At 37.3% G+C, this 57,671-nt stretch carries 62 protein-coding genes, 1 tRNA gene, 1 other RNA gene and 1 pseudogene (1 of these 65 running past the window's edge); 12 read left to right on the top strand and 53 right to left on the bottom strand.

The annotated features are described in order from the left end of the window. The first annotated feature begins 103 nt into the window (after positions 1–103). Positions 104–645 (top strand): annotated as a pseudogene (locus tag QGM71_RS21885) (ATP-binding cassette domain-containing protein). 287 nt (positions 646–932) lie between these two features. On the opposite strand, the gene gerPC reads toward QGM71_RS21885, so the two are convergent. From gerPC to QGM71_RS17555, 4 genes are all read right to left on the bottom strand, one after another. Next, positions 933–1,430, bottom strand: a complete 498-nt coding sequence (gene gerPC, locus QGM71_RS17540) for a spore germination protein GerPC (protein WP_327608867.1) — start codon at positions 1,428–1,430, stop codon at positions 933–935. After that, positions 1,427–1,690, bottom strand: coding sequence for a hypothetical protein (locus QGM71_RS17545; protein ID WP_327608868.1), 264 nt, complete (start codon positions 1,688–1,690; stop codon positions 1,427–1,429). The genes gerPC and QGM71_RS17545 overlap by 4 nt, the downstream gene beginning before the upstream one ends. Positions 1,691–1,716: 26 nt before the next feature. Further along, entirely contained in the window at positions 1,717–1,941 is a 225-nt protein-coding gene (locus QGM71_RS17550; protein ID WP_327608869.1) for a spore germination protein, read from the bottom strand. Positions 1,942–2,137: 196 nt separating this feature from the next. Further along, a complete protein-coding gene (locus QGM71_RS17555; protein WP_327608870.1) occupies positions 2,138–2,440 on the bottom strand; it encodes a spore germination protein in 303 nt (100 codons plus the stop codon). Between the two features lie 377 nt (positions 2,441–2,817). On the opposite strand from QGM71_RS17555, the gene QGM71_RS17560 reads away from it, so the two are divergent. Next, positions 2,818–2,919: a YjcZ family sporulation protein gene (locus QGM71_RS17560; RefSeq protein ID WP_327608871.1), complete on the top strand. Its 102-nt coding sequence runs from the start codon at positions 2,818–2,820 to the stop codon at positions 2,917–2,919. Positions 2,920–3,164: 245 nt separating this feature from the next. Here the strand turns inward: QGM71_RS17560 and QGM71_RS17565 are convergent, their stop codons facing one another. From QGM71_RS17565 to QGM71_RS17590, 6 genes are all read right to left on the bottom strand, one after another. Then, positions 3,165–3,794 (bottom strand): nitrite reductase, encoded by a 630-nt coding sequence (locus tag QGM71_RS17565; RefSeq protein WP_327608872.1) that lies wholly within the window; start codon positions 3,792–3,794, stop codon positions 3,165–3,167. 309 nt (positions 3,795–4,103) lie between these two features. Then, a complete protein-coding gene (locus QGM71_RS17570) occupies positions 4,104–4,772 on the bottom strand; it encodes a response regulator transcription factor (protein ID WP_327608873.1) in 669 nt (222 codons plus the stop codon). Next, positions 4,765–6,153 (bottom strand): sensor histidine kinase, encoded by a 1,389-nt coding sequence (locus QGM71_RS17575; protein WP_327608874.1) that lies wholly within the window; start codon positions 6,151–6,153, stop codon positions 4,765–4,767. The genes QGM71_RS17570 and QGM71_RS17575 overlap by 8 nt, the downstream gene beginning before the upstream one ends. A 14-nt stretch (positions 6,154–6,167) precedes the next feature. Continuing rightward, positions 6,168–6,896, bottom strand: a complete 729-nt coding sequence (locus tag QGM71_RS17580) for a cytochrome c biogenesis CcdA family protein (RefSeq protein ID WP_327608875.1) — start codon at positions 6,894–6,896, stop codon at positions 6,168–6,170. Between the two features lie 29 nt (positions 6,897–6,925). After that, a complete protein-coding gene (locus QGM71_RS17585) occupies positions 6,926–7,837 on the bottom strand; it encodes a F510_1955 family glycosylhydrolase (protein WP_327608876.1) in 912 nt (303 codons plus the stop codon). Between the two features lie 115 nt (positions 7,838–7,952). Continuing rightward, positions 7,953–8,159, bottom strand: a complete 207-nt coding sequence (locus tag QGM71_RS17590) for an SHOCT domain-containing protein (RefSeq protein ID WP_327608877.1) — start codon at positions 8,157–8,159, stop codon at positions 7,953–7,955. Positions 8,160–8,327: 168 nt separating this feature from the next. Here QGM71_RS17590 and QGM71_RS17595 point away from each other — a divergent pair, with 168 nt between their 5' ends. Further along, positions 8,328–8,927, top strand: coding sequence for a YdhK family protein (locus QGM71_RS17595; RefSeq protein ID WP_327608878.1), 600 nt, complete (start codon positions 8,328–8,330; stop codon positions 8,925–8,927). Between the two features lie 149 nt (positions 8,928–9,076). On the opposite strand, the gene QGM71_RS17600 is transcribed toward QGM71_RS17595, so the two are convergent. The 15 genes from QGM71_RS17600 to secG form a co-directional block, all read right to left on the bottom strand. Further along, positions 9,077–9,559: a DUF2269 domain-containing protein gene (locus QGM71_RS17600; protein WP_327608879.1), complete on the bottom strand. Its 483-nt coding sequence runs from the start codon at positions 9,557–9,559 to the stop codon at positions 9,077–9,079. A gap of 26 nt (positions 9,560–9,585) precedes the next feature. Then, positions 9,586–9,804 carry a hypothetical protein gene (locus QGM71_RS17605; RefSeq protein ID WP_327608880.1) on the bottom strand — a complete coding sequence of 73 codons (219 nt, stop codon included), beginning with the start codon at positions 9,802–9,804 and terminating at the stop codon, positions 9,586–9,588. Between the two features lie 78 nt (positions 9,805–9,882). Then, positions 9,883–10,035, bottom strand: coding sequence for an ATP-binding protein (locus tag QGM71_RS21890; protein WP_407703049.1), 153 nt, complete (start codon positions 10,033–10,035; stop codon positions 9,883–9,885). Positions 10,036–10,226: 191 nt separating this feature from the next. Next, positions 10,227–10,799 (bottom strand): histidine phosphatase family protein, encoded by a 573-nt coding sequence (locus tag QGM71_RS17610; RefSeq protein ID WP_327608881.1) that lies wholly within the window; start codon positions 10,797–10,799, stop codon positions 10,227–10,229. Positions 10,800–10,818: 19 nt separating this feature from the next. Then, the gene (locus QGM71_RS17615; protein WP_327608882.1) at positions 10,819–11,031 is read right to left on the bottom strand and encodes a helix-turn-helix domain-containing protein; all 213 of its coding nucleotides are present in this window, start codon (positions 11,029–11,031) and stop codon (positions 10,819–10,821) included. A 10-nt stretch (positions 11,032–11,041) separates the two neighbouring features. Beyond that, positions 11,042–11,515 (bottom strand): DUF2975 domain-containing protein, encoded by a 474-nt coding sequence (locus tag QGM71_RS17620; protein ID WP_327608946.1) that lies wholly within the window; start codon positions 11,513–11,515, stop codon positions 11,042–11,044. A 199-nt stretch (positions 11,516–11,714) separates the two neighbouring features. Further along, positions 11,715–12,080 (bottom strand): hypothetical protein, encoded by a 366-nt coding sequence (locus QGM71_RS17625; protein WP_327608883.1) that lies wholly within the window; start codon positions 12,078–12,080, stop codon positions 11,715–11,717. Positions 12,081–12,780: 700 nt separating this feature from the next. After that, positions 12,781–13,118, bottom strand: a transfer-messenger RNA (tmRNA) gene (ssrA, locus tag QGM71_RS17630). 129 nt (positions 13,119–13,247) lie between these two features. Then, the gene (gene smpB, locus QGM71_RS17635) at positions 13,248–13,712 is read right to left on the bottom strand and encodes an SsrA-binding protein SmpB (protein ID WP_327608884.1); all 465 of its coding nucleotides are present in this window, start codon (positions 13,710–13,712) and stop codon (positions 13,248–13,250) included. A 164-nt stretch (positions 13,713–13,876) separates the two neighbouring features. Beyond that, positions 13,877–14,812, bottom strand: coding sequence for a metal ABC transporter substrate-binding protein (locus tag QGM71_RS17640; RefSeq protein WP_327608885.1), 936 nt, complete (start codon positions 14,810–14,812; stop codon positions 13,877–13,879). A 39-nt stretch (positions 14,813–14,851) separates the two neighbouring features. Continuing rightward, positions 14,852–15,709 (bottom strand): metal ABC transporter permease, encoded by an 858-nt coding sequence (locus QGM71_RS17645; RefSeq protein WP_327608886.1) that lies wholly within the window; start codon positions 15,707–15,709, stop codon positions 14,852–14,854. Next, positions 15,706–16,449, bottom strand: a complete 744-nt coding sequence (locus tag QGM71_RS17650; RefSeq protein WP_327608887.1) for a metal ABC transporter ATP-binding protein — start codon at positions 16,447–16,449, stop codon at positions 15,706–15,708. The genes QGM71_RS17645 and QGM71_RS17650 overlap by 4 nt, the downstream gene beginning before the upstream one ends. Before the next feature lie 314 nt (positions 16,450–16,763). Then, a complete protein-coding gene (rnr, locus tag QGM71_RS17655) occupies positions 16,764–18,929 on the bottom strand; it encodes a ribonuclease R (protein ID WP_327608888.1) in 2,166 nt (721 codons plus the stop codon). Positions 18,930–18,978: 49 nt separating this feature from the next. After that, on the bottom strand, positions 18,979–19,725 hold the full coding sequence (locus QGM71_RS17660) for an alpha/beta hydrolase (RefSeq protein ID WP_327608889.1): 747 nt from the start codon (positions 19,723–19,725) through the stop codon (positions 18,979–18,981). Positions 19,726–19,919: 194 nt separating this feature from the next. Further along, positions 19,920–20,150: a preprotein translocase subunit SecG gene (gene secG / locus QGM71_RS17665; RefSeq protein ID WP_327608890.1), complete on the bottom strand. Its 231-nt coding sequence runs from the start codon at positions 20,148–20,150 to the stop codon at positions 19,920–19,922. Positions 20,151–20,349: 199 nt separating this feature from the next. Between secG and QGM71_RS17670 the strand changes: the two genes are divergently transcribed. Further along, on the top strand, positions 20,350–21,261 hold the full coding sequence (locus QGM71_RS17670; protein ID WP_327608891.1) for an alpha/beta hydrolase: 912 nt from the start codon (positions 20,350–20,352) through the stop codon (positions 21,259–21,261). Between the two features lie 99 nt (positions 21,262–21,360). Next, entirely contained in the window at positions 21,361–23,073 is a 1,713-nt protein-coding gene (ptsP, locus tag QGM71_RS17675) for a phosphoenolpyruvate--protein phosphotransferase (RefSeq protein WP_327608892.1), read from the top strand. A 106-nt stretch (positions 23,074–23,179) separates the two neighbouring features. On the opposite strand, the gene QGM71_RS17680 is transcribed toward ptsP, so the two are convergent. Together QGM71_RS17680 and QGM71_RS17685 are read right to left on the bottom strand one after the other, a co-directional pair. Beyond that, positions 23,180–23,758, bottom strand: a complete 579-nt coding sequence (locus tag QGM71_RS17680; RefSeq protein ID WP_327608947.1) for a nitroreductase family protein — start codon at positions 23,756–23,758, stop codon at positions 23,180–23,182. 106 nt (positions 23,759–23,864) lie between these two features. Then, positions 23,865–24,833 carry a nucleoside hydrolase gene (locus QGM71_RS17685; RefSeq protein WP_327608893.1) on the bottom strand — a complete coding sequence of 323 codons (969 nt, stop codon included), beginning with the start codon at positions 24,831–24,833 and terminating at the stop codon, positions 23,865–23,867. A gap of 129 nt (positions 24,834–24,962) precedes the next feature. Between QGM71_RS17685 and QGM71_RS17690 the strand changes: the two genes are divergently transcribed. Further along, positions 24,963–25,124: a hypothetical protein gene (locus QGM71_RS17690; RefSeq protein ID WP_327608894.1), complete on the top strand. Its 162-nt coding sequence runs from the start codon at positions 24,963–24,965 to the stop codon at positions 25,122–25,124. A gap of 48 nt (positions 25,125–25,172) precedes the next feature. Here the strand turns inward: QGM71_RS17690 and eno are convergent, their stop codons facing one another. From eno to rpoN, 8 genes are all read right to left on the bottom strand, one after another. After that, positions 25,173–26,459, bottom strand: coding sequence for a phosphopyruvate hydratase (gene eno, locus QGM71_RS17695; protein ID WP_327608895.1), 1,287 nt, complete (start codon positions 26,457–26,459; stop codon positions 25,173–25,175). Positions 26,460–26,523: 64 nt separating this feature from the next. Then, positions 26,524–28,062: a 2,3-bisphosphoglycerate-independent phosphoglycerate mutase gene (gene gpmI / locus QGM71_RS17700; RefSeq protein WP_327608896.1), complete on the bottom strand. Its 1,539-nt coding sequence runs from the start codon at positions 28,060–28,062 to the stop codon at positions 26,524–26,526. Next, a complete protein-coding gene (gene tpiA, locus QGM71_RS17705; protein WP_327608897.1) occupies positions 28,059–28,817 on the bottom strand; it encodes a triose-phosphate isomerase in 759 nt (252 codons plus the stop codon). Before tpiA ends, gpmI begins: the two co-directional genes overlap by 4 nt. Positions 28,818–28,853: 36 nt before the next feature. Beyond that, complete coding sequence (locus QGM71_RS17710; RefSeq protein ID WP_327608898.1) at positions 28,854–30,038, bottom strand: phosphoglycerate kinase; 1,185 nt, start codon at positions 30,036–30,038, stop codon at positions 28,854–28,856. Between the two features lie 194 nt (positions 30,039–30,232). Next, complete coding sequence (gap, locus tag QGM71_RS17715; protein WP_327608899.1) at positions 30,233–31,243, bottom strand: type I glyceraldehyde-3-phosphate dehydrogenase; 1,011 nt, start codon at positions 31,241–31,243, stop codon at positions 30,233–30,235. 45 nt (positions 31,244–31,288) lie between these two features. Then, positions 31,289–32,317 carry a sugar-binding transcriptional regulator gene (locus tag QGM71_RS17720; protein WP_327608900.1) on the bottom strand — a complete coding sequence of 343 codons (1,029 nt, stop codon included), beginning with the start codon at positions 32,315–32,317 and terminating at the stop codon, positions 31,289–31,291. Positions 32,318–32,563: 246 nt separating this feature from the next. Next, positions 32,564–32,806 (bottom strand): glutaredoxin family protein, encoded by a 243-nt coding sequence (locus QGM71_RS17725; RefSeq protein WP_327608901.1) that lies wholly within the window; start codon positions 32,804–32,806, stop codon positions 32,564–32,566. Then, positions 32,806–34,092 carry an RNA polymerase factor sigma-54 gene (rpoN, locus tag QGM71_RS17730; RefSeq protein WP_327608902.1) on the bottom strand — a complete coding sequence of 429 codons (1,287 nt, stop codon included), beginning with the start codon at positions 34,090–34,092 and terminating at the stop codon, positions 32,806–32,808. Before rpoN ends, QGM71_RS17725 begins: the two co-directional genes overlap by 1 nt. A gap of 223 nt (positions 34,093–34,315) precedes the next feature. Here rpoN and QGM71_RS17735 point away from each other — a divergent pair, with 223 nt between their 5' ends. Next, a complete protein-coding gene (locus tag QGM71_RS17735) occupies positions 34,316–34,702 on the top strand; it encodes a ribonuclease HI family protein (RefSeq protein ID WP_327608948.1) in 387 nt (128 codons plus the stop codon). 503 nt (positions 34,703–35,205) lie between these two features. On the opposite strand, the gene QGM71_RS17740 is transcribed toward QGM71_RS17735, so the two are convergent. The 7 genes from QGM71_RS17740 to QGM71_RS17770 all read right to left on the bottom strand — a co-directional run bounded on the left by QGM71_RS17740 (position 35,206) and on the right by QGM71_RS17770 (position 42,940). Further along, positions 35,206–36,537 (bottom strand): DUF4179 domain-containing protein, encoded by a 1,332-nt coding sequence (locus QGM71_RS17740; protein WP_327608903.1) that lies wholly within the window; start codon positions 36,535–36,537, stop codon positions 35,206–35,208. Further along, entirely contained in the window at positions 36,530–37,054 is a 525-nt protein-coding gene (locus QGM71_RS17745) for a sigma-70 family RNA polymerase sigma factor (RefSeq protein ID WP_327608904.1), read from the bottom strand. The genes QGM71_RS17740 and QGM71_RS17745 overlap by 8 nt, the downstream gene beginning before the upstream one ends. A gap of 400 nt (positions 37,055–37,454) precedes the next feature. Further along, positions 37,455–38,738: a GntP family permease gene (locus tag QGM71_RS17750; RefSeq protein WP_327608905.1), complete on the bottom strand. Its 1,284-nt coding sequence runs from the start codon at positions 38,736–38,738 to the stop codon at positions 37,455–37,457. A 479-nt stretch (positions 38,739–39,217) separates the two neighbouring features. Beyond that, positions 39,218–39,994 (bottom strand): 3-hydroxybutyrate dehydrogenase, encoded by a 777-nt coding sequence (locus QGM71_RS17755; protein WP_327608906.1) that lies wholly within the window; start codon positions 39,992–39,994, stop codon positions 39,218–39,220. 19 nt (positions 39,995–40,013) lie between these two features. Then, positions 40,014–40,166 carry a hypothetical protein gene (locus QGM71_RS17760; RefSeq protein WP_327608907.1) on the bottom strand — a complete coding sequence of 51 codons (153 nt, stop codon included), beginning with the start codon at positions 40,164–40,166 and terminating at the stop codon, positions 40,014–40,016. Between the two features lie 350 nt (positions 40,167–40,516). Next, positions 40,517–41,884, bottom strand: a complete 1,368-nt coding sequence (locus tag QGM71_RS17765; protein ID WP_327608908.1) for a sigma-54 interaction domain-containing protein — start codon at positions 41,882–41,884, stop codon at positions 40,517–40,519. A 105-nt stretch (positions 41,885–41,989) separates the two neighbouring features. Continuing rightward, positions 41,990–42,940 (bottom strand): fumarylacetoacetate hydrolase family protein, encoded by a 951-nt coding sequence (locus tag QGM71_RS17770; protein WP_327608909.1) that lies wholly within the window; start codon positions 42,938–42,940, stop codon positions 41,990–41,992. Positions 42,941–43,061: 121 nt separating this feature from the next. On the opposite strand from QGM71_RS17770, the gene QGM71_RS17775 reads away from it, so the two are divergent. Continuing rightward, the gene (locus QGM71_RS17775) at positions 43,062–43,397 is read left to right on the top strand and encodes a general stress protein (protein WP_327608910.1); all 336 of its coding nucleotides are present in this window, start codon (positions 43,062–43,064) and stop codon (positions 43,395–43,397) included. Between the two features lie 255 nt (positions 43,398–43,652). Here QGM71_RS17775 and QGM71_RS17780 read toward each other — a convergent pair whose 3' ends face one another. Continuing rightward, a complete protein-coding gene (locus tag QGM71_RS17780; RefSeq protein ID WP_327608911.1) occupies positions 43,653–45,227 on the bottom strand; it encodes a glutathione ABC transporter substrate-binding protein in 1,575 nt (524 codons plus the stop codon). A 233-nt stretch (positions 45,228–45,460) separates the two neighbouring features. On the opposite strand from QGM71_RS17780, the gene QGM71_RS17785 reads away from it, so the two are divergent. After that, positions 45,461–46,042 carry a DeoR family transcriptional regulator gene (locus tag QGM71_RS17785; RefSeq protein ID WP_327608912.1) on the top strand — a complete coding sequence of 194 codons (582 nt, stop codon included), beginning with the start codon at positions 45,461–45,463 and terminating at the stop codon, positions 46,040–46,042. Positions 46,043–46,073: 31 nt separating this feature from the next. Continuing rightward, entirely contained in the window at positions 46,074–46,826 is a 753-nt protein-coding gene (locus tag QGM71_RS17790; protein ID WP_327608913.1) for a FixH family protein, read from the top strand. 56 nt (positions 46,827–46,882) lie between these two features. Here the strand turns inward: QGM71_RS17790 and QGM71_RS17795 are convergent, their stop codons facing one another. The 6 genes from QGM71_RS17795 to aroD form a co-directional block, all read right to left on the bottom strand. Continuing rightward, positions 46,883–47,815: an ABC transporter permease gene (locus tag QGM71_RS17795; RefSeq protein ID WP_327608914.1), complete on the bottom strand. Its 933-nt coding sequence runs from the start codon at positions 47,813–47,815 to the stop codon at positions 46,883–46,885. Between the two features lie 12 nt (positions 47,816–47,827). Then, entirely contained in the window at positions 47,828–48,829 is a 1,002-nt protein-coding gene (locus QGM71_RS17800) for an ABC transporter permease (protein ID WP_327608915.1), read from the bottom strand. Positions 48,830–48,942: 113 nt separating this feature from the next. Then, entirely contained in the window at positions 48,943–50,637 is a 1,695-nt protein-coding gene (locus tag QGM71_RS17805; protein ID WP_327608916.1) for an ABC transporter substrate-binding protein, read from the bottom strand. Between the two features lie 48 nt (positions 50,638–50,685). Beyond that, positions 50,686–51,660 (bottom strand): ABC transporter ATP-binding protein, encoded by a 975-nt coding sequence (locus QGM71_RS17810; RefSeq protein ID WP_327608917.1) that lies wholly within the window; start codon positions 51,658–51,660, stop codon positions 50,686–50,688. Beyond that, positions 51,641–52,651 (bottom strand): ABC transporter ATP-binding protein, encoded by a 1,011-nt coding sequence (locus QGM71_RS17815; protein WP_327608918.1) that lies wholly within the window; start codon positions 52,649–52,651, stop codon positions 51,641–51,643. Before QGM71_RS17815 ends, QGM71_RS17810 begins: the two co-directional genes overlap by 20 nt. 250 nt (positions 52,652–52,901) lie before the next feature. Next, entirely contained in the window at positions 52,902–53,663 is a 762-nt protein-coding gene (gene aroD / locus QGM71_RS17820) for a type I 3-dehydroquinate dehydratase (protein WP_327608919.1), read from the bottom strand. 115 nt (positions 53,664–53,778) lie between these two features. On the opposite strand from aroD, the gene QGM71_RS17825 reads away from it, so the two are divergent. Next, a complete protein-coding gene (locus QGM71_RS17825; RefSeq protein ID WP_327608920.1) occupies positions 53,779–54,327 on the top strand; it encodes a shikimate kinase in 549 nt (182 codons plus the stop codon). A 66-nt stretch (positions 54,328–54,393) separates the two neighbouring features. Here the strand turns inward: QGM71_RS17825 and QGM71_RS17830 are convergent. After that, positions 54,394–54,469: transfer RNA gene (locus tag QGM71_RS17830), tRNA-Arg, on the bottom strand. Positions 54,470–54,677: 208 nt separating this feature from the next. Between QGM71_RS17830 and clpP the strand changes: the two genes are divergently transcribed. After that, the gene (gene clpP / locus QGM71_RS17835) at positions 54,678–55,268 is read left to right on the top strand and encodes an ATP-dependent Clp endopeptidase proteolytic subunit ClpP (protein ID WP_327608921.1); all 591 of its coding nucleotides are present in this window, start codon (positions 54,678–54,680) and stop codon (positions 55,266–55,268) included. A 39-nt stretch (positions 55,269–55,307) separates the two neighbouring features. Here the strand turns inward: clpP and QGM71_RS17840 are convergent, their stop codons facing one another. From QGM71_RS17840 to QGM71_RS17850, 3 genes are all read right to left on the bottom strand, one after another. Next, positions 55,308–55,562, bottom strand: coding sequence for an HPr family phosphocarrier protein (locus QGM71_RS17840; protein ID WP_327608922.1), 255 nt, complete (start codon positions 55,560–55,562; stop codon positions 55,308–55,310). 185 nt (positions 55,563–55,747) lie between these two features. Then, positions 55,748–56,689, bottom strand: coding sequence for a DNA-binding protein WhiA (gene whiA / locus QGM71_RS17845; protein WP_327608923.1), 942 nt, complete (start codon positions 56,687–56,689; stop codon positions 55,748–55,750). A 44-nt stretch (positions 56,690–56,733) separates the two neighbouring features. After that, positions 56,734–57,671 carry the 3' portion of a gluconeogenesis factor YvcK family protein gene (locus QGM71_RS17850; RefSeq protein ID WP_327608924.1) on the bottom strand. Its footprint extends 22 nt past the window's final position, so 938 of the gene's 960 nt are visible here — the last part of the coding sequence; its start codon lies beyond the right edge, outside the window — the gene reads right to left on this strand; its stop codon occupies positions 56,734–56,736.

Consider the following 57,671-nt stretch of genomic DNA (forward strand, 5'->3'; position numbering starts at 1 on the left):
TCTTGAAATTTCTTTTTAATTTCAAACAAAAGCGATTCATCACACATCTGAAGAAGTGGGCTTTCTCGCTTTAAATTCTGTAAGTTACCGATATAATAACAATATGGAAGCTCTAAAAAACTTATCTCTAGAAGTACCAATTGGCTCGAAAGTTGCTCTTTTAGGACCTAACGTAGCAGGTAAATCTACCTTATTACATCATTTAAATGGATTAAAGATTCCAAATGAAGGTTCAGTAAAAATAATAGGAAGCTCCTTAACAAAAAAACTGCTCCCTCCATTCGTCACCAAGTGGGCTTAGTATTTCAGGATCCTGATGATCAAGTATTCTCTGGCACTGTCTGGGAAGATGTTTCGTTTGGTCCACGAAATTTAAATATGTCAGAAGAAGAGACTGAAGGGGTCTGTCGGGCCGCATTAGGAAATGTTGGTATGCTGGAGCAAAGAAATAGAGCACCATATCATTTAAGCTATGGGCAAAATAACGAGTTGCAATTGCAGGTATACTTGCCATGCGCCCCGACATTGTTTTATTGGATGAGCCTATGGCATTCCTGGATCCCGCAGGTCAGGATGAGGTTGCTGGGTTGTTACAAGGTTTGCATTATATCGGGAAAACTATCTGCTATCTATTCAAGATGTTAATTTTGCAGCCTCCTGGGCAGATATGGTTGTCCTGCTAAAAGACGGGGAACTACTTGCAGTGGGAGATACGCGATTATTAGTAAATGAGGCATATATCCGCAAAGCAAACATGCACCTCCCTATTATTTTCAGAACTTTTAAAATGGTACCCGAACTACTTACGGATTCTTCCAGTAAACGAGCAGGAAGCACATCGATTATTGTTTAAGCACTTTAAAGATAAGCAAAAGTTTGTATATTAGAAATTCAACATTCACAGCAGTTTAACAATTAATGTTGGTGCTGAATTAACTATTATCCTGGTTATTATTAGGCTCGTTTGCTTCTTGGTTATTCATAAAATTATTTTCAAAATCTTCGGTTTCCTGATCATTGAACTTCACAGATCCATTTTCTGAAAGAAGCTCCTTTAAATTCTCAGCGTCACTTAAAGCCGTTAAGCCAACTAACAATGTCCCAGACAAATCTTCCACATTCAGATCTTGAATTTTATAGTTAATATTTTCAATAGTAATAGGTTTTATATTTTCAATTTCCTCTTTAATTTCTTTTGTCTCATTCTCCATTTCAATAAGCTTTTCATACAACTTTTCTATGTGCTCTGTAATGCCTAATGGTGGATAATATGGTTGCTCTACTTGCTTTTTATCACATTGTTCTTCATATTCTGGACGTGCCAATGGTTGATCCATCTGTTTGTAAGGACTGGGATAAGAAGTATATCCTGGCAAATGGTTTTGTGTATAAGGGTAATGCTGATAATAATAACGCCACTGCTGATTCATTTTTTCACTCCTTCACAAGTCTTACTTGCCTTTATTTCTGAACCTGGGTAGTTTGCGGGATAAGGTGGAGGGTAACTGAGGTATGGAGGGATCCTTTCTTCAATTTCTTCGTCTTCTACTTCCCCTTCCTCATAATACGGTTTTGGCAATTGCATAGAGGAAGACCTGTTGTGCGCAAAAACGATTTTTCCGATGTTCATGGAACCTAATGTACTGATGGAATTAATGTTTATATTTTTAATATTTATGTTCATTCCCATAGTGTTTCAGCCTTTCATTTACTCTCTTATAGTTGTTTCTGTGCCTGGTCTTTTATGTCTGGATCATTTGCATAATTTGCATTGTTAAATTGCAATGGACTATTAACCGCATCACCAGAATGATAATACCCAACGTTCATCTTCACGTTAGCCTGATGAGCTTTATGCAAGACATTACCAAAGTTTATCGATCCATTATTCGATATACTATTAATTCGTATTCCAAAGATATTATTAACGTGAGATACCATATATACTGCCTCCTAAGACGATATATCAGATCAGTTTAGCCTAACTGTTCTCAGAAACAGTATATACAGTATTAGGCAAATATGTGAGAAATAAAGTATGGTAAAACTTTGGTTATGACTCGCATCCTAAAATGAAAAAATAGAAATTCATCACTTGATACTAATAATCTCACCAGTGTTTAGTTATATATCAAAATTATACTTGTGCCTGAGGCTGATCAACTACATCTGGGTCATTGGAGAAATTTATATTATTAAATTGCAATGGACTGAAATTTGCATCCCCCGGTTGAGTATACCCTGAATTCATCTTTAAATTTGCCTGGTGCCCCTTATGGGCAGCATTTCCAAAGGTTATTGCAGCATTATTCGAGGCATTGTTTATTCGAATTCCAAAAATATTGTTAATGTGTGTTGATATCATATGCACCACCTTACTACCTTTAATAAAATTATTATATTCTGTCATGTAACGATGCGTGATAGGGTAAAACTTCATTCATTGGGAGCCCACCTTTTCGTTCTGAATGTAAGTTGAACAGCTTTCAATTGATCCCTACTTATCATCCTTGGTTACACCTCACCTGCTTGAATTGTGGTCATTACGAAGTACTAAAGTACAAACGTAAAATACGTGCCCATCCCGCCTTCGCCATAGGATAAGGTAATCTTACATGAAATAGATTGCAAGCAGAATGGTGTTCTTCTCATTCAAGGACGTGTCGATTTCAGTGGGCCTGTTAGGTACATGCGGAATAATTTATTATCCCCGGAAAATTATCCGCTACTGTCTATACGAAACATGTAAAAGTGCATAGGATATATGTGTGAGAGAAGTTTTTTCTCCAAAAGAATACCTCAAGGAGGGAACTAATTATGAGCTATGCTGCAGGTGGAGGCTTTGCGTTAATTGTTGTGTTGTTCATCCTGTTAATTATCGTTGGAGCATCTTTCTATGGAGGATACGGCGCATACTAATATGAATATGCAGGAAACAAATGTCCCTCATTGTGAGTGGACATTTGTTGTTTGGGAAAGAAAGATTAGATAAGGTATTTGGTATGGGACCGACTTTATACAGGTCTCTGATTTCTCCGGTTTTGTCGTGTGAGATTGGAAATATTAAATCATATTCATCGAAACGATCAACGATAAGGTATTGTTCTATCACTCTGAGTTTCTCCTAATTATTTGTGAAAAGGCAAGGGGAATAGATTCTTTGCTTAATCAATATGGAGTTCCTGTTTTATATTTTCGATTCCAAACCGATCTACAAATCTATAAAAATTCTCTCTCTTTTTACCATTTTCTCTATATAGATCTAATATGCGATCCACAAGTTCATATAATTCTTCCGGTTGGAGATTCGACTTAATCAATTTTCCAGTTCTTGCGTCTCTTCCTTTTGATTTACCGCCAATATATAGTTCAAATGTATCTTTATCCTTCATAACACCTATATCATTGATCAATGGTTCGCCGCAACCAATTGGACACCCCGTGTAGGCAGGTTTTAATGTAAAGGGTACTTCCTGACCTGCAATACGACGATTTAATTCCTTAGCAACAGGCATCCCCTCTTCTTCTTCACCTTTACAGAAATTACAGGTTCTTAAATTCTTTACATATTTCCCCACCTTATAATAATGCAATCCGACCTCATCAAACATCGTTTTCGCTTCTTCCAATTCGTCTTCTGGAATCTGAACGATGAGTTGCTGTAACGTAGTCAATTCAATCTCGGTATCTTCATCTAAATACTCACTTAATACAGCTAATTGCCTAGGTTTAAGTTTCGCTCCATAACCTATTCCACCGTTAACAGCTAAAGGTATATACTTTTTTTTCTCCATTATTCTTCTAATTCCCCCTTTTCATTATATAATCCATATGTATGGGATACCCCTGTATAGTATACTATCACCTTTTAACTATAATTTTTAGTTTAATCGAATAAATAATGGAAATTTATATGTGTACAATAAATCAATAGAACAGGAGGATTTGATTATATGTCACATGAACAACATCAAGAATTACTACAAACCTTACATGAATGCATCATGCAATAATGTCGCTTAGGAGAATCCATTATAGAAAAAAAGTTGCTCGAGCAGATTATATACCTCATTTAGCAACTACTTTTCATCAAATATGAAAGTTCATTTAGTCCACTTATATCCGATGCCCCAAACAGTTTTAAAATACTCATCGATTGGAAAACCAGCTTGGCGAATTTTGTCCCTCACATTTCTAACATGTGAGTCAACAGTTCTCCCTTCTGTTTCAGACTCATAGCCCCAAATTAAGTCAATTAAGTGATCTCTCGAGAAAACACGATTTGGATGTTTCATTAAGTGTCCAACCATGGCAAACTCTTTTGGTGTTAATTTAATCGGGTAATTTTTATAGGAAAGTTCAAACTGATCTTCATTCCATAACAATCCATTTACTTCGATCTGACTGGCTGGTTTTATTCTCCGCAACAGTGCATCCATTCTCGCTACTAATTCCTCTTCATTAAAGGGTTTCGTAATATAATCGTCTGCACCCAGTTTCAATCCTTTCACGATATCTTCCTTCTGTTCCCGTGCAGTAACCATAATAATTGGCACTTCCGAAAAAAATCTTATTTCCTTACAAAGCTCCCACCCGTTCATTTCCGGCATCATTATATCAAGAAGAATGATGTCAAATTCCTCTTCTTTTATATATGATAGTGCCTCTTTAGCCCCCAACGCTTTTTGACACAGATAATGATGTGGCTTCAAATACAATGCCAATAAATCCAACATCCGTTTTTCATCATCGATTAATAAAACTTTATTCATTGGAATCACCTTTCTGCAGCGTTATGATAAAACTACTCCCTTCGCCCAGTTTACTTCTAACCTCAATCGTACCACCATGTGACTCCACGATTTCTTTTGCAATAGTTAATCCCAACCCAGTTCCACCACTCAACCTTGATCTGGATTTTTCCACACGGTATAAACGTTCGAATATATAAGGCAGGTCTTCTTCAGGAATCCCTTCTCCTTCATCCGAAATTATAGTTATAATCTCACGTTTGTTTTGAGATACTTCTAATAAAATTTGCTTCCCTTGAAAAGTATGTTTTTTTGCATTATCCAATATATTGAATAGAACTTGTTGAATTCTTTCAGGGTCAATATGTACAATGATATGGCTTGGACAACGAACGGAAAATGTGATGTTCTTTTCTTCAAGTACAGGTCGGATGCGTTCGGTAATCGCATGGATTAGTTTTCCAAACACAACATCCTCTTTATTTATAGTGAACTTATTCTGATCCATTTTTGCCAATTCAAATAAGTTTTTAACCAATACAGCCAATTGTTCGGTTTCTTCCCGAATAATTTCAATATACTCATTTCTCTCGTTATCCGATATGTCACCTCGGCTAATTATATCCGCATATCCTTTCAAATAGGTTAACGGGGTTCGGAGTTCATGCGAGATACTGGCCAAAAATTCATTCCTCTCATTTTTCAATCGCTCCAGGTCATCCGATAACTTCATAATCGAAGCTGCCAATTCGCCCAGTTCATCTCTGCGATCGGTATGTAGCTCCACCTTATGTCTACCTTTACTTAGTTGTTCGGTTGCTTCCTTCATCTTAACCAACGGTCTTGTAATCAGTCTGGAAAGGATAAAAACTGTAATAATCGTCAGAATGATTGTTACAAATCCTATAAATACAAATTGGTCACTTAAGTGATTGACAATTCTCTTGATATTATTGGTATCGGCGAACATAAATACGTGTCCCTGATGTTCCTCATTTATTGTAATGGGACTATCTGTAGCTATATATTTTTTTTCTGGCCACCGTTCTTCCAATACTTTACCCTCGTTAGGCATTTGATTATAATCCGTTTGTTCAATAACATCTATCATTTCCTGTTCAATTGGATCCGAATTGACGATTACGTTCCCTGAGGCATCCGTAATCACGACAGTTAAATCTGATTCGGACTCCATTATAGCAACGTGTTCTAATGTGGATTGATTATAATTTTCCTCCAATATGGCACTATGTGTATTGCCTCGAGCCAATAGGTTAGCCATTACTTCTTCAATTCTTTCATTTGCCAGGTTCGTATACAGAACAAAATACAGGAAAGTCTCGATAATTATAATAAATACAAAAAACAAAAGTCCAATTTTCAAGGACAGTTTATTTAACATAATTGACCCCTTTATTACCAATAGGTTAGTGTATCCAATGTACCAATCAGGAGAAGTAAAGCACCAGCAATTTTTTGGGTTATTGCACCTATTTTTCTGCTTTTCTTTAAGATTGCTCCGCTTGCTCCAAAATACCAAATTAAAAAAATGACTACCAGTAACGGAAGTGAGGTTCCTATCCCAAATATAGAAGGTAAAATAAATCCGTTCGATGTTTCCAATACAATTGGCATCAATGTGAGTATATACAACACAAACATCGTCGGACAAAAGGCTAATGTGAAGCTTACACCCATCAAAAAGCTACCTAAGTAGCCATCTTTTAATTTCTTGAAAGGGATTTCAAAAAACATCCAGGTTTTCTTCAAATGAAATAGTCCCATCATATATAGACCTATAAGGATAAGTACTGGTCCTATTGCTTTTCTTAAGACAGGGAACATTTGTGTTAATGTACTATATACCTCTTGCCCTAGCAGCCAAATAATTATCCCAATCATAGAGAACACAACTATCTTACCTAAAATAAACAAAAAAACATGTAACCATGGAACCTTATCTACTAAAGATTTATTCCCATAAATGGTGATTGCACTTACATTACTGGTTAGTTGGCAGGGTGCAACGGCTCCGATCACTCCCAGGAAGAATGCAAACAGGAAGGGAAGATGTTCAAAGCCATATGCAATTTGATGAAGTTGTCCACTTAGTGTACTACTGATTTGATTGAATAGATCAAACATATTTAGTTCAACTCACTATCTCTTATCACTTATTTCACTTGACCATTCTCAAGGACCTGTACCCATGATTCCGTACCATCCTCTGATAAATAAGCGTGTCCTTTTGTGGTATAAATGGCTAATTGGTTGTTATCCTGAGGATTTTGTGCAATATAGACAATAACATCCTCTCCCAATTTCGGTATATCTATTGTTTCTTCTTCTCTATTTTCAATTTTCCTTTTTACAAGTTTTTGACTGGAACCATAACTTGCATAATAGAAATTATCATCATTAAAAAATACAGCTGTTCCAACATCATTTCCATCCGTTACAATTTGAAAATTGTCCCCTCCATCTTCAGATAAATAGATTCCAGTCGAAGCGGCAGCAGCAACAAAATTAGAGTTGGATGGATGAATAGCTAACGATAGAATTTCACCTTCAAGACCATTTGCATTTACATTTTCCCATGAATCGCCCTCATCTGAACTTCTGTAAAATCCCTGTTCTAATTCGGAGTTTTTTGCAGGATTCATCAGAAAAATATCGTGGCTGTTATATCCTACTGCCATGGCATGAAAGTCGGTTTCACCCTCAAACTTCAGATGTTCCAGTGTCCTGCCTCCATCGAAGCTTTGCTGAATACCGATTGGATTCGGCAAATCGGAATCCTCTCCCGGATGTCCTGATGTGTAAAATCCCTCGTCTACTGCATTAAAGCCCATATAATCATTAAAATTTTTAGTTGTTTCATACCAAACACCATCACGGTGTATTTTCAAGCCGGTGTGAGTAGCAAAATACAATCCATTGTCATTACCAGCATAGCCCATGCCATGAACATGTTCTATACTATCATCAAAAATGACTTCAAAATCTTCTTCCTGATTATTACTACAGCCTGCTATAAGTATAACTACGATAATTGTTACAGTAATTATTGTCTTCCTCAGCATCATTCACGAATCCTCCAAATCTTCAGTTCATACCATTTTCAGAAGGTATGTTTAACTTTAAAATATTCTATAATAAAAGTGTCCAGTTTTTGTGCAGATAGTATTTACCACGATAAATTTAATCCTTTAGATGCGATTTTAAACGTTCAAATTCCTCATTGTCTATCTCCCCCCTTGCAAATCTCTCTCTTAAGATCCTTTTGGAGCGATTTCCTCCATGAATAAAGTTTCTAATTAGAAAATAACCCAGAATCATTAACCCCAGCCATAATATTAACATACAAATCATTGGCCAAATTGAACCATAAGCGAACATAGAATTCATTTTGTCACCTCCTATTCCAATAAGTATATAGAAAAATAATCAAGAAAGTTTGCAGATTTATATTAACTAATCTTTAGGTAAAACTTTTCCCTTCAATAAAATCTGCACATAAACTGCAAAATTCCGGGGTAGAGTATTGATGACTAACATAATGGAGGGATATTGAAAATGAAAGGAAATAAAATTTTATGGGGACTTGTCTCTATCTTAACGATGTTTATATTGGCAGCTTGTGCCGGTGAAACAGAAGAAACGAATCCTGAAGAAAACACGGGTACAGAAACAGAATCTGACTCAAATGAAGATATGGAAGGGATGGACCATTCTGAAATGGATATGTCCAGCTCTGGCGAAATTCCTGAGGATTTGATAGAGGCTGAAAACCCAACATATGAAGTTGGTAGTCAAGCTATTATTCAATCAGATCATATGGAAGGTATGGATGGTGCGGAAGCAACAATAGTCGGTGCATATGATACTACGGTCTATACAGTAACTTACACACCTACAACTGGTGGAGAGCCAGTTGAGAACCATAAGTGGGTCATTCATGAAGAATTAGAAGATGGGGGTGAAGCACCGTTAGAACCTGGTACGGAAGTGACCCTAAATGCAGATCATATGGAAGGTATGGATGGTGCAACCGCTGAAATTGATTCGGCAGAAGAGACAATAGTCTATATGGTTGATTTTGTTCCAACAACTGGCGGAGAAGAAGTGACAAACCACAAATGGGTTACAGAAAGTGAATTATCGCCCGTTGAATAAAAAATTTAAGGATATCTAATATTTAAAGAGCCTATTCAGTGAATAGGCTCTTTAAACTATTAAAATACTGTTAATTGACTAATATTACTTGGGTATAATTCTTACTAACTTGTTTTTTAGTTGTTGATCGTAATATTTGTCATACTATTTTAGACTATATTACGTTGTTGGTACTGCTTACGCAGCCCATACCGAGTCAAGCCCCGTGGTTTATACACTGATAGTATTATAGCTAATAACAACACAACCATGCCGCCTCCGGCATGAATAACCTCTCCCCATAGACCGTAACCTAAATCAGTACTTCCTGTCTCAGCCACCCCTGCTAGGTGGCCCACTGTCTGCATGTTCAACAATAAGACTACGGTGGCAATTAAGGTTAGTAGGAGTTTAAAAATAACCCAATAGTGCCTAAACAAGCCCCATGAAGTCCCCAGTGACATGGCAAGCCCGGTTAGAAGAGAGACGACTGCAAACGGAACGATGGCAAACCAGCCAATCAATTCCATTGAAATCCATGCAGCACGCACCGTTTGATCACCTTGGCTAGATAGAGCTGCTATGACAAGAATTAGGAACCCAACGACAGCACCCAGCCAGCCGACCGAGGTAGTGATATGTATCGTAAGCACGAACTTACGGAGGCTGGATTTCATGGTCATGAATTAAATACTCCTTGTTCTATACCGATGGAAGAAGGCATGTGGCGTCCAGGTCCGTGATTACCACCACTGATAACCATAATGAAGATAGCTATCATTATTACAATAATTATAATGATTCCAGATAATTTCACCCAACGTGGAGTGCTGGTGGTCGATTCATGGTCAGGCAGTCGATTGTTCTTTTCAGTTGTACTTCGTGATAATTTTCCCATTTAAATTCTCCTTTTTTTCTTATGGCCTCTCAACAAATTAGTATAGCAATGTTTTATGAACAGAAAATGAACAAAGACTTAATCATTTTCATAACTTTTAGATTTGTACTGAGCTATAGGGAGTGTAAAAGTAAAAGCAGAACCTTTCCCTATTTCACTTTTGACTTGAATATCCGTTTTATGTAGGGATAGAATGTGCTTAACAATCGACAGTCCTAGTCCTGTACCCACCTTTTGCGTTCGAGCTATACACCTTTTTATTTTAAAACCTTCTTCAGGAAGCGCTGGTACTTTGGCTCAGGTAACAACTATCCTGTTAAGCAATCGCACCAGATAGTTGAAGTGTATTTTTTCACAAATAGCATAATCTAACAGGTTGTCGCATCAGCTATTTTGCCAACCCTTTTACTATCTATATGCCGCTACGTAAACTTCCACATTCTATTAACTTCCACCAATTCTTCTCCATTAAATTCCATTCTATATACATCTGGCTTTAACATGTGGAATAAAAATTCTAAATTATATTTATTATCATAATAACCCATCATTAAAGTCATTACAGCTCCATGAGTACCTAAAACTACTTTCTGTTCACGGTAAATATTTAATATTTCTTTTAAGGTTTTTACAGCTCTCGTCTGGCAGTCCTCATTAGACTCCCCTCCAGGTAAAGCATAAGTTGATTCAGAGAATGAACTGTTTAATAAAGGGATTAATTCCTTATCGGATATTCGTTTATCCTCAAAGGTAAATATTCTCTCTTTAAGGTCCTCAAATATCAAAACCTTCTGCCCTAATTTATCTGCTAGTTCCTGAACAGTTAGGATTGAACGCTTGTATGGACTGGAGATAACAGCGTTAATACCTTCTTCTTTTAATAAATTTGTTATTCGTTGAGCATCTATTTTTCCTTTAATAGTTAACCCTCTTGTTCTTTCACTTCCGACTTTTGGTGAGTCACCATGTCTCACCATATATATAAAAGTTTTCATATATAATTGCCCCCAGTATTTATCTTTCTACATCATCTCTATATTCTAAAATATCCCCTGGTTGGCATTCCAATGCCTTACATATTGCTTCTAATGTACTAAATCTGATAGCTTTTGCTTTACCATTTTTTAATATGGATATATTAGCCATTGTAATCCCTACTTTTTCACTTAATTCAGTGACACTCATTTTTCTCTTTGCTAACATGACATCTAAATTGACTATTATCATCGTCTATCACCTACACTGTCAAATCATAATCATCTTTGTAAATAATGGCTTTGTTCACTATAGCTCGAATTAGCATAATTACTGCTGCTACTATCCATATGATAAAGGTTACACCTATCATTATTAATGATAGTAATGGACCAGGCCCTCCAAAGGTTCTCATATACTGGAATAAAATTATTATTCCAATAGATGCTATAATACACATTCCAACTAATATTTCTACTCCTCTAATAAACCTTGAACTAAACGTTAATCCCCGATCAAACACTATAAGTAAATACATAATGAATCCTATTCCAATTAGTAATAGAGCTAACAATAACTCACAAGTTATTAGTATGGGTAGTTTAGCATATTCAAGTTCAGGATATAAAGCTCTCATCTCTTCTGCCATAGTAGGCAGAACATACACCCCAATGAATATCACTCCAATCGCAAACATCACTAACAAGATTTTTAAAATATTTGATGCTATATTCACTTTCAATCTAATACACCTCCAAGATATTCTCAAAATTCTAATCTAATTACAGCATAAAATTCTCCGCACTGTATGTCAATATAAATTTATTGGTAAACAATAAATCGCATTGTTTTTTTTTTGTATTGAAAGGAATTAAAAAAAGACAATCGTTAATGATCGTCTTTTTTCACTCTTGCACCATTTACTTGAAGAAGGATTAAGAATTTTTTTTACTCGAAACATTTATCATCAAAATGGTTGAAATAAGATAACAGACAAGAGGGTAGTAAACTAATGGTAGAGTATCAGGGATAATAAGCGGTTCAACGCCAATATATCTTACAACGGGTAAATTTATTAAGAATGCTAATAGCATTAAGTGAGTTTTACGAAAAACTACTGCAACTAACGCTAAGCAACTTGGTATATAAAGAAAAATAACGTATTTCATTCTTAATATCCATATCCAATCTTCAATAGTGTCACCACTAAATTCTGGAAGATAATCTTTCCATATATATAACCCCATCAGAGAACCAATAACTCCTATAATAGTTGCAAACAAAAATCTATTCTTTCTCATTGAGACAACCCCCTCCTTAGTAAAATTGTATTCATTACTAAGAAGGTATAAAACACTTATTAAAAATTCCCTTATTAAAGTAACCTGCCCCTATAGTTTAAGTGCAGGCCTTCACAAAGTTAAGTATTAATAGCATCTTATCAAATCTTTTTATTTAATATCGCACTTTATTATAAATTATCAAACTTTATTTCAAAGCAATAAACAAAACTACCTGCGGATGAAGCTATTTACTTCTATGTTTTGTTCACGCTTTAGTAATTCCTTTAGTATTCAAGCATAAGTTTTCAGTAAGTAAAATCAAGCATAAGCTTTCAAAATTGAAAACTTATGCTTGAAGTCTCAATCACACACAAAAAAACCACCAACATATGTATTGGTGGAGACGGTGGGACATGCTCTTCCATGCTTTCGACATGGCACTGACTATATCTTGAACCTAATTACTACTATTAGGTCCTCCGGCGTCTTATGTGAAATATAAATTTACCTATTTCAGTAGAATTCCACATCTTAGTACTACCACAGAAATGGCAGCCTATAAGTCGATACATGGCTGTTGGATTACTCCACACACCACTCGGTATTGCCGTATTGCTTAAGATGTTGGTAAAAAATTCACCAAATAATAAAGCAACTTAGGTTTCACCGATAAAGCCGAATTTTCACTTCTGTGTTACCACAAAAGGCGACTAATTACTAATCGAACCCACGTCCAGAGATATCGCCACTCAGGCTTCTACACGCATAGTTGATATATTGTCATTCACAGATCTTTTGGCCTACCAACAGGCTTTAAGACAGCTAGTCTGATTAGTTTCAACTCTCATCCTCAGACGGTGGACGACAGTATAGCCCGCTTCATTTGAGACCCTTCAATCTGCCACACGGGCGATAGCAGGAAGGATCGCTTAGCAGTGCTTACGCAGCTGCTAAAGCAGTGTTGTTTTCTTTGCCAGTTATTTTAGGCGAGTAACGTTTTACGAGCCGTAACCTCGACGCGCAACCTGAGCTCAATCTACCCCTGTCGAATCCGTAACGTCCCCATAAAAGAGAAACGCTCGGGGAAAAAACGAGCAATTATTAAATTGTAATATCATCTAACGACAAGTCTTAGTATACCATAAATCTCATTATAATCAAGGGGTAGAAGGTTTTACATACTCTTTAACTAGTATGGTCTTTAATGGCACGGTCAACATCACGTTTCATTTGTTTACGTTTTAGATCCTCACGTTTGTCATATTTCTTCTTCCCTTTTCCAAGACCTATTAAAACTTTCGCAAAACCATTTTTAATGTAAATTTTCAATGGGACAAGCGCGTAACCTTGTTGCTGGGTCAGCCCAATTAGTTTATCAATCTCTTTTCGATGCAAAAGTAATTTACGTGTACGGGTTGGATCATGGTTATAACGATTTCCCTGCTCATACGTAGCTATATGCAAGTTAACTAATTTCATCTCACCACGGTCGATTCTTGCATGGGAATCCTTTAAGTTAACCCTCCCAGCACGAATCGATTTAATTTCAGTACCTTGCAGAACAATACCTGCCTCATATGTTTCCTCTATAAAATAATCATGGGATGCTTTTTTATTTTGTGCAATTGTGCTTCCTTTTCCTTTTGGCATAAAACTTCCTCCTACCATAACATGAACCTTATTCTACCAAACATCAGCGGTTATTGAAAGTAAGAACAAAGGTTACGTTTAGTACAAAAAATCATAGTTCTGATAACACAATCTAAAAAAGGCAGTGCTGCTAAAATAAGCAAGGCAACTGCCTCTAGATTTTTTTAATCCGATAATCCATCAATTATAGTATCTACATTCCACTTTATCATTTTTATATAAGTATCCCCTTCTTCACCCGGCTCACCCAATGAATCAGTAAAGATCTTACCAGCAATGTCTACATCAGTTTCATTTGAAACTGTCTCCATACTTCGGGGATCAACACTTGATTCTAAAAAAAGAGCAGTAACAGCTTTTTCATTTATTAAATCAACGACCGATTGAATCTGCTGTGGTGTTCCTTCATTTTCATCATTAATCTCCCAGATATATGCTGCCTGGAAACCATAGGCGGATGAGAAGTATTTAAACGCCCCCTCACTCGTAACCAAAAAGCGTTTTTCTTCTGGTATTTCTGAGACTTTCTGTTTAATTTCTTCATCTAAATCTTTTAGTTCCTGAATGTATTTTTCAGCATTTTCTTTGTACGCCAATTCATTTTCGGGATCTGATTCCATTAAAGCATCTCTTGCTTTTTCAGTATATTTAATTCCGTTCTGTACATCCAACCATGCATGTGGATCTTCTTCACCCTGCTGACCACCGGATTGGAGCAACTCTGGTGTAACCCCTTCACTCAGTTGCACAACATTCGATTCACCTTCACTTTTTCCGGCAGTTTCTATCATCTTATCAAACCAGCCATTTCCGCTTTCCAAGTTGAAGCCATTATAGAATACCATGTCAGCGTCTGTTACTAATTGGACGTCTGCCGGTAAGGGCTCATAGGCGTGCGGATCTGATCCAATGGGCGCCAAACTATGAACTTCTATCAAATCGCCACCAACGTTTTTGACAATATCATAGATTACAGAGTAAGTAGCTACTACAGTAAGCTGATCTTCCTCAATAGATGTGTCGCTGTCAGAAATTTCATCTGTACACCCTGCAATCAGTATAGCTACAATAAAAAATAATACACTAAATCTCATTTTCATATAACAATCCTCCATTTTAGAATGTTTTAATTTACTGATCTATAAATACGAAGCACGCTTTAATCGTGAGCGGATTATCTTCCATAACACTCCGTGCTTTGGTGAGAATATAAACGCTATCAGGAATAATGCTGTGGCAGCTAAAACAATTGTAGCTCCTGATGCCAGGTTAGCTTTAAAACTTACATAGAGTCCCAGTACTGCTGAAAGACTTCCGAAACCTGCTGAGAGAAATATCATGGTATATAGACGATTTGTAAGTAAATAAGCGGTAGATGCTGGCGTAATTAACATTGCTACTACTAGAATAATTCCTACAGTTTGTAAAGAAGCTACAGTTACCATAGTTAATAAGGTCATCAGGAAATAATGAATTAGCTTATTGGGTAAACCATAGGCCTGTGCCATCGTAGGGTCGAAGGATGTTACTAACAACTCCTTATAAAAGAAGTAAACGCAAGCGAGCACGATAACTCCAATAATTAGAGTCATTATCATATCAGATGACCGCACCGCCAATACATTTCCAAATAAAATATGGTATAAATCCGTACTGCTTTTCAACAGGGTGATTAAGATAATTCCAAGTGCAAATGCTGCTGTGAACATAATACCTATAGAAGAGTCGTTCTTTATTCGGCTATTTTGTGAGATATATCCAATACCAATAGCTGTTAGGACACCTGTAAAAACAGCACCAAAGAAAAAGTTTATCCCTAGAAAATACGAGACTGCAACACCTGGTAAAACTGCATGGGATATAGCATCACCCATTAGAGCCATTCCTCTTAAGACAATAAAACATCCAATTACCCCACAAATAATACCAACCATGATTGATGTGGTAAGTGCTTTTTGTAAAAATTCGTAATGCATGAGCGCTTCTATAAAATTCATGATTGCACCAGCAATTCTTTCAGGAAGGAAAGTTCTCCTTGATATGCACGAGCAATCGTTTCAGGGTGCATCACCACATCTACATTTCCGAACTCAATTAGAACCTGATTTATCAATATTAATTGCTGAAAATAATCTTTTGCTTTACTTAGATCATGATGAACAACTAAAATGGTTTTTCCTTGATCACGCAGTTCCTTTAAAATAGTAATAATTGTTTCTTCACTGCTTATATCAATACCTACAAATGGCTCATCAAGAAAAAACACTTCTGCATCTTGTGCTAATGCCCGTGCCAGAAACACACGTTGCTGCTGACCTCCTGATAATTCTCCTATTTGCTTATCTTTAAATTCAAGCATATCAACCTTCTCAAGACAATCTAAAGCAATTTCTTTATCTTCTTTTTTTGGTTTTCGAAACACACCTAACCTTGGATATCTTCCAATTAATACTGTGTCCAGCACGGAAATAGGAAAATCCCAATCAATATTATTCCTTTGGGGAACGTAAGCAATATCCTTTTTCACGTGTTGCATGCTTTTATTTAAGATTTCAATGTGCCCTTTATCCTTTGGTATCAACCCTAGTACTGCTTTAAGCAATGTTGATTTCCCCGCACCGTTAGGTCCTATTATTCCTACTAGACTACCAGGCTGAATGGAGAAGGTGACATCCTTCACAGCATCTTTTCCATAGTAGGACACATTTAAATTCTCTACAGCTATCGAATTACTCATAGTCATCCCTTCTTCCTGTTTTTTTATAAACTTACTATTAGTTACCTTATTTTATTTTTCTCCGTCCAATTAATTGTCTGTTAGCTAATGTTTAGTATAAGCAACAAATAATTCACTGTCAACAATAAAGTTGACTGAGGGCAAAACTAATATAGTCAGATTATATGCAATGAACGACTAAATGATGACTCTTTTACTAAAAAACTGTTATAGAATAAGCCGGCACTCAAAACAGGTACTTACATAATTGAACCCACAAAAAAACTGACCAGTTCTGAACTGATCAGCGAAACCTTTACTGTTTATCAAGTAGTTTATTTATTCGATCCTTTTTTTCTTTTCTTCTTTTTCTTTGGTTTCTCCGTACGAACCATTTCAAAATCCACAGCTCGTTCATCTGTGTTCACACTTACTACTTTAACTTGTACCTCATCACCAATCCGGTAAACATTAGCAGTTCGCTCACCTATCATGGCGTGACTTCGTTGATCGTAATGATAATAATCATCTGTTAAATAGCTGACGTGTACGAGACCTTCTATTGTGTTTTCTAATTCTACAAAAAGACCAAAGTTTGTTACCGAGCTTATCACACCAGTATACGATTCACCAATTTTATCCTGCATAAATTCTGCTTTTTTCAGATCATCCGTTTCACGTTCCGCATCTACAGCAGTACGTTCCTTATCGGAAGTATGACGGGCAATTTCCGGCATTCTATCTTTCCACTGATCAGTCGTTTTTTTATCCAGCTTCTTATCTATCAAGTAAGTTCGGATTAAACGATGGACTATTAGATCAGGGTAACGACGTATAGGTGATGTAAAATGTGTATAAAATTCAGTTGCAAGGCCAAAATGTCCCACACTTTGAGGGTCATATTTTGCCTGCTTCATTGAACGAAGCATTAACTTAGAGACAATCATTTCTTCCGGCTTGCCTTGTACTTCCTCTATAACTTTTTGTAATGTTTGAGGATGAATTTCATTGGCAGTACCTTTAACTGCATAACCCAGTCCTGCCAGGAATTCGAAAAAGCTCTCCAGCTTCCCATGGTCTGGGTCTTCATGGATACGATGGATAAACGGAACATCCATCCAATGGAAATGCTCTGCAATAGTTTCATTAGCTGCAAGCATAAACTCTTCAATTAACCTTTCAGCTATGGAACGTTCACGCAAGACGACATCTGTTGGCTTACCACTGTCATCAACCAGAACTTGTGCTTCTTTAAAATCAAAGTCTATTGCACCTCGCCCCATGCGCTTCGTACGTAAAATAGAAGCCAACTTTTCCATTTGTTCAAACATAGGCACCAAGGAGCTATACTTGTCTCTTAGTGTCTCATCTTTATCAGCCAGAATCTTATTTACGTCATGATAAGTCATTCGTTCGGTAGTTTTGATAACACTTTGAAAGATTTCATGATTTACAACCTGTCCTGAGGATGTGATTTCCATCTCACAACCTAATGTTAATCTGTCAACATTAGGGTTTAAGGAACATATGCCATTTGATAGGCGGTGTGGAATCATTGGAATTACCCGATCAACCAAATATACGCTTGTCCCACGTTCAAAAGCCTCTTTATCTATCGGCGAGCCTTCTTCCGCATAATAACTCACATCAGCAATATAAACCCCAAGCTTATAGTTTCCATTGTCCAGCTTCTTTACTGTTACTGCATCATCCAGATCTTTTGCATCTGCTCCGTCAATTGTGACAATGATTTCATCACGTAAATCCCGGCGTTCCTCTAATTCTTCTTTCGAAATGGTCTCTGGGGTATTAGCAGCCTGGTCCAGGACCTCATCTGGAAAGTCTATTTGTATTCCATGCTTGTGAATAATTGAAATTATATCAATTCCTGGGTCATTTTTATGTCCTAGTATATGAATAATTTCTCCTTCAGCACTCTTACCAGGTTCCGGATATTTTGTTATGTGAGCAATAACTTTATGCCCACTTACTGCACCATTTGTCATGCTTTTAGGAATGAATATGTCATTTGGAATTCGTTTATCATCTGCGATCACAAAACCAAATGAACGATTATTTTCAAATGTGCCCACTACTTGCATTGTTGCTCTTTCTAAGATACGGATAACGGTTCCTTCTGGCCTATTTCCGTCAGCATCCTTCTTCTCTAAACGGACGAGGACTCTATCCTTGTTCATTGCTGAAGCAAGATCAGAATGATGTATATACACATCCTTTTGATCTTCATCATCTGGGATTAAAAATGCAAATCCTTTTGCATGCATTTGTATTCTTCCGCGAACAAGGTTCATTTTTTCAGGTAAACCAAATCTATTCTTCCGTGTACGGACTAATTCTCCCTCATCCTCTAACTCATTCAGAGCTTTTACTAGCTCTTTGAATTCTAATGCATCGTCTATATCCAAGACTTCCTCAAGTTCTTCAACTGATAATGGCTTTTTTCCATTTTCTTTAAAATAATTGCGTATTCTGTCTTTCATTCGCTCACCTTCTTTCCTAGTTATTGTTAACATTTTTCCCTAAATATAATCATTCTTTCCATTCTAATGTTTCTAAGAATTGATAAATATCTTCAAACAACTGCTCTTTTTCCTTATCCACCGTAATAACATGCCCTGATTTCTCATACCATTTAATTGTTTTCTTTTCCGCTTCTACATTCGTATAAATGTAATCAGCACTTTCTGTATTAATCATCTCATCCTTGCGCGCCTGCACAACCATAGTTGGAGTGTAAATTGTATCGATTTCTTTCTTTACACTCGTAATAAATGAACCTAGCTGCTTAAAGACATCGGTAGACTCTTTCATGAGTTTGTCTAATTCATCTTTAATGGTTGCTTCATCTTTTCCTTCTAATTGCTTATATTCTTTTGAAAAAAATTTAAACCCCTTTGTCAACTGGGTTTCATTATCAAAAAACATCGGTGCACACATTGTAATAATTGCTTTTACTTTCTCAGTATAGGCAAGTTTCAACCCTAATACACCACCAAGTGATAGACCAGCCACTGCGACTTCTTCATAGCCGAGATCTATTAAATGCTGATACCCTTTTTGAACATCCTCCCACCATTGATTTGGATTTGACTGAAGCAATTCTTCCGGTGGCACACCATGCCCGCGGTATATTGGCGCATGACTCGTATATCCTTTTTTCTCCAAAGATCTTCCAAGCATTCGAACATCTGCAGAATGACCTGTAAACCCATGTAATAATAATACCGCACGTGGTCCTGCTTCAAACGTAAAAGGTTGAGGTTGTTTTACTTTCATATAAGCTGCATCTCCTTTATCTTTCCTTATTATTACTTTACCCTTTATGTATAATTGTACAACATTCATGTTACCGTTAATACGAAATAGGTGTAAACCATGCCTTAAATTGCTAAACCTCTATTTAAGGTATACTCTTACCCACTTCGCAAAAATTAAAAACCCTTAACACTAATTGTGATAAGGGTTCTTTTCTATTGGAAAACATATGCACTTAGAAAAGCTAACACAAAAAACAAAGCTCCTGTAACAATTGTTCCACGGTGAAGGATTAAATCTAAGCCTCTTGCTTTTTGTTTACCGAATAGTTGTTCTGCTCCACCGGAAATCGCTCCAGACAGACCTTCACTTTTACCTGATTGCAGAAGCACGAGAACAATCATAATAATTGCATTGATTACTAATAATACGTTTACTATAGCCATGTCACCATGACACCTCCTGAACTTGAAAAGCGTAAGCACCTAATTCAGACGCTTAGCCAAACAACACAAATACCTATTCATTACTTTAGCATAAAATCGTTTTACATAGCAAGATATTTCGTAATTAATTGGACGTTTCATCCAATTAATTTTATTATATAGATAGGAAGACAATATTTTTAAGAAATGAGATGATATATTGGAAAGTACCTTTTGGTTAAAAGTGGAAGACGATGTCGAAGTTTATATAAAAAAATGGTATTCCTCAATAGATAAACCAAAAGCAGTCGTTCAATTATCCCATGGAATGGCAGAGCATATTCAACGTTATGGAGAGTTTGCCAATTACCTCGTTAAACAAGACATTTTTGTATATGGAAATGACCATCGCGGTCATGGTAAAACCGGAGAACAACAAGGATTATTAGGCTATTTTTCTCAAGATAACGGTTTCGCCAAAACGACAAATGATTTACATGTTATTACAAAGCGCATCAAACAGGACCACCCTTCCACCCCGATATTTCTTATAGGTCACAGTATGGGCTCATTTTTAGCAAGAAGTTATATACAACAATATAGTGAGTTGATAAATGGCGCAATCCTCTCTGGAACTGGATACTTCCCACTATTAAAAACCAAAGCTGGCAAGTATTTAGCAGGGATGCTGCCACCAAAAGAAGAATCTAAACTAATGAATTCTTTAGCTTTTGGTAACTATAATAAAAAAATAAAGCATAAAAACACGGGATTTGACTGGTTATCCCGCGAGGAAAAAGCCGTACAAAAATATAATGATGATCCTCAGACCGGATTCATTCCTACTGCCCGTTTTTTCTATGATTTAATGAGTGGACTAGGAATCATCCAAGATGACAAATTAAATAAAGATATTCGAAAAAATCTCCCTCTCCTGTTACTAAGCGGAGATGCCGACCCTGTTGGTGATTATGCAAAAGGCATCTGGAAAACTGCCCATTTATATGAGAAAGCAGGCCTTGAGAAAGTGACTACTATGCTATTTACAGAAGGCAGACATGAGTTATTGCATGAATTAAATAAAGAGGAAGTTTATCGGGCTATTCATGATTGGATGGAGCGTCAAATATAATAATATGTTTTATAGGACGTGATTGCTTGAATCCACTAATAGAACAGTTTAAAATAGAGTAGTAAAGTGTAGATTTAAAGAAGGGTTGGAAAATCAAACATGAAAAACATTCAAGGAATTGCAGCATCGCCGGGTATCGCAATTGCGAAGGTATACCAACTAGAAACTCCTGACTTAAGCTTTGAAAAAAATGTAATTGATAATCCACAAGAGGAAATAGATCGGCTGGATAAAGCATTAGAGGTTACTAAAATGGAGCTTGAACAAATCAGAGCTCATACGAAGAAGGAAATCGATGATGAGCACGCAGAAATCTTCTCTGCTCACTTACTAGTTCTAAGTGACCCAGAACTAATTAATCCAATTAAAGATAAAATTTCTTCTCATAATGCAGCAGCAGAGGTTGCTTTAGATGAAACAGCTACTATGTTTATCGATATGTTTAAAACGATGGATAATGAATATATGCGTGAGCGGGCTGCTGATATTCAAGATGTAACAAAGCGATTAATGGCTCATTTGCTTGGAGTCACTTTTCCGGATCCGGCATTAATTAACGAAGAGGTTATCGTAATTGCTGATGACTTAACCCCTTCTGATACAGCACAACTGAACCGCCAATTTGTAAAAGGTTTCGCAACGGATATTGGTGGACGTACTTCTCACTCAGCTATAATGGCACGATCTCTAGAAATCCCCGCTGTCGTTGGAACGAAAAATATTACGGAGGCAGTTTCCCATAACGATATCTTAATTGTTGATGGAAATGAGGGAACAATTATTATTAATCCTTCCGAAGAAGAGCTGACAGCTTATATAGGAAAACAGAAATTGTTTGCTGAACAACAAGAAGAATGGGCGAAATTAAAGAATGAGCCTACTTTTTCAAAAGATGGCGAGCAGGTTGAGTTAGCAGCAAATATCGGAACTCCTGAGGATGTCAGTGGTGTGTTAAATAACGGTGGAGAAGGTATAGGTCTCTATCGAACTGAATTCTTATATATGGGAAAAAAACAATTACCGACAGAAGATGAACAGTATAATGCCTATAAATCGGTTCTCGAGCAAATGGGCGATAAACCGGTTGTAGTCCGTACATTGGACATTGGTGGGGACAAGGAATTGGAATATCTAGATTTACCAAAGGAACTGAACCCATTCTTGGGATTCCGTGCAATACGCTTCTGCCTGGAGAACGAAGATGTCTTTAGACCCCAACTGCGAGCTCTTCTTCGTGCGAGCGTTCATGGCAATTTGAAAATTATGTACCCAATGATTGCAACGCTGGAAGAGTTTCGTCAAGCTAAAGCTATTTTAGTAGACGAAAAGGAAAGCTTACTGAGCGAAGGTGTAAAAGTTTCTTCTACTATCGAAGTCGGGATCATGGTAGAAATTCCTTCGACTGCAGTCATAGCTAAGCAGTTTGCAAAAGAGGTCGACTTCTTCAGTATTGGAACGAATGACTTAATTCAATATACCATGGCTGCAGATCGTATGAATGAACGTGTTTCTTATTTGTACCAGCCTTATCATCCAGCAATACTCAATTTGGTAAACACTGTCATCGAAGCTGCACACAATGAAGGTAAGTGGGTTGGCATGTGTGGCGAAATGGCTGGAGATCCAATAGCGATCCCCTTACTGCTCGGCCTTGGACTTGATGAGTTCAGCATGAGTGCAACTTCTATCTTACCTGCACGTACACAGATACGGGACCTTTCCAAGAAAGATATTGCTTCTTATAAAGATAAGATACTATCTATGGGAACTGCAGATGAAGTTGTTGAGTTTATCAAAAAGAAAACAGATTAATGAAGAATAGCGGCAGGACCCAAATAGGGCCCTGCCGCTTTTTTATGGATTATATCGTCTCCTGAGTTGTGGCTTCTCCTGTCACTTTCAGGTCAGGGGAGTATTCTCAATCAGTTATAATCTCGAGCTTGTCCTGAATGGGGGACCGCCCTTTATCTTTTGGGACACGATCTGGATAACCTAGTTGCATAACCGCAGCAATTTTCACTTTTTCATTGTTCAATCCAATGTCTTTCAGAAACTGCGGATCATGCATGTATGGGGTTATCGTCCACAACATTCCTACTCCATGCTCCCAGCCAGCTAACTGTACATTTTGAATGAAAGCACATACGGAAGCATATTCCTCTTCGTACCGAATAAGATCTTCTTTCTTTTCAAAATATATTACTGCATGATGTGGAATCTCCAATAGAAATTTTTTCATAGAATCATTCATTTTTACCGACTTAGGACTTCCATCCATTTTGAGCATTCCAATTCGCTGGTAACTTGCTAAAATTGCATCTACAAAAGCTGTTTTCCCCCCTTCCTGATAGATTTTAATTTTCCATGGCTCTGTCATGTAATGTGTTGGAGCGTATGAGCCATATGTAAAGATTTCTTCTAACAGTTCAGTATTCACTTCTTGATCTTTAAATGTATGTATAGACCTGCGTTCTCTTATAGTGTTTAAGATATTGATAAAGCTCCCCCCTCATCATTTACTACACTTAACAGATTAGCATATTTCCCTGATTTGCTAAAAGAGTGATAATACTAAAATTAATCACTCCTGAATCTAAATAAATTCATTCAAACTTCTGCCCTGTCATAATTGACATAAAATCATTATAAAATATTTTATAATCAAGGCCAAAAGCGATTCGATGCTCTCTTACTTGTTCTTCAGCTAGCTGCTCAACACTTATAAACGGCCTGATATCAGCTATACTCTGCCCTCTTTCTGCTCCTTCATCTGCCTGAACAATTTCAACGGGTATGTTTTGATATGTTAACATATCATCCTTTATCGTAGCCATCAAAGTTAGCACATCATGAAGTGGACTTCCTTGTATATTGGGATTCCTTCTTTTATAAAAATCATAATAATAATCCAATAATGGTTTCACAATCTCTATATCCCCGACATTATCAATGTAGTCCACCATTTCAGGAGTAGCAATCGCATATTCCGTTACATTTAGCGGAATAATTGTAACATTTTCTGCATAGGTTAATACCACTTGTGCAGCCACAGGATCTCCATGAAAATTAGCCTCTGAGACAGCTGTGACATTCCCCGTTACCCAAAAAGCACCGCCCATAATATAATATCCTTTTACTTGCCTCATTAGTTCCCGGTATGTAATGAACAGGGTAGCAAGAGACGTTAATCTGCCAATGTTCACAATAATTAATTCATCCTGATATGTTTCGATAATATTAATAATTTCATGGAAATTTTCCACAATTTCATTTTGAAAGACTGTAGGTGGAATAATTGGACCAAGACCAAATTCCCCGTGAATCTCAGGTACATAAACAGGCAGTTCACCTGTCATAGGTACTTCGGCTCCACTAATTATTTTAACCTGTTCTATCTCTTCTCCAAAAAGATCTCTAACATAATGTATATTTGCAAGTGCATTCTCCCGAGCTACATTTCCGTAATCAGCCACAACCCCTACTACATCAACTTCATCATTTAAGTATGCATAAATTAATGCAATCGTATCATCAATTCCAATATCACCAAATAATAACACTTTTTCTACCATTTTGTATTCTCCTTTGTATAATATTTACAATATTATATAGCTTACTATACTGCGGAGTTGTCTTATTCTTTTTATGATGCTAAGTTGATACTTTACGGATGAATGTTGGACTAGTAGCGATGGAGGAGGATGATTCAGCGGTCAGTCCGCTTAACTTCAGCGATGGTGGGTGATGATTCAGCGTTGGGGCATAATTCACGATTAGAAAACTTGGCATTCGCCAAGCCTTTGGGCGATGCCTTAGTTGCACTTATGCAGAAAGAAATATGGTTATACTTTCTTTACTGCTAAAAAAAGAGACAGATCTCTCTGCCTCTTTTCAACTTATTCAGCTTATATTTATTTTTTCAAATTATAAAATGCATTCATACCTGCATATTCGCCCATACCAGCCAATTCGTCTTCGATGCGAAGTAATTGGTTGTATTTTGCTACACGGTCTGTACGGGATGGTGCACCTGTTTTAATTTGACCAGCATTTGCAGCAACAGCAATATCTGCAATTGTTGCATCTTCTGTTTCACCTGAGCGATGGGAAATTACTGCAGTATAGCCTGCGCGTTTTGCCATTTCAATCGCTTTAAATGTTTCAGTAAGTGTTCCAATTTGATTCACTTTAATTAGGATGGAATTGCCAATACCTTGTTCAATTCCTTGCTTCAGTTTTACTGTATTGGTAACAAACAGATCGTCGCCAACCAATTGAACACGATCACCAAGTCGCTCTGTCAGAAGCTTGAAGCCTTCCCAATCGTTTTCATCCAATCCATCTTCAATAGAAATAATTGGATATTTATTCACCATCTCTTCATACCAATCAACCATCTCTGAGGAAGTGCGAACAACACCTTCACCTTTTAAGTTGTATTTTCCATCTTCATATATTTCTGAAGCAGCTACATCCATTGCCAGCATGATCTCTTCGCCTGGCTTATAACCAGCCGCTTCAATTGCTTCAACAATTGTTTGAAGTGCTTCTTCGTTAGAACCAAGATTTGGCGCAAATCCACCTTCATCTCCAACTGCAGTATTATATCCTTTTGATTTTAGGACATTTTTTAATGAATGGAAAATCTCTGCACCTGTTCGTAAAGCTTCTTGGAATGTTGGTGCTCCAACAGGCATAATCATAAACTCCTGAATATCTACATTATTATCCGCATGCTCCCCACCATTTACAATGTTCATCATCGGGGTTGGAAGTATATTTGCATTAAAACCACCTAAATAGTTATATAGAGGTACTTCCAGATAACTTGATGCAGCATGAGCCGCTGCCATAGATACACCTAAAATAGCATTGGCACCAAGATTACTTTTATTTTCAGTACCATCCAGTTCAACCATAATTGTATCAATGATATTTTGACGGGTGACATCTATTCCCAGAATTTCAGGAGCAATCGTTTCATTAACATTTTGTACCGCTTTTAACACACCTTTACCTAAGTAGCGTTGTTTATCTCCATCCCTTAATTCAACCGCTTCGTGCTCCCCAGTTGAAGCACCACTCGGTACTAGGGCTGCACCAAAGGCACCTGATTCTGTAAAGATTTCTACCTCTACTGTTGGGTTACCACGTGAATCTAAAACTTCGCGAGCATAAACATCTGTAATATATGGCATTAAAATCTCTCCTTTTTCACTTTTTTGTTTTATCGTTAAATGGAATTATGTGTAACGGCAATTGTTACTTAGTAATCAGTGATTCACCAGTCATTTCTGCAGGCTTTTTTAAGTTTAATAAATCCAGCAATGTTGGTGATAAATCTGCTAAAATTCCTCCAGTACGCAATTCGATGCCTTCTTTGGTAACAATAACAGGAACAGGATTTGTTGTATGTGCAGTCATAGGATCGCCCTCGAGTGTAACTACTTCATCTGAATTCCCATGATCTGCCGTAATAATAGCATTTCCACCCAGTTCTATTATTTTATCGACTATTCTTCCTAAACATTCATCAACAACCTCTATAGCTTTAATCGTTGGTTCTAGTTTACCGGAATGTCCAACCATGTCAGGGTTGGCAAAATTTAAAATTATCGCATTCTGTTCACCGGTATCCAGTTCATTTAATAAAGCATCGGTAACTTCATACGCACTCATTTCAGGCTTTAAATCATAGGTTGCGACATCTGGTGAGTTTATTAATATCCTTTTTTCACCGGGCAACTCATCTTCACGTCCCCCACTCATAAAAAAAGTGACGTGGGGGAATTTTTCTGTTTCTGCTATCCGTAATTGCTTGAGTCCATTTTGCGCAAGCACCTCACCAACTGTATTATCAAGGGTAACAGGTTCATATGCAACAAAACCTTTTACAGATTCACTAAAATTCGTCAACATGACAAAGTCCAAGTCTTTTGGAATATTAAGCCCTCGATCAAAGTCCCGAAAATCTGCATCGGTAAAGGTTCGGGATATTTGGATTGCTCTGTCGGGACGGAAGTTATAGAAAATAATGGAATCATTATCCTCTACCTTGGCAACAGGGTCACCATTTTCGTCAACGATTACAGATGGAACTACGAATTCATCATAAATACCGTGAGCGTAAGAATCCTCAACGACTTCAAGAGGATGATTATAGGTTGTTCCCTTCCCGTGAACAATTGCGTCATACGCTTTTTTCACTCGTTCCCAACGTTTGTCACGGTCCATGGAGTAATATCGGCCAGAAATAGTTGCGAACTTACCAACCCCTAGTTCTCTCATCTTCTCTTCCGTTTGACGAATATAAATTTCAGCCGTCTGAGGTCCCACATCGCGCCCATCCAGAAAAGCATGTACAAAGACATTTTCCAGGCCGCTGTCTTTAGCTAATTTTAATAAAGCGAATAAATGTTCTATATGGCTATGGACCCCTCCATCTGATAATAAGCCAAAAATGTGCAAGTCTTTATCTTGTGTTTTTGCGTGATGAATTGTTTTTAAAAAGGCATCAATTTCAAAAAAATCGCCTTCTTTTATGGATAAGTTCACACGAGTTAAGCTTTGGTACACGACACGCCCTGCACCAATGTTAAGGTGCCCTACTTCAGAGTTTCCCATTTGGCCTTCCGGCAGCCCTACAGCTTGACCACTTGCCTCCAATTGGGTGTGTGCGTATTTCTCTTTAAATCGATCAAGATTTGGAGTCTTTGCTAGTTTAACTGCATTTCCAAGTTCTTCTTCACGGATAGCAAACCCGTCTAAAATAATAAGTGCTGCTAATTTTTCCTGATTCATTTCGTACCAGCCTCCACAAGCTGTAAAAAGGATTCTGCTTCCAGGCTTGCACCACCTACTAGCGCCCCATCAATATCAGATTGTGCTAATAGTTCCTCAATATTTGCTGGTTTCACACTTCCACCATATTGAATTACAATCTTTTCAGCTGTTACTTCTGATGTAATTGTTTTAACAACATGACGTATATGTGCACAGACTTCATTTGCATCCTCACTAGATGCCGTTTTTCCTGTTCCAATCGCCCAGATTGGTTCATATGCAATAATCGTTTTAGCTACTTGTTCTTCGGTTAAACCTGCCAGGGCATTTTTAACTTGAATTTCAATGTGATTCATCGTTTCATTTGCGTCTCGCTGCGCTAAGGTTTCGCCTACGCAAACAATTGGCGTAAGCTTATGGTTTAAAGCTGCGTGTGCCTTTTTATTTATTAATTCATCTGTTTCAGCAAAAAGCTCCCGTCGTTCTGAATGCCCAAGGACAACGTGTGTAACACCTAGGTCTTTCAGCATTACCGGACTTACTTCGCCTGTAAATGCACCGTTATCTTCATAATGCATATTTTGTGCAGCAATTTTAACATGTGATCCTTTTGCTTTTTCAACAAGCGAGGTTAAAAAAGGAAATGGTGCACAAACAACAGCGTCGACTTTATCACTTTCAGGTACCTTTTCGGCAGCTTCTTCGACGAATTGGTTTGCCTCAGCTAATACTTTATTCATTTTCCAGTTACCAGCAATTACTTTCTTGCGCATCGTCTCACCTCTTCTTAGTCTTTTTCAATAATTTTATTACTCTTTATCGTTTAATGCTTGTACACCTGGAAGGATTTTTCCCTCCATAAATTCTAGAGATGCTCCTCCACCAGTCGATATATGGTTCATCTCAACCGCAAATCCAAACTTTTCAACTGCCGCAGCAGAATCACCACCGCCAATTATGGTATAGCCATCTGTATCAGCTAAGCTTTCAGCTACCGACTTTGTTCCACCCGCGAAGGGATTCAATTCAAATACTCCCATAGGTCCGTTCCATATAATTAACTTTGATTCTGCTACAATACTGCTATAGGATTCACGTGTTTTAGGTCCAATATCCAATGCCTCCCAATCAGCAGGGATTTGATCCACCGTAACGATCTTTGTGTTTGCGGTTTCCGAAAAGTCGTCTGCAACCACAACATCCTCAGGAAGCACGAAGTTCACACCTTTTTCTTCAGCTTTTTTCATAAACTCTCTAGCTAAATCAAGTTTATCCTCTTCGAGTAATGATTTTCCAATCTCATAACCTTGTGCTTTTATAAAAGTATAAGCAAGACCGCCACCAATAATTAGGTTATCCACTTTATCAAGCAGGTTATCAATAACATTTATTTTATCCTTTACCTTCGCACCACCGATTATTGCTGTAAATGGGCGCTCTGGATTTTCCAATGCTTTCCCAAGTACATCAATTTCTTTTTCCATTAAATACCCAGCAACAGCAGGCAGCTTTTCGGCTACTCCTACAGTAGATGCGTGTGCGCGATGGGCTGCTCCAAAAGCATCATTTACATAAAAATCTGCCATGTCAGCAAACGCTTGCGCTAATTCAGGCTTGTTTTTTTCTTCTCCCTCTTCAAAGCGAACATTTTCCAGAAGAAGAATATCTCCATCACTTAATTGGGAAATTGCTTCATTTACTTCCGCTCCGTATACTTCATCTGTTTTCAAGATGTCTTTACCAATAACATCACTTAATCTCTTTGCAATAGGGTCTAATCTCAAATCCTCTACTACTTGTCCTTTTGGTCGACCAAAATGACTTGCTAAAATTACAATTGCCCCATGCTCTGTCAAGTACTTAATTGTTGGTAGTGCTGCTTTAATACGTGTATCATCTGTTATTTCGCCATTTTCCATGGGAACATTAAAATCTACACGACAAAAGACTTTTTTACCTTTTACATCAAGGTCCTGAAGTGTTTTCTTATTCATTAGTCAACCTCCCAATTTTCAACTTATGTAATTCATGTACCATATTAGGTTTTCCCTTATTATAACTCTATTAATCATTATATCGCATGAAAAGCTAAAGCGCCTGTTTAGCGATGCATGATGCCTATTCACAGGATGATGACGCAGCAAAAATTAAACGGAGGAGGATTGCTCTCCTCCTCCGAATCTTTTTCTTATAGTCCTTTTTCTTTAAGAAATGCTGCTAAGTCTACACAACGCGCTGAATATCCCATTTCATTATCATACCAAGAGATTACTTTCACCATGTTGTCTTCAAGTACCATAGTAGACAAGCCATCTATGATGGAAGAATGTGGGTTTCCAATGATATCAGTTGATACTAATGGTTCTTCACTGTACTCTAAGATACCTTTCAAATCACCCTCTGCTGCTTCTTTTAATGCTTGGTTTACATCCTCAGCTGTTACATTCTGATCCAATTCAGCAACCAGGTCTACAAGTGAGCCGTCAGGTGTAGGTACACGTACAGCCATACCATTTAATTTACCATCTAATTCAGGCAATACTTTTGAAACAGCTTTTGCGGCTCCAGTTGTTGTCGGGATAATATTCTCTGCTGCAGCACGAGCGCGACGATAGTCTTTGTGAGGCAGGTCAAGAATTTGCTGATCATTTGTATACGAGTGAATAGTTGTCATTAGGCCACGTTTTAGACCGAATTTATCATGAAGCACTTTTGCATATGGCGCAAGACAGTTTGTTGTACATGATGCATTGGAAATAATATGGTGTTTACTTGAATCGTACTGATCATCATTAACACCCATAACCATAGTTAAATCATCATTTGTACCAGGCGCTGAAATGATTACTTTTTTAGCTCCAGCATCAATATGCTTCTGTGCATCCTCACCATTCGTAAAACGACCAGTAGATTCAATAACAACCTCCACTCCAAGGTCTCCCCAGCCCAGGTTTGCTGGATCGCGTTCAGATAAAACTTTAATTTCTTTTCCTCCGACAACAATAGAAGAACCATTTACAGATATTTCTTCTTCTAATTTGCCATGAACAGAATCATACTTTAGCAAGTGTGCTAACATATTAGCATCTGTTAAGTCGTTAACTGCCACTATTTCCACATCATTATTATTTAGAGCCTGACGAAACACATTACGTCCTATTCTTCCGAAACCATTTATACCTACTTTTACTACTGCCATGTATATTCCTCCTAAGATTTAAATTGAATTTTTACTAATATATATTTAAAGAGGAGTTCCCCTTAAAATCTGTTTTGCAGCCGCTTCATCCGTAATTAGAAGATCACTTTTACCTTGTTGGAAATAGGATGCAATTGCTTGTCCCTTAGATTTTCCTCCGGCAATTGTAATAACATAATCAATATTACTTAGATCTTCCAACTGAATCCCGACTGTTCTCACTTTGTGTACTACATTTCCCGAAGCATCAAAGTAATATCCAAATGCTTCACTTATAGCTTTATTTGTCTTAAGCTTAACTGCAATTGAATCTGGGGTTTTTCTTCGTTCAGCCATAGTCAATGCGTCCCCGATACCATGAAGGACGATACTCGAACCTTTAATTTGCTGCAACGTCTCATTTATAGATGGCTCTGTAACAATAGATTCGTAAGCAGATTCACTGAGCGGGTCAGGCACATACAATAAACGATATTCGCCTTTTGCCTTTCTTGCCATTTCCGCAACGATCGTATTCGCCTGATTCTCTACTTTCTCTCCTATTCCACCCCGAGCAGGAACAAAGATGTAGTCGTTTTTCTGATTCAGAGTTGTCATCACATCGGCTACTGCCGCCATTGTCGAGCCACCTGTTACAGCGATTGTACTTCTTTCTCCTAAAACAGTCCGAAGATAAGCGATACACGCCTTTCCCATTTCCTGTTTTATCCATTCATACTCATCACTATTACCAGGGATAATAATAACATTCTCTACATTTAATTTTTCCTTAATTTGCTTTTCTAAAACACTTAACCCCATTATTTCACTCATAAATACAGCAAGCTGATCTAATACTAATTTACCCTCTTTTGTAATATACATTCCTTTTGTTGTTACTTGGGTAAGCCCCTGCTTCTGCAGGAAATCGACCTCGCTTCGTATACTTCGCTCTGTCAGGTTTGTATTCTCTGCAAGTCCCCTTCTTCCAATTGGTTGAAAGAGTTCGACACTGTGTAACACAGAATACCTTTGCTGTATTACATCTAGCAGATCGGGTATTAGCTTCTTTTGTAGATCAATTAGATCTCTCATGAAAAGACACCTTCAATTCTGGGCACTTAAGGTCCCGGGTAGTTATATTGTGTCCCAGTTGTAACAAAAAAATTTATCCCTACGTATGATTTAATTATAACATGCGGGATAAATTATTCAAATGATTTGCTGTGATTATTCATTTAATGATCGTACAAGCGAAAAATTTACTCCATTGAGAAGGTGTATGGTTACCGGTTAAGTTAGTCTAAAACTAGGTGTAAAGATGGCTGGTATGGGTATTTCTTATATATTTTTCTTTATTGCGTCCTCCAACGTATCTATATTAAGCTCTTCACAATCTATCGTTGTTTCATTGATTTTCACATAGGGGATCAACAGCTGAAACTCCTCGAGCCATGCATCATTTGTATAAATATCTCTTTCTTCAATCTCAAAAGGATAATGTTGCTGAAGCATCGTGAGCAGAGCCTCCGCGTCTTCACATAATGAGCATACTTCTTTCGTATAAAATATTACCTTTAACATTATAAATCCCTCCGCTTCATTGAGGATCGAATCCCCAGCTGTTCACGATATTTCATTACAGTTCGTCGAGCAATAGTAATACCAAACTCTTCAGCTAATTTATTTTTAATTGCTTCATCTGACAATGGCTTATGTTTACTTTCATGTTGAATTAGTTCAGTAATTAACTGTTTAACCGCAAAAGCAGCTGTTTGCTTTCCATTTTCTTGCCTGATACCGGATTGCAAAAAGAATTTAATAGGTAAAACACCGTGTTTTGTTTGTACGTATTTATTACTAATCGCTCTGCTTATGGTAGAATTATGAATATCCAATTCATTGGATATTTCCCGAAGAGTCAGGGGTTGAAGCATAAACGCACCATGCTCAAAAAACATGTACTGCTTCTCAACAATTGTTTGGATAACACGTTCTAATGTGCTCGTACGGTAAGATATTGCCTGTTTTAACCAATCAACCTGCTTATATTTTTCTTTTAAATAATCGGCTGCTTCTTTTTCTAAATCCTTAAGATCTTCATATGTTTTATTTATTTTAATCGTGGGTGCATTCCATTTGTAAAATGAGATTTTCCACATACCCATTTCTTTATAGATCGATGCTTCTGGAATAATATAATCAGGTCTTTTGGTTATCAAAAGTCTTCCCGGTTTAGGATGGCAGGATTTTATTTGTTCGATAATTTTCTTTACCTGTGTATCATTTGTATCATAGTGTTTCGTTATCGCGGAGATATTTTCTTCTGCAATCCATTCCAGATGTTCTGTCATTAAGTTCTTTATAAACGGTCTGTATACAGGTAGTGACTGTAATTGTAAGACGATGCACTCACTTAAGTTCCGTGCCCCTATTCCAACAGGTTCCAGTGATTGTATCATACTCAGGGCCTGCTCAACCTGCTTAATAGTAGAATTACATTTATCTGCCCATAGGTCGAGATCAATTTCCAAATAACCATCTTCATTTAATGAATCAATTCCGAATTCTACTAGCGGCTTAATTTCCTTGGTAATATCCAATGTATACAATTGCTTTTTCAACTGATCATACATCGTCAATTCTGCCTGATTTATTTCACCTATTACAGCTGAACTTGAGTTGGATGATCGATACTGCGCTATGTCGTAATCATAGTTCACTTCTTCAATCAACGGATTCTCCTTAGAAATCTCTTGAATATAATCAATTAACTCCACACTCGAAAACTGCAGAATGTGAATCGCCTGTAACAACGATTGATTCATCTTCCATTGCAACGTTTGCTCCTGAACCAGCCTAGCTTTCATATTAAGCACCCCAAAAGATATTCTCCCCCCTATTTTGCCACACTTTGGGGGTGCCTGTCACTTTGGGGGTGCCTGTCACTTCCCGGTTTATGTCGAATGATATTAGCTATCTATCGATATCAACCTGGCTTTCAATAATTTGAATTATTATATTTTTGTATAAAGCACTGTAACAGTATAATGAAGGTAAGCAGGCTAGATGAATGAAGGAGTGTTATCAGACTTGATAGAAGTATACACAGATGGTGCGTCAAGTGGCGATCCCGGGTTAAGTGGAGCAGGAATATACATAAAAGCACACGGAAAGAAATATGAATATTCATTTCCTATAGGTGTTTTATCTAATCATGAAGCAGAATTCGCAGCGGTCATTAGAGCACTTGAGATTTGTAGAGATTCTTTTCCGAATGAGATATTATCCTTCCGGTCGGATTCCAAACTAGTTGTAGATGTGATCGAAAAGGACTTTACGAAAAACGAAAAATTTCTTCCGCTTATTGAAAAAATAAGGGAAGAAAAAAGTCACTTTCCATATTTTTTTATAAAATGGATACCAGAGAAAAAAAATAGCAATGCTGATAAATTAGCTAGGAAGGCAATATATATGTGAAAGATAGGAACGCAAAATTAATTCAATAGTTCGCATCTTTCTTTGCTATACCTCCCTAAAGTATCGGGATTTTGATATAATATAAATATCAATAGGTTAGTTTCACATGAGGGTTAGGCACACTTTCACCTTTTAGGATATCTCCTAAAAAGGGGGGTGTTGCTTATGGATATGGAAAATGTATTAACGCTGATGATTTCTTTCGGTATGTTAATTGCTTTTATCATGTCCAACCAGAACCATAAAAAATAATCCCTCATGTGATTTTAACAGGACCATGTGAGGGATTATTTCCTTACTGTGCCTTCCCCTCTTGATGGGGTTAGTCTATTGTAACCGTTCCATGTTGTAGCATGGGGCGGTTTTATTATTGTATGTCTCTCTACTTACAGTATACCTTATTTTGACTATTTGTTAAACATGTTAACATGAAGGAAAGGAAAAAACTTTCCGCACCTTATAAAATAGATACCAGAGAAGAAAAACAGCAATTTCTAATTTAGCTATTTTATCCTTATTCTCTCATTACCTGAAATCCATTTAGGAAAATGAGCTAATTCTATCGATATCGGTGACTCATAACTATTCAGGTTCTTCAGTTGAATACCGTGTTTAGTTATACCATCACTTTCCGAACCGCCTGAAGAAAAGGATATCGACTCAGGGTGCATTTTATTCCCACTAGCATCCATTATTTCTCCAAACAGACCGAATGGAAAGTCTCCCTCAGTTGTATATAACTTAAAATTAATCTCATTTTTTGTAATTTCTATTTCACGGAGCATATTCCCTTCAGGTTGGTTTAAAATTTCTACCTTTTCCAGGTCCACTACTACCATGTCATCTGCTTTATCAATTGCTTGTATTCTATTAATAATAAGGTACAGCTCTTCAGGTTCTTTAAAATAGTTACTCTCAAGATAAATTATTTCTTCCTCGTCTAAAAGTTGACTTACAGTAATTCCATTCGAAATTTTACTCCATTCCTCGCCATGTTCATCAACAAGTCGTAAGTCTTCAAAATATAACAGATTCTTTGTATTATTAGGGTCCTTTTTAACCCGTACTGCCACCCTAAGTGGATAAACAGTGACTTCTTCAATAAAAATCCTTTGCCCTCCTATTGTAACTGTCTTATTTATTTCGTACGATTTTTTGGTTTCAAAATTCTTTTCCAATGTGAAAGGAATGATAAACTTCTCATTAACCGTGTCCCCAACCACGTGTAGGTCTATCTCAAAACTTCTTGACTCGTAAGGACTTTGAAAGAAATATTCCATTACTCCACTGTATGTTTTTTGCCCTTGTTCTGAAAAATGAGGGAAGCCATAAGTCATGGAACTGAAATCCAATTTTTCACCAACAGTACTTTCCAATTTAACTTCTTCAATTGTAATTTCTTTTTGCTTTTTCTCCGTGTTTAAAGTATAAAATAAGACGATCCCATTCTCATCTGCAATTGCACCGTCTATAATAACCTCTAATCCATTTTTCTCGACGGATACATCGATATCCTGATAATAGTCATTATTTATCGCTGTTACCATTCCTTTATCATGCCTTATAAGCTTAACAATCTTTTCCATTCCAGGAATCGCCGAAACATATTCTGCAAAAACAGGAGATACACGAATGGTTGTAACAAAGGCTATCAGTATTACTGCAACCATTGCTGCTTGCAATATCCACCTTTTTTTACGGTGGAATACTTTTTCTTTTGATTTCGCTTTAGCAAAGCCCGTTAGAATTGCATCATTCAATGCTACAACAGGGATTTCAGTTTTCTCCATTTTCTTTTTATAGTTGGACAGCCTTAATTCTTCCTTTTCATACATGAAACTCCCCTCCCTTCTCTTCAAGTTTGTTCCGTAGTTTCTTTAACGCTTTATTAAGCCGGGTCTTTACCGTTCCTTCAGGGCATTCCAAAGCTATGGCAATATCCTTGATTTTTAAATCGTTAAAATATTTAAGTGTAAGTATTTCACTTGATCGATCGTCTAGTTGCGACATTGCATCTTTTAATTCCATATCAGTGTGACTATCTGAAACTCCTTGCAGATCAATTATTTCACCATGAAATATCAGCCGTTTATCTTTTTTTAGTTGGTCATTACAATAATTAATCATAATCCGAATTAACCAAGTTTTTATGAAAGCAGCTTCTCTAACTGTGTGGATTTCCTTGTAAGAACGATATGTGACTTCTTGTACAGCCTCAAGTGCTTCTTCCTGATTTTTTAAATAGGAAAGTGCTGTTCTATACAAATCCACCTTATGTAATTGTATTAATCGCAAAAATGCATCATCATCCCCGTCAATAGCTTTTTGGATCTCTTGAAGATTTTCTTTCACAATTTCGCCCCCTACTTTTATCTATCTATGTATTAGACTGCAGACCCGATATAAAGTTTTCATTTTTAAAATTAATTTGATGAAGAAAAAGCTCACAAAAAAATGTGAGCTTTTTCCGCCATGTTTAAATCATGCAGTAGATTTTAACGATCAATAACTTTGTTACTAATCCGACCAATTCCTTCTATCTCCAATGTTACTACGTCGAAACCCTACTTGCCACTTTATCTCGAATGAAATCTGATACTTTTTCTACTTTAAATAATTCAGATACTAGTTTTTCAACCATACCATTCCATTACCCAGTATCCCTAAACCACTTAACTGCTATTGTCTTTATCAGTTATTCTCTTCATCTATTAAAGCGAACAGTGACTGGCACTGTTCGCTTTTGATGTACTTAATAAATACCAATAGAAGCAAATAATATAGCTACCGCTACTGAAATAATAGGAATTACACAACCAACAATAAAAATATCCTTATAACTGTCTTTATGAGACATACCTGTTATTGTAAGTAGTGTTAAAACTGCTCCATTATGTGGAAGTGTATCAAGTCCTCCAGATGCCAAAGATGCTACTCGGTGAAATGCTTCAGGAGGAATTCCTGTATTCATTGCTATATCATAATATTTTGAACCTAATGCTTCTAAGGCTATTCCCATACCACCAGATGCTGATCCTGTAGCACCTGCCAAAACATTTACTGCAACTGCTTCGGAAATTAGTGGATTACCTTTTATACCCATAAGTATTTCAGTGAGTTTTTCAAAACCAGGTACAACTTTTACAACTGTACCAAAGCCAACAGCTGCACTTGTGTTTATAATTGCCGTAACTGAACCAATTGCACCACCGTTAATAGCCTTGACAAAGCTTTTTAATTTGGACAAGTTAAGCACCATGATTAATACTATTCCCGAGATTAGAGCTAATACAATATCCCATCCTAATAAATTTAACGTTACCAATACTGCTAAAAGTGGTAATAGGGATAAAATAAAATTTGGTGTATCCCCTTCATCACTGGTCATCTTTTCATCTTCTGGATCTGTATATGTTTCACCGTTCGCTGTTAATTTTTTCTCTCTCCATCGTAAATACAGATATCCGCCAACTCCCATTATCAATGCAGCAATTATCCCCATAATTGGTGCAGCCGTTGCATCCGTCTGAAAATAATCCATCGGAATAAGATTTTGAATTTGCGGTGTACCTGGTATTGCCGTCATTGTAAACGTAAATGCCCCAAGAGCAACTGTACCAGGTATTAACCGTCTACTAATATTTGCCTCCTTAAACAGTGTTAATGCAAGTGGATAAACCGCAAACACTACAACAAATAAACTAACTCCACCGTATGTTAAAACTGCTGAAGAAACTAACACACCCAAAATTGCGCGTTTTGTACCTATAACCTTTGTTAAGGAAACAGCAACTGATTTGGCCATTCCTGTATCCTCCATCAGTTTTCCGAATATTGCCCCTAACATAAACACTGGAAACCAAGCTTTAGCAAAAGATACGAATCCGCCCATATATGTATCTTTATAAGCATCAAGCAAATCCAACCCACCTGTTAGTGCTACAACCCCTGCAGCAATTGGAGCCACCCAGATAATCGACCACCCTAGGTAGGCTAGTGCCATTAAAACGATGAGACCAAGGATAATTCCAAACATAAAACCCCTCCTGATTTTTTAAAATACCTTTAATTCTATACAAAACTTTTCAACCATCGTAATCCCCAGACCTTCACCGATACATATTGTTGCTATTCTATATTTCTGATTCCTTCTTTTTAGATCTTTTATAACGGGATACATACCCTTGCTTCGCTAATTCCTAGGGGCTCCAACTTGGGAAATATATCTCGAAAGAGCACCCGAATCAGTTATAAACGAAACCGATTTATCACGCGAAGTGGCCAATTGCTCCACGGTTACCCGCCCCTGACTTTTAAGCCTATTCCTTTTCTACGGCTACCTATTAAGCAACAAAGGGGCGTAATAATTAGTTTCTGATTATTCCCTATCCTCCATACTTGCTGTAATTCCTAGCTCAGTAGATTTACATCTTCACAGACTACTATCAAAAGCGCCGGATGAAATTCTAGCTCCTTCCAATATACAACCTCATCTTTTCACCTATCTAAAAATACCTATTGGGCTGTATAGCCACCGTCGATTACCACTGCTTGCCCCGTGATTCCTTTTGCCTTATCACTAGCAAGGAAAATGGCATAGTCAGCAATTTCTTGTACAGAAAGCAATCGCCTCTGCGGGACTAATGGATAAATAACTTCCTCAAGTACTTTCTCTAAGGAAACGTTTCGATTCTTGGCTAAATCTTCAAGTTGATTGCGTACAAGTGGCGTATCCACATACCCCGGGCATATAGCATTAACTGTAATCCCGTGTTCTGCACCCTCTAAAGCTGTTACTTTTGTCAAACCGATTACACCATGCTTCGAACTGTTATAAGCAGCTTTTCCGGCAAACCCGATAAGCCCGTTAATCGATGCCATATTAATAACTCGCCCGGCCTTTTGCTTTTTCATTATTGGAAATACATGCTTTGTTGCCATAAATGGTGCTACCAGCATAACTTTTGTTATAAATTCAAATTTCTCTGTAGGAAAATCTTCGATGGACGCTACATACTGTAATCCTGCATTATTAATTAGCACATCAAGTCTGCCGTATTGTTCAACCGTCTGATCAATTGCTTGATGCAGCTCCGTTTCATTCGTTACATCACATTTAACCCCAAAGCAGTCATATCCCTGTTGTTTGAGGGTATCCGTAACTTCCTTTACTTTTGTTTCATTAATGTCTGAAAAAGCTACCTTTGCTCCATTCTTAACAAATTCAACACCAATTTCGTACCCAATACCACCTGCAGCACCTGTAATAAAAACCACTTTGTTTTCTAACATATTTTATACCTCCTAATTTTTAAAAAAGAATCAACTTGACTATTTTTCGTGTATTAGTAACTCCGCCTCTGCTGATTGGAAACTCTTCTACAGTCCAACCTTCTGAAACTTCCAATGTTACTAAGTTTATATAATTCGCTACCAAATTCAGTATGCCTATTTCTAAACTCAATAGAAACCGCTTACATTTTTAAAATTCTTCGTTTTCTTCAACGTAGGATTATGTCATTTTATCAATCTGATCCACCTTTATGTCCTTAACTGCATCATCAAAAGATGTTTACATATTTTTCATAACTAATACACTCCCTTCACTAATCCTATATGCAAAAACTATGCCAACTTAAAATTCAGTTGAAAACAGTGTAGATACGGTGTTTATAGTAAATTTAAAAATCCCTTTTTCCAATAATGCGGAAAAAGGGATTTAAGTATGGCTCACCATAAATGTATGTCCTTTCTTAAATAAGGACTTTATCGTTATTCCAGGAAAACGGAATAGTTTTCCGAAATATCGGAAAACTATTCTAAGCCGAACTTTTTTATTTTATCATAAAGGCTGGACTTCCCAATACCAAGCATTTCAGTCACTTTTACTTTATCTCCTTTTGCTTCTTTTAATGCGTTTTTCACCGCATTACGCTCTGCGTTTTCTAAAATTTCTTTTAACGTTCCTTTCTGTTCCATCAGATCAGAATCTGGTTGAAAACGTTCAGGTAAATCTTCTAGTTTAATTGTTTCTGTATTGGTTAAATGTACGGCTGATTCGATAACATTTTCTAATTCTCTTGTATTTCCAGGCCATTTATGCTGAAAAAAAAGAGCTAATACATTTGGTTCAAAGTCAATTATTCTTTTGCCAGTTCTTTTTGTTACCTTATGAAGGATAAATTTAGCTAACACACGGATATCTTCAGGCCTTTCTCTTAGAGCTGGAATCTGCAATTGGATGACATTGATACGATAAAATAAATCTTCTCTAAATTGCTGTTTCTCTATTAGTTCCTCTAATGGTTGATTTGTAGCAGCTACTATTCTCACATCTATCTTTTGTGCTTCAACTGCTCCAATTGCCTCAACTTCTCCTTCTTGTAAAACCCTGAGTATCTTTACTTGTGCATTCATAGGCATATCTCCTATTTCGTCCAGGAATAGCGTCCCACCATCTGCAAGTTGAAATTTTCCTGGTTTCCCTTCCTTTTTTGCTCCCGTAAAGGCACCCTCTTTATATCCAAACAGTTCGGATTCAAGTAAATGTTCTGGAATAGCTGCACAGTTTACTTTGATAAAAGGCTTTGTATTCCTTTCACTTAGGTGATGAATACTATGTGCAAACAATTCCTTCCCTGTTCCACTTTCTCCTCTTAGTAATATGGAGACGTCTCCTGGAGATACCTTTTTCACCTTCTCTTTGAGACTGTTCATCTGCGGTGAACTTCCAGCAATATCATGAAGGGAGTAGGTTGTTCCATGCTGAACTTTCAATTGGCTTCGGTACTGTTCCAATTCCAATAAAAGATCTTTTATATGACTATTCATTTTCATCCATTCTTTGGTATCACGAAAGAGCACAGTTCCGACTGCACCAACTACTTTTCCTTCTGATAGGACTGGTATTCTATTTGCGATCATATGGTTCCCACGAATATATTGAAGGTCCGCAATTTCCTTTTTGCCTGTTTGAGCAACAATGTGCATTCTGGAGTTTTCAATGACGTCTGTAACATGTTTTCCCAATACATCACTTTTAACCACTTCGAGAAAACTACAATAACTATTATTCATATACGTTATAAATCCATTTTGATCTACTACAACAAAACAGTGAAAGTTATTTTCGAAAACGGTTTCAAATATTTCATCCTTATAACTAGTGTTTAGCTTTGTCATTAATACACCTCCATCCTTCTTTCGAATAATAGCTGGATAGTTCATTTCTCACCATTCTTGGATTCTGACCAATAATATCCGATATTTCATTTTTCTTCTGATCTATCATTTAGAAAACGGTAAGTTTATAACTTTATTACTCATCTGGCCAATTCCCTCTATTTCCAATGTTACTACGTCGCCACTTTTCAAAAATTGTGGAGGATCCATAGCAAAACCTACCCCATCAGGCGTGCCAGTCAGGATAATATCTCCTGGCTTTAATGTAATTAAATTTGAAATGAATTCAATAAGAAAAGGTATTGTGAATATCAAATGACTAGTATTGGAAGACTGGCGCTCTTCACCATTCACAAACGAACGAATAGATAAGTTAGATGGGTCGGCAATTTCGTCTGCTGTAACTACCCATGGTCCAATTGGTGTGCTGCGATCCAACGTCTTTCCCTGAAGCCATTGAGGTGTTCGCTTTTGCAAGTCCCGGGCTGTGGTATCATTTCCAATCGTATACCCAGCAATATAGTCTAACGCTTCATCCTTTGTCACCTGAGACGCCTCTTTTCCAATTACAACAGCCAATTCCACCTCATAATCAAGCATGTTTGTGTGAGGTGATTTTACAATAGCATCTTCTGGACCGATCAGTGCATTATTGAATTTAGCAAAAAGAACCGGATGTGTTGGTAAGTCTCCCCCACCCATTTCAGTTACATGATCAGCATAGTTCTTTCCTACACATATAATTTTTGATGGGTCTGGTACTGGAGTAGAGATAGTAACATCCGCTTTATTGTGGCTAACTTCATCTATCCCATTCTCTATAATGTATTGATAAGCTTCCTTCGCCCGGTCAATAGCCTCTTGTCCCATCGAAAAGAATAAACCTGGATCAGCAGGCAGTAGTGACCGCTCAACAGCCTCAGCCATTACCATTTCCTGCTTAAAAATCAGCATTTTTTTGTATGCATCATGCAAATCAATAACGCTTTCATCATACAAGTATCCTATTCTTAATTCTTCAGTTTTTTCTACTACTCTATAACTTACAAGTTTCATCAACATCACCCCTCATATCTATTACTACTAGTATAGTTTATTTTCTATTTCGTTTGTAGTTTAAGAGGAAAATGAACAGGGTACAAATTAAATAGGAATCCTACAACTGGAGGTATAATAAATGACCAAACATATTATAGGATCATACAACTCTGTGGAAGAAGCAGTCAACAAAGTACTGGACTTGAAAATTGAAGGACACCGAGCCGAAGACATTACAGTAATTACCAACAGAAATAATAAAGATGACATTGAAAACCATACAGATGTCCAGGTGAAAAGTGGTATTCCAGAGAAAAATAGCGGGTCATTTACCGAAAAGATAAAACAAATTTTCACAGATGATATCACAAATCCGTATGAACAATTAATCCGTCTAGGAATACCAGAAGGACAGGCAAAAGTTAATCAAGGTAATTTGAAGTCAGAAAAAATTATCATAGTAATAGATAAATAAGCTAAACCGTATTATTCGAACACCTCGCAAGGATGTTCACTTAATTAATTTAATAGTTATGCTGCTCCTCCAGATTTATTCCTCTGACCTGAGAATCTGAATCGAATCGATTCGATTTGATTCTAACTAGGTTACGTAAACTCATGATGACTGGATGCTCGACTTAGAGAGAGAGTTAATTATACGCTCTAAAAGCTATCAAACAATAAAGGAAACGAGTTCGAAGCGCGCTGCTCTGAACTCGTTTCCTTTACATTAGTTATCTATTGTTACATCACGAAGAAATGGAAAACTGCTGGGAAATTGGTAAAAACCATCTACGTTTTCTCTTAATCCTGCTAATAAAACAGAGTGATATAACGGTACGATAGGAGCTTCATCAATGATTAACTGCTGAACCTCTTTATATAATTCAAGACGTTCTTCTTCATCAGTAGTTTTTCTGGCTTGTTCCAGCAAGCTATCTATAGCATCATTTGCTAGAAATGATCGATTGCCCGGGGCTCCAGCATTCGTTGAATGAAACATTGGATAAAGTCCATAATCAGCATCCAACGTCACAGTCCCCCAGCTGCCAACAAACATATCCATTTCTCCGTTAGCAGTAACTTCCAGATATGCTCCAACCTCCATGGATTCAATGCTAAGATCTATGCCGATTTCTTCTAATTGTGCTTGAATGAGTTCAGCACTATCCGAAGTGGTGCGGTCATACGTTAAAATTGTTGTTGAAAAACCATCAGGATAACCCGCATCTGCCAATAGCTCTTTTGCTTCTTCTGGGTTATATGGTAACGGGTCTATTTCGTCACTATAACCAAATACAGTTGGTGCTAATGGACCAATTGCTGGTAAAGCCACTCCATCCGTTACTCCATCTATCAGATTTTCCTTATCAATTGCCATATTGATCGCTTGCCTTACCCGTACATCATTAAATGGTTCAACTTCTGTATTAAACCCTACATACGATAAGCTCGCACTGTCTGACTGCTTAACATAAGTTTGATCATTATCTTCTAATCTACTTATATCATTTGCATTTACCGGATAAACAATATCCGCCTCTTCCGTCTCGAGCTCAGCAATTCGTGTCATATCTTCAGGTACAAACTTAAATGTCACAGAATCTACATTTGCTTGCTCACCCCAGTATTCTTCGTTCTTTACAAGCTTAATAGATTCACCTGGTTCACGATCATCAAATTTAAAATATCCAGTTCCGACTGGCGCTTCATTGACAGAAGCAAATGGAGGTTCACCATTTTCAACAGCTTCATAATCGGCTTCAATGGATTTCAAGCTGATAATATGACCTCCGGGATGTGCTAAGTGGGAAGGTAATGCTGCGAAAGGATATTCCGTAGTTATATGTACAGTATATGTATCAATAACTTCAACGGCTTCAATCATATCAAATAAAAATCCTAAAGGAGAAGCAACCTCAGGGTCTCGTACGCGATCCAAGTTAGCTTTTACGACATCTGCATTTAATTCAGAACCATCATGGAAAGTTACCCCTTCCCTAATTTTCGCTTCCCAAACGGTATCCTCAACTTGTTCAAAGCTTTCTGCCAGACCCGGTTGTATAGTCAAATCCGTATCTAACTGTACGAGTGTATCGTACAGTGCATTCATCACATACAATGAATTTCCATCATTTGCTGCATGTGGGTCCAGAGAAACTGGTTCTGAAGCTAAGTCCACAGTTAAAACTTTTGCACTTAATTCAGTAGTTCCTTCGTTCGTGTTTGAATCGGGTTCTTCCGAACATGCTGTTATAAATATACTCAACATGATAATAAATAAAATTACTACTTTCGACTTCATACCTTACCTCCTATATATAATCCACATTAATTCACTATGTTTAGTACACTTTATAATTTTACACAGGTGGTTCAAGCAAGTCAATTTACACACTCTACTATGCATATAGCCAATCACAATTTACTCATGAAATGTTCAATGAAAGTTCAAACACTTTTGCATAAACAATGTTAAACTATGTGTAATATTGTTATAAATAAACATTAAGCACCATAAGGAGGTGCCTGATTTTGTTGCCAGCCGATCGCCGAAAACGAGTTGAAGATTTGATTAGAAGCCATTACAGTATGAAAATATCGGATTTAAGTAAAAAGTTTAATGTATCTGAAATGACTATCCATCGGGACCTGAAGCCATTAATAGACGAAGGTGTTGTCATAAAAACATTTGGAGGCGTTACCCTTACACGTGATAAGCAATCTAATGAGACGATCTCAGAAGAATGTGTAATTTGTAAAAGTAGCATTAATGTAAGAATGGCTTACAGGCTTATTCTACAAAATAATAAAATTGAAATGACCTGTTGTGCACATTGTGGACTTATCCGTCACCGCCAGCTTGATAGCGGAGTAATTCAAGCAATATGTTACGATTTTTTCAGACAGACTACAATAAGTGCACATCTCACATGGTTTGTAATGAATTCATCTGTTCATATCGGATGCTGCCAACCACAGGTTTTAACATTTGAATGGAAAGAACATGCAGAAAAATTTGTTAAAGGCTTTGGAGGAAATGTATATTCTTTCAATCAAGCTACTGAAGCTGTACTCCATAAAATGAGCGGATGTCACAGCAAGAAGAATCGTTTATGAGTACGCAAAATACCAGAAAGCAGGGATAAACATGCAGAACAAGATATGGTTATCTATATTAATGTTGAGTTTACTTGTTCTAACAGCTTGTAACGGGGATGAAAATATAGAAGATACGGAAGAAGATTCAGAAATAATTCAGGTCCTTGAAGTTGATCTTAGTGTTCCGGAAGAAGCAGACGTAGAAGAAAAAGTGGAATTAACGGCATTGGTTACATATGGAGAAGAAAAAGTGAATGATGCAGACGAGATTGAATTTGAACTATGGGAAGAAGGAAATAAAGAGGATAGTATAAAGTTAGAGGCTATAAACAATAATGATGGCACGTATTCAACAGAAACAGCATTCGATAAAGATGGCATCTTTACAGTACAGGTACATGTTACTGCTAGAGACCTGCATACTATGCCTCAACAATCGATAACTGTTGGTGAGGGAGACACTCATCAGCATAACGATGAAGATGAGCATAGTGAACATGTGCAAGGGTTTGGAATGCATTTCGTTAAACCTGAAAATCCTCGGGCAGAAGATGAAATCGAGCTGATGGTTCACTTGCAAATGGATGATGAAACGTTGGAAAGCGCTGAAGTGCAGTATGAAATATGGAATTACGACATTTCTGAAAACCATGTATGGGAGAATGCCGAAGAGGCTAAGCCTGGAGAATACATCGCTTCTCATACATTTAGGAACTCAGGTAACTACACCATTCAAATTCATGTAGAAAATGATGATGGACTCCATGAGCACGAAAAATACCAGATTGACGTAATAAAATGAATATATTAAAGGAGTCCTTCGTTTACTGGGGACTCCTTCATTTATTATAAAAGGTATTAATTTTTCATCTTGGGATCCAATGCATCTCTCAGTCCATCACCTATCAGGTTGAATCCCAATACAACTAGCATTATGGACACACCTGGTACGATTAATGTCCATGGAGCCAATTGAATAAAATCACGAGCATCCGCGAGCATTTGTCCCCACTCCGGTAATGGCGGTTGTACACCAAGACCTAAGAAGCCTAAAGCAGCTGCTTCTAATATGGCAGTTCCGAACCCTAATGTAGATTGAACAATAATCGGGGCCACACTATTCGGTAAAATATGATGAAAGATAATCCTCCCATTTTTCATTCCCTGTGCCTTTGCGGCCATGATAAATTCTTCTTCTCGCAAACTGATTACCTTTGATCTTACCAATCGCCCAAAGATGGGGATATTTATAATTGCAATTGCTATTAGCGCATTTTGAAGGGAAGCTCCTAAAATAGCAACAATTGCAATCGCCAATAAAATACTGGGAAATGCAAGCAAAATATCAAAAATACGTGAAATAATCATATCAATCCAACGACCAAAATAACCTGCAACTATTCCTAGTATCGTACCAAAGAATAGTGCACCTGTTACAGCAAAAAAGCCAACCTGGAGTGATACTCTAGCTCCATAAGCTATTCTTGTAAGTATATCCCTGCCTAGATGATCCGTTCCAAGCCAATGCTCCGCGGACGGGGGATTCAATCTATTAATAAGGTCTTGCTCTTGATACGTGTAGGGCGACAGCAACGGTGCAAATAAACCAACGAGAATGAAGAATATGATAATAAATAATCCCGCAATTGCAAAACGATTTTTCCGTAATTGTTTTAGTGTATCTCTCCAGGGAGAAATCGCTTTTATTTCCTCTGTATCAAACTGTTGACCTCTTTTTGCGGGGTTTTGTAGCAATTGCTCGGATTGTTTTCCTTTTTCCTTTGTTTCCATTGTCACATCCCCCTAATATTTAATCCTTGGATCAATATACGTATAAAGTACATCAACAATTAAATTAATAATAACGAAAATAAATGCAACTACGAGAATACCAGATTGTATAACAGGATAATCACGGTAGTTAATTGCTTCATAAATATATCTACCTATACCTGGCCAACTAAAAATAGTTTCGGTTAAGATTGCCCCACCTAAAAGCACGCCGGATTGTAAGCCGATAATTGTTAATACTGGTATCATGGCATTTTTTAAAGCATGCTTGTAAATGATCAGAAATTGTCCTGAACCTTTTGCTTTTACAGTTCGAATGTAATCGGATTTCATAACCTCCAGCATACTGGAGCGTGTCATTCTGGCGATTATTGCCATCGGAATAGTACCTAAAGCCACAGCCGGTAAAACCAAATGCTTTAAAACGGTTACCGTCCTGGCAAAGTCCAGGTGGATAATTGTATCCAATACATAAAAGTAAGTAATTGGTGCTAATGGATCTCTACTATCCTGCCGTCCGTGTGCCGGCAGCCAACCAAGCTCCTGGGCAAACACCCACTGCTCCATTAAAGCCAACCAGAAAATAGGCATGGACACACCAATTAAAGCAACCAGCATGGCCAGAAAATCAAACCATGAGTTCTGCTTCCAAGCACTTATAATTCCAGCATTAACGCCAACAATGATGGCAAATATCATGGCAAATAAGGTTAACTCGAAGGTGGCAGCTATGTATGGCCATATCTCATTAGAAATTTCTGATTTTGAACGTAAAGAAGTACCTAAGTCACCTTGTATCAAGTCTGTTACATAGATTCCATATTGAATTAGATACGGTTCGTTTAATCCCATACTTTCTTCTAAATCTGAAATGGCAGTTGCTGTTGCTGTTTCCCCTAATATTACTTGTGCAGGATTTCCAGGAATAAGATGTACAATAGAAAAAGTAATTAATGTCATCCCGATCAGAACGGGAATAAGCATTAACAAACGTCGTATAATATAGGCAAACATAATTTCACCCCAGTTCTTTGTCTAAGTAATGAGAAATCAGACACCTATTTTACTGGTGTATCTTTTGTTTGAAAAAAGAAGAGTAGTAGAAAAAAACTACTACTCTTTTATTCTTAATTATCTAGTTCTACTTGTGTTAATGGCTCACTCGTAGATGGATGTGGCACATAATTTTTAACTGCACTAGTTGTTGCCATAACAGGTCTGGAATGTACCAGTGTTGCCATTGGAGAGTCTTCCGAAATTAAAGCCTGTGCCTCTTGATAAAATTGAGCACGCTCATCCTGGTCAACTGATAGTTTTGCTTTGTTTAGCAGTTCATCGACTTCATCATTTTCATAAAATGTACGGTTACTGCTTCCTACATTATTTCCATGTAGTAAGCTGCTTAGGAAATAATCCGGGTCTCCATTTGTTCCGGACCATCCAAGCATATACATTTGCTGTTCACCTTGCATTGTCTTTTCTAAATATGGAGCCCATTCTTCACGAATAATTGTTACATCGATGCCAATTTCAGCTAAGTTATTTTGTACGATTTGTGAAACAGTTTCTGGATCTGGCATATATGGTCTTGCTACAGGCATTGTCCATAGCTCAATTTCCAAACCATCTTCATACCCTGCTTCTGCAAGTAATTCTTTTGCTCTGTCCAGGTCATAGTCATAGGCTTCAACTTCGTCATTATAACCCATATAACTAGGTGGTAACGGGTTTTTAGCTGGAACAGCATAACCAGCATATAATGCGTCTGCAATTGCTTGTTTATCAATTGCAAAATTTATAGCTTGTCGGAGTTCCTTGTTATCCAAAGGTGCCTTTTGCATGTTAAAACCTAAATACCCAAAGTTATTTTCCGCTCGCTCATGCAGTTCTAATCCATCTTCAGCTTCAATACCTGCAGCATCATCTGGGTTTAACCCATCCATGATATCAATTTCTCCTGAACGAAGTGCAATTAATCGTGCTGCGTTATCTGGTATTACTGAAAATACAACGCGGTCCAGTTTTGGAAATCCATCTTTACGATAATCATCAAATTTCTCTAGAACAATTGCATCATCTTTACTCCAGCTGACAAATTCAAACGGACCAGTGCCCACTGGGTTTTCATTTATCATGTTGCCATACTCTTCAAAGGCTGCTGGTGAATTAATTCCGAAATAGCTCATACCCATATTTTGTAGGAAATAACCTAGTGGTTGTTTCAATACAAACTCTATTTCGTGGTCTCCCACAACGTTAATTTCTTCAATGACATGATTTTCATCACCCTTGAATCCTCCAAACATAGTTCCATACATGGAATACACATATCCATCATCCGTAAACGCATATTCATGCTCTGGATCTGACCAACGTTCAAAGTTAGTTTTTACTGCCTCCGCGTTAAAGTCTGTTCCGTCATGGAAGGTGACACCTTCCTCCAAAAAGAATGTATAGCTTAAGCCATCATCTGCTACATCCCAATCGTGAGCTAATCCTGGCAGCAGCTCAAATGAATCTTCATCAAACTGTAATAAGCTTTCCAATACTTGCACCGTTACACGAGAAGATTCTCCATCTGTTGTACTAGATGGGTCTAAACTCTCCGAATCGCCTCCGCGGGCGAAGACTAATACTTGATCACCTTCTGACTCTGCATCCGAATCATCATCTGCATCTGCTCCATCATCGGTTTCCTCTTCTGCTCCAGAGTCGTTACCTTCATCTGTACCACCATCTGCCCCACCGTCACCGCTGCATGCGGCCAGTACTAAAATAAATGCGAGCATGAAAGCAAGTAAGAGCTTAAACTTCAATTTCATGTTTTTTCCCCCTTTTTTGTATGAATATATAGGATAATATCTTGTAGCCTATTCCTTATTGTAAAGGTGACAAGCCACAAAATGGTTATCTTCAATTTCTAAGAACTCAGGTCTTACTTCATTACAGATATCCATCGCTACTGGACACCTGGTGTGAAATGCACACCCAGTCGGTGGGTCTGATGGGCTTGGCACATCCCCCTTTAAAATGACTCGTTCCTTTACTATATCCGGATCAGGGAGTGGTACAGCCGACAAAAGTGCCTGTGTATATGGATGTTTCGGATCATCATATAATTTATCCTTCTCAGTTAATTCAACCATTCTGCCTAAGTACATCACTCCAACACGATCACTGATATGCTTCACAACACTCAGATCATGTGCTATAAAAACATAAGTTAGATTAAACTCATCACGAAGCTCTTCCATTAAGTTAAGGATTTGTGACTGAACAGAAACATCCAAAGCTGAAACGGGCTCATCACAAATAATTAATTTAGGATTATTTGCTAAAGCTCTGGCTATGCCAATTCTTTGCCTTTGCCCCCCGCTGAACTGGTGTGGATAACGTGATGCATGATAGGCGCTTAGCCCTACAACTTCCAATAGTTCCTTCACACGTTCCTTTCGTTCTTTAGCAGAATTTACCCCATGTATCAAAAGGGGCTCACCAACAATTTTCTCGACAGTATGTCTAGGATTTAACGATGCGTAGGGATCTTGGAAAATAATTTGCATATTACGCCTTAATTTGCGCATCTCTTCGGCACTTAATTGTGTTATGTCTCGATCCTCAAACTTCACCTCTCCTGCAGAGGGTTCAATCAGCCTCAGGATGGCTTTGCCAGCTGTTGATTTACCACAGCCTGATTCTCCTACAATTCCTACTATTTCGCCTTCATTAACCGTAAAGGATATACCATCAACCGCTTTCACTTCACCTATTTTACGTCCTAAGACACCACCTCTAATGTCAAAGTACTTTTTAAGGTTATTAACTTCAAGTAATGGTTTCTGCATGTTCTGTTACATCCCCTTCCACCTCATCATACAAAAAGCAACGGCTGCTGCGATTATTATCCAGGGGATAAAGCTCCGGATTTTCTTGAAAACAACGATCATATGCAAATTCACACCGTGGTGAAAACCTGCATCCAATCCTGTCCATTTTGGGTTTAGGTACCGTTCCCGGTATAGAATACAGTTTTTGTTCTCGTTCGTGCATTTTTGGCAGTGATTTAATAAGTCCTTTGGAGTATGGATGTTTGGGGTCTTTTAATATTTCTCTTGTTGTTCCTTCTTCAACTACCTGTCCAGAATACATAACTACAACTCGGTCACAAATTTCTGCTACTACTCCCAAATCATGGGTTATCAATAAAATTGCTGTTTCTTTTTCTTCATTAAGGTTGCGCATTAAGTCTAGTATTTGAGCTTGTATCGTTACATCCAGCGCTGTAGTAGGTTCGTCTGCTATCAGCAATTCAGGATTGCAGGACATTGCCATAGCAATCATGACCCGCTGCCTCATTCCTCCAGATAATTGATGTGGGTATTCATTAATTATTGCTTCTGCTCTAGGTATTCCTACTAGCCTTAACATAGCAATAGATTTGCTTTTAGCCTCTTTTTTACTTATACTCTGATGAATCAGAATAGCTTCTCTTAATTGATTCCCAATTGTAAACAATGGATTCAGCGATGTCATCGGCTCTTGAAATATCATGGAAATTTCATTACCACGAATTTTCCTCATCCTTTTTTCGGAAGCCTTTACTAGATTTTCTCCTTTAAAGTTAATTTCTCCCTCGGTGATTTTACCTGGTGGATTTGGTACTAATTTCATTACAGATAAGGAAGTTACGCTTTTACCACATCCAGACTCCCCAACTATACCGACTACTTCACCCTTATGTACGCTAAGACTTACCCCATCAACAGCTGGAACTTCGCCACTATCTGTAAAAAAATGTGTATGTAGATTATTTAATTCTAAAACTACATCTTCCATATTTGTTAACCCCCATCGCCTTCTTTTACAAAAAACCTCTAAACTGGTAGGTATGTCAGGTTTAGAGGGGAATTTTACATTTATTTAACAATTGATATGATTTTTTTGAATATTCATTTACCATTTTATTATACTGAAAATTTCATATATTGCAAGTTAAAATTAATTTTGAAACCCCAATCAGATTATTGAATATAACGAAAGTTTCACTAAAAAAAGCCTTCTGCCAGTACAGCAGAAGACCTTAAATTCATTTATTTTTATGTAAGATTTCCAAGACAATCCTCAGATCCTTAGTGTCTATCTGTCCCGGTGCTGAAACTTCTTTTCCTGCACCAAACGTTAGAGCAGAACCAAATACTTCCCCGGCTAATCTACTTATTAACCCTTCAGATCCCATCGCCATTGTTATAATCGGCCGGTCTGCATAGTGTGTAACCATTGAATTAGTTGCATCCAATAAAGTCAATACATCCTCCGTATTTGTTGGCATAACGGCTATTTTGGGAATGTCTGCACCCAAACTCTGCATTTCGCGTAACCTGGAAATTATAGTTTCTCTAGAGGGCGTATGAGTAAAATTATGGTTAGAAACGATAACACATACACCCGATGCCTTCGCTTCTTTTATAAGAGATTTGACGATAACATCTTGATAAAATAATTCGATATCAAGGAGATCTACTTCGTTAGACCTGATAGCCGTTGTAAGTAACTCAACGTAATAGCTGTCCGTGATTACCCGATTTCCCCCTTCTTTATGGCTTCGAAAAGTAAATAGAAGTGGTATATCATCCAGGGCTACTCGAATAGTTGCCAGTGCTGCCATAACTGACTCCAGTTTTTCCACTTCCATGTAAGCATCCACACGCCATTCTATTATGTCGGGTTCTAATGATTTAACATGCTGTAACTCTTCCAGAATACCTGCGTCAGTGGCTCCCATCAATGGAACCACAATCTTGGGAATACCCTCACCTATTGTTAGGTTTTTAACCGTAATATTGCTCAAAGTACCTCATCCTTTTATGAAAACTCTTAATAACATAATGCCTCTTTTTTACAAAAAAATCAATTTAGCTTATACTTACACTAACTAAAAATTAAGAAAGAGGCTTACTACAGTTATGAAATTCAAAGAGAATACCTTTAACAAAAAAAGCATAGCATTGATTGGCTTTATGGGCGTAGGTAAGACAACAATTGGCCGGTTAGTTGCTCAAAGATTACAGAGAGATTTCATTGATATAGATAAAGAAATCGAAAGAAAATATGAAATGACACCATCTGAAATTTTTAAAATTCATGGTGAGCATACATTTCGGAAAACAGAAAGGAAAATGGTATCCCATTTTGCCAAGCAAGAGCTGAAAGTGATTTCTCTTGGTGGTGGTGCATTTCTCCAAGATGAAATTAAGCATATCTCCTTAAAAGAGAATATTGTCATATTCCTCGATATATCCTGGGAATCATGGAAGGAAAGAAGCAGTATACTTATTGACCGCAGACCTGTATTACATGGCAAGAATACAACCGAGATGAAAGAACTCTACTATAAGAGAAAGGAGTTATACGCTCATCATCATTTAAAAGTTACAACAGACGATCTTAGTATTGAGGAAGTTACCGATTTAGTCATTGATTCTTTAAACAATTTTCTGGAAATAAAAGAGTAAATGTAACTACATACAATACAAAAGACAAGGGGTTATGTTACACCCCTTGCCTTTTGACTTATTATACGCGCCCAGAGGGATTCGAACCCCCGACTGGCATAGTACCGGAAACTATCGCTCTATCCGACTGAGCTATGGGCGCATGTTTTTAATCACAAAGAATATTATAACTCTCATCGAACATATATACAAGTTAAATACAATATTTACTAATGTTTATTTTATCCGTAAATGGGAATGATAAAGAGTGTGTTTTGACTAAAAAAATTGTTAAACGTTTTGTTTGACCTTCATTGACCTTTTAGTTATCATAAAAATAGAACGAAATTGAATAAGGGAGGAATTTAAACATGCATTTAATACCTACAGTTATTGAACAGACGAACCGTGGAGAACGCGCATACGATATTTATTCACGTTTATTGAAAGACCGAATTATTATGTTAGGAAGTGCGATTGACGATAGTGTTGCAAACTCAATCGTAGCACAATTGCTTTTCCTGGAAGCTGAAGATCCTGAAAAGGATATCTCTTTATACATCAACTCGCCAGGTGGATCGATAACAGCTGGTATGGCTATATTCGATACAATGCAGTTCATTAAGTCAGACGTGTCAACAATTTGTACTGGTATGGCAGCTTCGATGGGTGCATTCCTGCTGGCTGCAGGGGAAAAAGGAAAGCGCTATGCTCTTCCAAATAGTGAAGTAATGATTCACCAACCATTAGGCGGTACGCAAGGGCAAGCTACAGATATCGAAATTCATGCAAGACGAATTATTGAAATGAAGAAAAAGATGAATGAAATTCTTGCTGAACGTACTGGTCAGCCGCTTGAAGTGGTTGAACGTGATACGGAACGTGATAACTTCATGACAGCTGAAAAATCTGTTGACTACGGTTTAATTGATAAAATACTAAGACGCAATACAGATAAGTAATGTTCAAAACCCCCTTTCATTAAAATGAAAGGGGGTTTTTCAAGTTATTTGAACAAACGATGCTAAGTGATTTAATGCTATCTCTTCATCTGCACCATCGGCAATTATAGTTATTACTTCACCTTTTGTTATTGCTAAACTCATTAATCCCATAATACTTTTAGCATTCACTCTCTTCCCATCTTTCTCCAGAAATAAATGTGCGGTATAACGATTTGCCTCCTGAACAAATTGCGCTGCCGGTCTAGCTTGCAGTCCTGTTGCCAGTTCGACTTTGATGGATCTTTCAACCAAATCACTCATCCTCCCCAATAATAGAAACCGCTCTCATATACGACTAATTTTAAACGACAGATCAGGGTGGCTTTAACGAACCCTGATACTGCCGATTAGAATTGAATAACAAAATATAACAATTTTAAATTATCCGTATTATATCATGTAATATAAACAAAAGAAATACGTTTATATTACCTTTCTTACATTGTTTCTCCACGCTTAATTTTCTCTGCGAACTCATCAATTTTTTTCAAGCGATGATTGACTCCCGATTTAGAGATTTTCCCACCTGTAACCAGTTCCCCTAACTCTTTCAGTGAAACTTCTTGATGTTCTACTCTTAATATGGCAATTTCGTGAAGCTTTTCAGGTAAGCGGTCCAACCCTACTGTATTTTCAATAAGTTTAATATTTTCAATCTGACGAAATGCAGCACCAATTGTTTTATTTAAGTTAGCTGTTTCACAATTAACGAGTCTATTTACCGAGTTACGCATATCACGCACAATTCGAACATCCTCAAATTTAAATAATGCATTATGCGCACCAATTATACTTAAAAGTGCTGTGATTTTTTCTGCTTCCTTCATATAAACAATAAACCCATTTTTTCTTTCTAACTTTCTGGCATGCAACTCAAAATGATTCAGCAAGTCACATAAGGCATCGTTATGCTCTTTATAAAAATTGGATATTTCTAAATGATAGGATGAAGTTTCCGGATTATTAATGGAGCCTCCAGCAAGAAATGCTCCTCGAAGATAGGATCTCTTGCAACAGTCTTTTTTAAAATAATTTTTAGATATTGTGCGAATAAACGTGAGTGGTTCCTGTAGAATATCCAATTCAGCTAGCATATCACGAACACCTTTTTTCAGACGAACAATATATACATTATTTTTTTTGAGTTTCATTTTTTTTCTAACTAACAATTCCACTGGGAGAGAAAAAGTCGATTTAATCAGAATGTATATTCTTCGTGCGATTGCTGCATTTTCAGTTTGTATATCCAAAGAGTAATTTTGTTTCGATAAAGAAATAACACCATTCATGCGTATTAAAGCAGCAAGTTCTGCATGCATACAACAATCATCTACTTCAATACCTGTTAATTCCTTTTTTATCTCTGACGCAAAGGACATGTTTTACCCTCCCTTACCTTTTAAGTACGTACTTAAGCAACGTTCTAATCAATGATTGAATATAATAACTTAGATATTTTTTGAGTATCGTGTCTTAATGTTGCCTGTGAATAATCAATAATATCTCCTTCAATGATTTGCAGTCCCATATCGAGTAAACGATCCGTATCATAAATAACAGGCTCTGCATTTTCTTCTGCATAAACTGCCCGCACTGCTTTTGAAATTGGTTCATTATGTACTACGATAGCGTCTACACAATCTGCACCAATGTGGTTACTAATGGCTTGGACATGCTCAGAAGCAGTGTATCCTGTCGTTTCGCCTGCTTGAGTCATCACATTACAAACATAAACTACCTTAGCAGCTGCATCCCTCATCACTTCATATATTTGTGGCATAATCATTGTGGGCAGAATACTAGTATATAAGCTGCCAGGTGCTATGACGACTAAATCCGCTTTTTCTATAGCTCGTACGGCATTCGGCAATGGTTGGACAGGCTGTGGACTTAAAAATACCCGTTTTATACGTTTATTTGATAAAGGAATGTTTGACTCTCCAGAAACAATAGAACCGTCCTCCATCTTTGCATGTAATGACATATTTTCATTCGATATTGGATAAATCTTCCCTTTGACATTTAAAACACGTGATATTTCTTTTATACCAGTATAAAAATTGCCTGTAATGGAAGTCATTGCAGCTAATAACAGGTTACCCATGGAATGACCTGATAATCCATTACCAACGGCAAAACGGTGCTGAAACAGCTCTAAAAGCATAGGTTCAGCATCAGATAAAGCTGCGATCACATTTCGTATATCTCCTGGCGCTGGAATCGCCATTTCATTCCGCAGTCTTCCTGTACTTCCTCCATCATCAGCAACAGTTACAAGTGCAGTTAAATGAATCGGTAAATTTTTCAACCCGCGTAAAAGGACCGGCATCCCGGTCCCTCCGCCTATAACGACTACGCGTG

The organism is Virgibacillus tibetensis (genome assembly GCF_036026595.1).
In the GTDB taxonomy this organism is placed as follows: Bacteria; Bacillota; Bacilli; order Bacillales; family Amphibacillaceae; genus Virgibacillus_P; species Virgibacillus_P tibetensis.

Coding starts and splice junctions, on each gene's coding strand:
- gerPC (WP_327608867.1), bottom strand. CDS start 1,430: ATGAATCAGCAGTGGCGTTATTATTATCAGCATTACCCTTATACACAA.
- QGM71_RS17545 (WP_327608868.1), bottom strand. CDS start 1,690: ATGGGAATGAACATAAATATTAAAAATATAAACATTAATTCCATCAGT.
- QGM71_RS17550 (WP_327608869.1), bottom strand. CDS start 1,941: ATGGTATCTCACGTTAATAATATCTTTGGAATACGAATTAATAGTATA.
- QGM71_RS17555 (WP_327608870.1), bottom strand. CDS start 2,440: ATGAAGTTTTACCCTATCACGCATCGTTACATGACAGAATATAATAAT.
- QGM71_RS17560 (WP_327608871.1), top strand. CDS start 2,818: ATGAGCTATGCTGCAGGTGGAGGCTTTGCGTTAATTGTTGTGTTGTTC.
- QGM71_RS17565 (WP_327608872.1), bottom strand. CDS start 3,794: ATGGAGAAAAAAAAGTATATACCTTTAGCTGTTAACGGTGGAATAGGT.
- QGM71_RS17570 (WP_327608873.1), bottom strand. CDS start 4,772: ATGAATAAAGTTTTATTAATCGATGATGAAAAACGGATGTTGGATTTA.
- QGM71_RS17575 (WP_327608874.1), bottom strand. CDS start 6,153: ATGTTAAATAAACTGTCCTTGAAAATTGGACTTTTGTTTTTTGTATTT.
- QGM71_RS17580 (WP_327608875.1), bottom strand. CDS start 6,896: ATGTTTGATCTATTCAATCAAATCAGTAGTACACTAAGTGGACAACTT.
- QGM71_RS17585 (WP_327608876.1), bottom strand. CDS start 7,837: ATGATGCTGAGGAAGACAATAATTACTGTAACAATTATCGTAGTTATA.
- QGM71_RS17590 (WP_327608877.1), bottom strand. CDS start 8,159: ATGAATTCTATGTTCGCTTATGGTTCAATTTGGCCAATGATTTGTATG.
- QGM71_RS17595 (WP_327608878.1), top strand. CDS start 8,328: ATGAAAGGAAATAAAATTTTATGGGGACTTGTCTCTATCTTAACGATG.
- QGM71_RS17605 (WP_327608880.1), bottom strand. CDS start 9,804: ATGGGAAAATTATCACGAAGTACAACTGAAAAGAACAATCGACTGCCT.
- QGM71_RS17610 (WP_327608881.1), bottom strand. CDS start 10,799: ATGAAAACTTTTATATATATGGTGAGACATGGTGACTCACCAAAAGTC.
- QGM71_RS17615 (WP_327608882.1), bottom strand. CDS start 11,031: ATGATAATAGTCAATTTAGATGTCATGTTAGCAAAGAGAAAAATGAGT.
- QGM71_RS17625 (WP_327608883.1), bottom strand. CDS start 12,080: ATGAGAAAGAATAGATTTTTGTTTGCAACTATTATAGGAGTTATTGGT.
- smpB (WP_327608884.1), bottom strand. CDS start 13,712: ATGCCAAAAGGAAAAGGAAGCACAATTGCACAAAATAAAAAAGCATCC.
- QGM71_RS17640 (WP_327608885.1), bottom strand. CDS start 14,812: ATGAAAATGAGATTTAGTGTATTATTTTTTATTGTAGCTATACTGATT.
- QGM71_RS17645 (WP_327608886.1), bottom strand. CDS start 15,709: ATGAATTTTATAGAAGCGCTCATGCATTACGAATTTTTACAAAAAGCA.
- QGM71_RS17650 (WP_327608887.1), bottom strand. CDS start 16,449: ATGAGTAATTCGATAGCTGTAGAGAATTTAAATGTGTCCTACTATGGA.
- rnr (WP_327608888.1), bottom strand. CDS start 18,929: ATGAAAGACAGAATACGCAATTATTTTAAAGAAAATGGAAAAAAGCCA.
- QGM71_RS17660 (WP_327608889.1), bottom strand. CDS start 19,725: ATGAAAGTAAAACAACCTCAACCTTTTACGTTTGAAGCAGGACCACGT.
- secG (WP_327608890.1), bottom strand. CDS start 20,150: ATGGCTATAGTAAACGTATTATTAGTAATCAATGCAATTATTATGATT.
- ptsP (WP_327608892.1), top strand. CDS start 21,361: ATGAAAAACATTCAAGGAATTGCAGCATCGCCGGGTATCGCAATTGCG.
- QGM71_RS17685 (WP_327608893.1), bottom strand. CDS start 24,833: ATGGTAGAAAAAGTGTTATTATTTGGTGATATTGGAATTGATGATACG.
- QGM71_RS17690 (WP_327608894.1), top strand. CDS start 24,963: ATGATTCAGCGGTCAGTCCGCTTAACTTCAGCGATGGTGGGTGATGAT.
- eno (WP_327608895.1), bottom strand. CDS start 26,459: ATGCCATATATTACAGATGTTTATGCTCGCGAAGTTTTAGATTCACGT.
- gpmI (WP_327608896.1), bottom strand. CDS start 28,062: ATGAATCAGGAAAAATTAGCAGCACTTATTATTTTAGACGGGTTTGCT.
- tpiA (WP_327608897.1), bottom strand. CDS start 28,817: ATGCGCAAGAAAGTAATTGCTGGTAACTGGAAAATGAATAAAGTATTA.
- QGM71_RS17710 (WP_327608898.1), bottom strand. CDS start 30,038: ATGAATAAGAAAACACTTCAGGACCTTGATGTAAAAGGTAAAAAAGTC.
- gap (WP_327608899.1), bottom strand. CDS start 31,243: ATGGCAGTAGTAAAAGTAGGTATAAATGGTTTCGGAAGAATAGGACGT.
- QGM71_RS17720 (WP_327608900.1), bottom strand. CDS start 32,317: ATGAGAGATCTAATTGATCTACAAAAGAAGCTAATACCCGATCTGCTA.
- QGM71_RS17725 (WP_327608901.1), bottom strand. CDS start 32,806: ATGTTAAAGGTAATATTTTATACGAAAGAAGTATGCTCATTATGTGAA.
- rpoN (WP_327608902.1), bottom strand. CDS start 34,092: ATGAAAGCTAGGCTGGTTCAGGAGCAAACGTTGCAATGGAAGATGAAT.
- QGM71_RS17740 (WP_327608903.1), bottom strand. CDS start 36,537: ATGTATGAAAAGGAAGAATTAAGGCTGTCCAACTATAAAAAGAAAATG.
- QGM71_RS17750 (WP_327608905.1), bottom strand. CDS start 38,738: ATGTTTGGAATTATCCTTGGTCTCATCGTTTTAATGGCACTAGCCTAC.
- QGM71_RS17755 (WP_327608906.1), bottom strand. CDS start 39,994: ATGTTAGAAAACAAAGTGGTTTTTATTACAGGTGCTGCAGGTGGTATT.
- QGM71_RS17765 (WP_327608908.1), bottom strand. CDS start 41,884: ATGACAAAGCTAAACACTAGTTATAAGGATGAAATATTTGAAACCGTT.
- QGM71_RS17770 (WP_327608909.1), bottom strand. CDS start 42,940: ATGAAACTTGTAAGTTATAGAGTAGTAGAAAAAACTGAAGAATTAAGA.
- QGM71_RS17775 (WP_327608910.1), top strand. CDS start 43,062: ATGACCAAACATATTATAGGATCATACAACTCTGTGGAAGAAGCAGTC.
- QGM71_RS17780 (WP_327608911.1), bottom strand. CDS start 45,227: ATGAAGTCGAAAGTAGTAATTTTATTTATTATCATGTTGAGTATATTT.
- QGM71_RS17790 (WP_327608913.1), top strand. CDS start 46,074: ATGCAGAACAAGATATGGTTATCTATATTAATGTTGAGTTTACTTGTT.
- QGM71_RS17795 (WP_327608914.1), bottom strand. CDS start 47,815: ATGGAAACAAAGGAAAAAGGAAAACAATCCGAGCAATTGCTACAAAAC.
- QGM71_RS17800 (WP_327608915.1), bottom strand. CDS start 48,829: ATGTTTGCCTATATTATACGACGTTTGTTAATGCTTATTCCCGTTCTG.
- QGM71_RS17805 (WP_327608916.1), bottom strand. CDS start 50,637: ATGAAATTGAAGTTTAAGCTCTTACTTGCTTTCATGCTCGCATTTATT.
- QGM71_RS17810 (WP_327608917.1), bottom strand. CDS start 51,660: ATGCAGAAACCATTACTTGAAGTTAATAACCTTAAAAAGTACTTTGAC.
- QGM71_RS17815 (WP_327608918.1), bottom strand. CDS start 52,651: ATGGAAGATGTAGTTTTAGAATTAAATAATCTACATACACATTTTTTT.
- QGM71_RS17825 (WP_327608920.1), top strand. CDS start 53,779: ATGAAATTCAAAGAGAATACCTTTAACAAAAAAAGCATAGCATTGATT.
- clpP (WP_327608921.1), top strand. CDS start 54,678: ATGCATTTAATACCTACAGTTATTGAACAGACGAACCGTGGAGAACGC.
- whiA (WP_327608923.1), bottom strand. CDS start 56,689: ATGTCCTTTGCGTCAGAGATAAAAAAGGAATTAACAGGTATTGAAGTA.